This window comes from Mycolicibacterium sp. XJ1819 (assembly GCF_053483675.1).
Genome location: NZ_JBEFST010000007.1, coordinates 1 through 57188 on the forward strand (window position 1 = coordinate 1; position 57188 = coordinate 57188).

Consider the following 57188-nt stretch of genomic DNA (forward strand, 5'->3'; position numbering starts at 1 on the left):
CGTTCGGTGTAACCGCGCCGGCGTGCCGCGCCGCGATATACCCGAACACCAGGCCCTGGGCGATGGTTGCGCCCGCGCCGGGATACGACGCGCCGAACGCGTTGGCTGCGGTGTTGCCGATCGCGTACAAGCCGTCGATGACGCTGCCGTCTTCGCGGACTACCCGGGCGCGGTCGTCGGCGCGAAGACCGCCGCAGGTACCGAGATCGCTGAGCACCATCTTGACCGCGTAGTACGGTGCCTTGTCGAGCGCGCGCAGGTTCGGGTTGGGTTTGATGGTCGGGTCGCCGTAGTAGCGGTCGTATGCGCTGTCCCCCCGGTGAAAGTCGGTGTCGACACCGGCGCGCGACATTTCGTTGAACCGCGTCATCGTGGCGATGAACTGCGACGCCGGAACGCCCATTCTGGCTGCCAGGTCAGCCAGGTCCGAGGAGCGATGCGCGATGCCGGCCTCATACCAGGCACGCGGAATCGCCATGCGCGGGAACAGTTCAGCGCCGAAGACATAGCTGTTGCGGTACTGCTGGTCGAAGACGATCCACATCGTCTCGACCGGATGGCCCCTGCGTTCGCGTTCGAGCACACGCTGTCCGAACGACATGTAATCCGTTGCCTCGTTGACGAACCTGGTGCCGGTGTGGTCGACGATCAGCGAACCGGGCAGCGACCGTTCGGCAAGCATCACCAGCGGTGCACCCCCGGGCAGCGGTGCGACCGCGGGAAACCACCACGCCTGATCCATCAAATCGATTGCGGCGCCGAGTTCTTGGGCGCAGCGAATCGCATCCCCGGTGTTGGTGTCGGCGCCCAGGCTCATATACGCGCCGAGGGCTTCGGACTGGAACTTCCATCTCATGTCCATGCGGTGGTCGAATCCGCCTGCCGCCAGCACCACGCCGCGCCGCGCGGTGACCGTGACCTGGCGTCCGTCGTGGTCGATTACGGCGCCGGTGACCCGGCCGTCCTCGGCGGTCAGGCGGCGCAGCACGCTGCCGGTCCAGATCGGGATATCCGCCCGCAGCACACCGGCGAACAACCCGGCGGCCAAGGCCTGACCGCCCGCGGCGTAGCGGCGGCCGAGCAGCAGCCCGCCGACCCCCTGCACGAGGCGCTTGGCGACCGTCGGCAGGCCTTTGCGCGGCACTCGCGACATCAGGTTCAGCCACCGGTAATCGGCGCCCGTCGTGGGCATCGGGATCTTGACTTCCATGACGCCGCCGCGCAGCCGGCTGCGATAGTCACCGAGGATCGCCGTGTTCAGGGGCCGGCATTCGCAGGTGCGACCGGCCGCCGTGCCACCGGGCTTCTCGGGGTGATAATCGGAATAGTCCTTCGCCCAGAACAGCCGCATCGGCGTGGCCCGCCGCAACATCTCCACCGTGGCACCGACGTGGGCGAGAAACGCTGTGGAGCGTTCCCGGGACGCTGTTCCGGCGACGACCGAGTCCAGGTATTCCTGCGCGCGCGCCATCGTGTCGCCGGCCCGGTTCTCCTCGAGGATCGGGCTCGCCGGGAACCACAGCGCACCGCCGGAGCGAGCGGTCGACCCCCCAACATGGGACGACTTCTCGACGACCAGAACCGACATACCCAGCTCCTTGGCCGCCAGCGCAGCGGCCAGCCCGGTGCCTGATCCGACGACCAGAAGGTCGACGGCGGTGTCCTGGACGGGCAATCCGGCAGGGATCGTGGTCGAGTCGGGAGTCGTCACGTCTGACGACAGTAGATAGCCGCCGCAGCCCACCGAATCCAGCCTCCCTGCCAGCGGGACGATCGCCGATTTCTGGTGGTCTTGCGCGGTAGAACGAAGCCATGACGTTGCAGAGTGATGTCGAGGTCCGCCAGATCGAAACGGAGCAGGCGCCGACCCGGTTCGCTCGCGGCTGGCACTGCCTGGGCCTGGCCCGCGAACTCGGGGACGGCAAGCCGCACACGGTGCATGCCTTCGGCCAGAAACTGGTGGTGTTCCGCAGCGCTGACGGCAGGATCAACGTGCTCGACGCCTATTGCCGGCACATGGGCGGCGATCTGTCGCAGGGCGAGGTCAAGGGCAACGAGATCGCGTGCCCCTTCCATGACTGGCGCTGGGGTGGTGACGGCCGGTGCAAGAAGGTGCCCTACAGCAAGCGGGCGCCGCGGCTGGCCCGGACGGCGACCTGGATGACGCTCGAGCAGGACGGGATGCTGTTCGTGTGGAACGATCCCGAGGGCAACCCGCCGGAGGAGGTGGCGATTCCCCGCATCGAAGGCGCGGAAAGCGACGAGTGGACCGACTGGCACTGGTACACCACCGTGGTCAACACCAACTGCCGCGAGATCATCGACAACGTCGTCGACATGGCGCACTTCTTCTACATTCACGGGTCGATGCCCACCTACTTCAAGAACATCTTCGAAGGACACATCGCCACGCAGTACATGAACAGCGGTGCCCGCGAGGACATACCGCATCCGGAGGGCCAGCCGCGGATGCTGGGCACCACGTCCGCCGCGTCGTATTACGGACCGTCGTTCATGATCGACGATCTGACCTATCACTTCGAGCACGAAGACCAGAAGACGATACTGCTCAACTGTCACTACCCGATAGACGCCAATTCGTTTGTGCTGCAATACGGGATCATCGTCAAGAAGTCCGCGACCCTGCCGGAGGAGGCGGCGATGGCCACGGCCATCGCACTCGGGGATTGGGTGAAGGTGGGCTTCGAGCAGGACGTGGCGATCTGGAAGAACAAGGCCCGCATCGACAACCCGTTGCTGTGCGAAGAGGACGGGCCGGTGTATCAGCTGCGGCGGTGGTACGAGCAGTTCTACGTCGACGTCGCCGACATCGAACCCGACATGGTTGACCGCTTCGAGTACGAAATCGATGTCGCCCGCCCCCGGGAGGCCTGGCAGAAGCAGGTCGAGGAAAACATCTCCGCACGCGCCGCGCAGACTTAAATGGCTGTCCGGACAGACAACCGTCTGCAGGACTTACCGCCGGTGCCGGTGAGTTGCCGGCGCTGCGCCGCCGAAGTGCTTGTCCGCAAGAGCAGCTGGCAGCAGACCAGCATTCAGTGGAACGCGCAGGCAACCGCCAGATGCCCGCAACGACGTGAGGCAGAGATGCTCAACAAGCACAGCGGCGGAGTGTTTCTGGTGTGTTCGGATCTGCGCGACTCGATCGACGAGGCGGCCGAGAGTGGCGTCCTGCGCGTCGTCGACGAAACGGTTGACGGAGCGCCGTAATCTCGAGCTGTGACTGAGGGCGTCGAGGTGCGCGTCGCGGTGGTGACCGGCGGGAGCCGCGGCGCCGGCCAGGGCATCGCCAGGGCGCTGGTGGCAATGGGGTGGCGCGTGTACGTGACGGGCAGGGCAGTGACGGACCCCGGTGGCGGCGCCGTCGCTGTGGAACTGGACCATCGCGATGACGCGGCGGTGGCCGCGTTGTTCACGCGGGTGGAGCAGGACAGCGGTCGGCTGGACCTGCTGGTCAACAATGCCGCTGCGGTGCACGACGCCCTGACGGATCCGAAACCGTTCTGGGACAAGCCCATCGACTTGGCCGAGATCCTCGACGTGGGACTGCGATCGGCGTATGTCGCGTCGTATTTCGCCGCTCCGCTGTTACTTCGCGGCGAGCGCGGACTGATCGCGTTCACGTCGTCGCCGGGTTCGGTGTGCTACATGCACGGACCCGCCTACGGCGCGCAGAAGGCCGGTGTCGACAAGATGGCGGCCGATATGGCTGTCGACTTCCGCGGAACCACCGTGCACACCGCATCGATCTGGATGGGAATCCTGCTGACGGCGAAGCTGCGGAGTGCTTTCGACGGCAACCCCGAGGGCCTGGCGGCGATGGCGCAGCACGCCGAGACACCCGAGTTCGTCGGGCAGGTGATCGACGCGCTGTACCGCGATCCGAGACTCGACGAGCTCAGCGGGCACACCCTGATCGCTGCCGAACTCGCCGAGCGCTACGGCATCACCGACGAGGGCGGCAGGAAGCCGCCGTCGCACCGCGACATGCTGGGCTCGCCGCGCACGCCCAGCGACGTGGTCGTGCGGTGACGACTCAGGTCAGCTGGAACGCGCTGATCGGCGCTTCCTCGGGGTAGGTCGTCGGACCGCCCAGGTCGTAGACCGCGTTGAGCGAGGCGATGAATTCCGGGTCGTGCAGTGGTTCGCTGGGCACGTCGAGCTTGATGCCCTTCTTGTGAACGTCGTCGACGAGCATGTCGATGGCTTTGTCGACGGTGAGATCGTCGCTGCCGTCCATGTTCTTCTTCAGTTCGTCGAAGTCGGTGAACACCTCGGCCGACCAGTGCACCAGGAACCGCAACTCGTCGGTGTGGTGACGGGCGATCACATCGTCGCCGTTCTTGAGCAGCCAGTGGTTGCGGTCAGCGGGATCGCCGGTGAACACGGTGTCGAAGCCAAGGCCCGGCGGCGTCTGCAGTTCCAGCGGCCCGTTCGCCTCGCCGCGATGCACCATCATCTCGTTCTGCACGAGCACACCGCGGTTGTAGATCGGCGGCAGGACACGTCGCGGCTCCTTGAGCGGACCGTCGGGCCAGTAGGTGAAACCGCTGCCCTCGTCGAGCGAGAACCAGGTGATCACCTGCGCCATTTTGATCAGGTAGTCCTGAAACAACCCCGACTTGCCCATCACGCTGCACAGCCATGTGGGCGCATTCTCGTGGCGGACACCGCGAAAGCTCGGGGAATCCAGATGGCCGGGATCGCGGTTGGCGCACGGCCCGTTGATGTTGAACAGCATCATCTGGGGTTTGGCGTACTCGGCGCCCCAGTAACTCTTGGCGAGTTCGACGAACCGCTGGTTGTAGAAGCAGTCGTGCAGTTCCGGGTACAGCACCGTGCCGTAATTCGCCAGGTAGCCACGGAACGTCGCGGTCAAGAACAGGTCCAGCGACGGGGTGAACCCCTCGGGAAACAGTCCGCTCAGGGTGGCCATCAGTTCCTCGGCCGACGCGAAGTGCTGGGCGATGATCAGCTTCCACGGCCCCTGCGTGCGCACCACATCGAGGAGGCGTTCGCGTTGGTCGTCGGTATAGACATTGTCGATCTCGCGGGGCGGTGAGGCAGGCCGCAGAACGTCGGAAAGCTCGATCCGCTGCTGTTCGGTAAGCATGGCTCGATTGTGGCGCGGCCATGGGCCGCCGGATGGTCACCTGTCCGGTGATCGGGACGCCGCTTTTGCGGCGAGCAGACGCGGAGGCCCAGTTTGCCGCTACCGCGGGAGCGGGTTGGCGAATTTGGCGCGTAACAACGCACCGATCTCGGCCACCGCCAGGCGCCCCCGCGCCGTCGCGTCCGAGCGCATCAGGAACCCGTGGTAGACGCCGGGATAGCGGGTCAGCGTGGTCTGTACCCCGGCGTCGCGCAGTCGAAGCGCATACCGCTCGCCCCAGTCGCGGATCGGATCACACGCGGCGGTGACGACGATGGCCTGCGGCAGCCCGGTCAGGTCGGTTGCCATTGCCGGGAATCGGTATTGGTCCGGCGGTGTGCTCACCCCCCGGTCCGCGAGTTCGTGCATGAAGTCAATGTCGTCGCGGCGCAGCATCGGCGCGTCGGGCATGCTCACGATCGACTCGCAGGTCATGTCGCGGTCCAGCCCCGGATACATCAGCACCTGGCAGTGGATGGACGGGCCGCCGCGGTCGCGTGCGGCAAGAGCGACTCCCGCTGCCAACGAGCCGCCGGCGCTGTCGCCGATGACCGCCATCTGCTTGGCGTCGACGCGAAGCGCGTCGGCGTTCGACGCGACATACGAGGCGGCTGCATAGGCGTCCTCGAACTGCGCCGGCGCGGGCGCCTCGGGTGCCAATCGATAGTCGACGGATATCACCGCGGCGCCACTTTCGGCGGCCAGCGTCCGGGCGAGCGGCTCGAACGAGTGATTGGATCCCAATACCATTCCGCCACCGTGGAAATAGACCAGGACGGGGGAGTTGTCGGCGTGGGTCGGCCGATAGATCCGGATCGGGACAGATCCTCCCGGACCGGGGACGAACAGATTCTCGATGTCAGCCAGCTCTGGCATGTCGTCGGGGTGCGGTGCTGATTCGATCGCCCGCCGAACCTCCGTGAGACCACGCTGACGCATCGGGGGAATCGGCCCGAAGGCAGCGACGCGCTCGGCGGCGTCCGGATCCAGAGGGTATTGCGTCACAGCTGATCTCGGTCGCCTGATGCCGACTGCAGGGTGGCGCCCGCGTAGATGATTCCGCCCGACAGCGCGGTGGCCCCGCCACCGTATCCGCGGTCCAGCACCAGCACGCGTGCTCCGCGGTCGGCGGCCTCGATCGCCGCGGCGGCACCGGCAGCCCCGAACCCGACGACGATGACGTCGTACTCGGTTGTTGTTGGCATGTTCACTCTCACAGCACCGACTTGATCTGTTTGGCGACCAACCGGGTGGCGCGCTTCGCCGACAGCCGGGTCAGGATGTCGAGAGCCCGCGCATCCGTGCCGATCAGGACGCGGAAGCGGTCATCGGCGATGCCGTCGACGATCTTGTCGCCCGCGGCCTCGGGGCTGGTGGAACGGACTTTCCTGCCGCCGGCATCGAGCATCTGCACCCCGGAGTTGCCCGTCAGGTTGGTGTCGATGTTGCCCGGAAACACCGTCACCACATGGACGTTGGTGTCGCACAGTTCGGCGTAGAGACCTTCGCTGAACTGCTTGACCGCACCCTTGCTCGCGCTGTACAGCGTCTGGCTGGCGAACGGCAACAGCGCGGAAAGACTCGACATGTTCGTGATGTTCGCCTCCGGACGTGCCAGCAAGGTCGGCAGGAACGTGCGGCACATGCGCACCGTGCCTTCGAAGTTGACGGCCATGATGTGGTTGGTCTCCGCCGGGGAGAGTTCGGCGAACGGTGCGAACCGGTGTATGACGCCGGCGATGTTGACCAGCCCGTCGACCTGCCCGTGTGTCTCTGTCACCACATGCGGTAGCGCCGCGACGGCCTCGTCGTCGGTGACGTCGAGAACGTGGGTCGACACCGGGGAGCCCGTCTGGCCCGCAAGCTCAGCCGTGCCGGCCAGCCCGGCGGCATCGAGGTCCACCGCCGCGACGCGGGCGCCTCGGCGGGAAAGACCAAGCGTGACTTGCCGGCCCATACCGTTGCCTGCGCCGGTCACTACGAACACTCTGTCGGCGATCTGCACGTCGACCTTCTTTCAGCCGGATCCGGTCAGTGCCGTGCGGGGTCGAATCGCTGCTTGGTGCGCAGGACCGGTGCGCGGCGCTCAGCGAGGATCGCAGCCCGCTCGGACATCGCGTTGCCCACATACTCGGGCTGGGTGAGCAGGTAGAACTCGCCCGCGGCGGCCTGCTCGAACACCACCTGTGCCGCTTCGAGCGGATCCATTGCCTCGGCCTTGATGTCGAGCATCGCCGCCCGCTGCGATTCGGCGGCCCCGACGTCGCCGTCGTCGACCCCACCGGCCGCTTCGAAGATGTTGGACTTCACCGCGCCAGGCAGCACCGCCTGTACGTGGATCCGGTCGCCATGGCCGGCCAGTGCGACCTCCAGGCGCAGACATTCGGTCAGCGCCAGCACCGCATGCTTGCTCATGATGTAGGGCGCCTGAAGCGGTACGACGGCGACGCCGCCGATGGACGACAGGTTCCACACCCACGACCGGGTGTCCGCGGCGATCATCCGCGGCAGGAACGCGCGGACGCCGTAGAACACGCCGTTGACGTTGATGTCCACCAGTCGATCCCAATTGGCGACGGGGGTGTCCCACAGATACCCGAACTGCTCGACACCTGCGTTGTTGACCAACAGCCGGACCGGGCCGATCTCCGAATACACCTGTGCGGCAACTTTTTCGAGCGCCGCGGGATCACGCACATCGCACACCTGGTCCACCGAGCCCGGGAGCTCGTCGCGAAGCGCCGCGATCGCCGAGGCGTCGATGTCGACGAGCACGACGGTCATGCCCAGCGCGGCGGCATGGCGTGCCAGCCCCGCGCCTATCCCGTTGCCTGCACCGGTGATGACCGCGACACCACCGCCGAAAGCCGTGTGTGCGTCCACCGCGTTACGAGCCGGCCGATGCCGCGGCGGCGGTCTTGGCGGCGTGTTCGGCGAACGGAATCGAGTCCTCGGCGTCGAGGATCACGGTCATCGAGGTGAAGACCAGTCGGTTGTCAGAGCGGCGGATGCCGACGTCGACCACGCCGCTGGAGACGTCGAACGGAACGTTGTTCGTCACCTGGTTGACGTACAGGTAGAAGCGTGCGGTGGTGACGTCCCCGTCGACGCCGGTGCGGAAGACGTTGGTGGCGTGGTGGCGCAGCGGGTAGGGATTCTCGTTGCGGTGCTGGGTCAACCACGCCAACGTTTCGTCTTTGCCGTGCAACTCGGCGGCCAGCAGGTCCTCGAACGGGCAGTTCCCGGAATCGGATCGGCTCAGATATTCCATCTCGTCGCCGAGCCGGGATCCGAGTTCGGCGAAGTGACCCTGGTCGTAGTGGTACCAGAAGGCGGCGATGAACTCCTGGACCTCGGACAGCGTGATCTCGTTGCTCATGGGTGCGAGTCAACCGCCTCCGACCGTGGCGTGGCGGGACGATGCCCGGTCAGTGGAACGCCACGCGGCCCGGTGCCCGGGTCAGTCTACGATCAGGCTCCACATGTCGGGGCCGGCAGCCAGGGTCGCGTTGGTGACCTGTTCGTCCCAGTAGCGCACCGTCCCGAATTCGGATCGCCACGCGAGTGCGGCGCGGGTGAACTCGTGCAACCGGTGCTCGAAGGTGGTGCCGATCGCGCCGTGGACCTGGTGGGCGTTGCGCACCACGACCGACGTGGCATGACCGACGCAGGAGCGTGCCGCCGCGACGCGGAAGGCGAGGTTGCCCGTCGACCAGTCGCTCGTGACGGCGGTTGTCAGCGCGGCCTCGGTCGCCGCCCGCGCCAACGCCGCTTCGGCGGCCAGGTCGGCGATCAGGTGCTGGACGGCCTGGAATCGGGACAGGGGACGGCCGAACTGGATTCGCGACGCGGCGTGTTCGACCGACGACGCGACGATTCGGTCGAGCGTCGCGCACACCTGGATCGCCCGCACCATCGCGGCTCTCAGCCACAATTCGGCCACCAGACCGGAGGTCACCGGTACGCCGTCGAGCGTGGCGACGTCGACCTCGACGGAGTCGCGGGGTTCACCGATCAGGTTGGCGCCGGGCGTGATTGCGAGCGCGGCGGCGCCGACGTCGGCGACGCGGTGGTCGTCGCCGACGCGCCAGACAACGACCACCCGGTCACTGACCGCGGCCCAGGGGACACCGCTGGCGGTGCCGTCGTCGCCGAGCAGGCACACGGTGCGCACCGCGTCGTCGCTGCCCATCTCGTTCGCCTCGAGCAGCCAGCAGGCCAGCAGGTCGTGTTCGGCCACCGGTGTTCGCACCGCGTTGCGGGCGGCGGCCGTCAGCAGTTCGGCGGCCTCGAACCAACCCGCTCCGCTGCCGCCCGACTCCTCGGCGCCGGTCAGGCGGACCAGGCCCAGGTCGTCGAGGCGCCGCCACAACTCGGAGTCCCGTTCGACGGTCTTCGCCACTGGGTGGGCGTCGCGGTACTCGGCGAAGACCGCGTCCATCATCTCGACGAGCGCCGGATCGACATTCATCGCAGCCCCAACCCTCGTGCGATCACGCCGCGCAACACCTCGTTGGTGCCGCCGCGCAGCGTGAAGCCCGGGCGCTGGTCCACGGCCTGCGAAACCAGTTCGCCGAGATCGGGGTCCGTGGTCGCGTCGGTCAGTGTGTCGGCGTAGTCGGCGATGTCGCCCTCGGTGGTGGTGCCGAGCACCTTGACCACCGCCGCGGGAACATCTGCGGGCTCGCGCCGCTCCAGTGCGCCCGCGACGGCGGTCGACATCTGGTGCAGTCCGGCGGTTCTGGCGACGAGGCGGCCGAGGCCTGCGTCCCGCGAAAGCTCCTGTGCGGCCACTTTCTCGGCGCACGCCCGCAACAGCACGAAGGTCGACAGAAACCGCTCGGGCCCGCTGCGTTCGAAGGCGAGCTCCGAGGTGACCTGGCGCCAGCCCGCACCGATCTCACCGAACACCATGTCGTCGGGCACGACGGCGCCGTCGAGGATCACCTCGTTGAAGTGGTGTGCGCCGTTCATCGAGACGACGGGCCGGATGTGCACACCCGGCCCGCGCAGGTCGACGATGAACTGACTCAACCCGGCGTGGCGGTTGTCCGGATCGACGGGCGCCGTGCGGGCCAGCGCGATGAACGCATGCGCGTAGTGCGCCCCCGAGGTCCACACCTTCGTCCCCGACAGCGACCATCCACCGTCCAGCTGAACCGCCTTGGTGCGCACGCTCGCGAGATCGGAGCCGGAATCGGGTTCGCTCATGCCGATGCCGAAGAAGCACTCGCCGCGCACGATCCGGGGAAGGAACTCGTTCTTCTGCATTTCCGTGCCGTACTTGAGCAACGACGGCACGATCTGCCGATCGGCGATCCAGTGCGCCGCGACCGGTGCACCCGCGGCGAGCAGTTCCTCGGTCACCGCGAACCGTTCGACGAAGGAGCGGCCGTGCCCGCCGTACTCGACCGGCACGGTCATCCCGAGATAACCTTGTGCGGCAAGCGCTTTGGTGAAATCCTCGTCCCATCCCGTCAGCCACGCGTCGACCGACGGCGTGAAGGCGCCCGCGGCACGCTGCTCGGCGAGGAACTCGCGGACCTCGGCTCGCAGGGCCGCCGTCGCAGCGGCGTCGACGGCCGCCGGGGGAACGAGGCGGGGGAGCGTCTGCGGTGTGCTCATGACGGCAACTGTAGGGACTTGGTCTGCAGGAATTCCTCGAACCCCGCGCGGCCGAGCTCCCGGCCGACACCGGACTTCTTGTACCCGCCGAACGGCGCGACCGGGTTGTACATGCCGCCGTTGACGTCGAGCTGTCCGGTCTGCACCCGCCGCGCGAACGCAATGGCCGTGTCGAGGTCGGGACCCCACACCGCGCCCGCGAGCCCGTAGGGCGTGCCGTTGGCGATGCGAAGGGCGTCGTCGGCGTCCCGGAACGGAATCACCGCGAGCACCGGCCCGAACACCTCCTCCTGGCCCAACTCGGAGGCGGGGTCGACGTCGGCGAACACGGTCGGGGCGACGTAGTAGCCGGCGTCGCGGACCGGTTCGGATCCACCGGTGAGCAGGCGGGCGCCGTCGCGGCGCGCGCGGTCGATGAACCCGCGTACCGACTCGAACTGCGCGGCCGAGGCCAGGGGCCCGATCCGGGTGCCGGCCTCGGACGGGTCGCCGACGGTGTACTTGGCGGCGGCGGCCTCCACCAGTTCGAGGGCCTCGTCGTAGCGCGAGCGCGGCACCAGCATCCGGGTCCACGCCATGCAGGTCTGTCCGCCGTTGAGGAACGCGTTGCCCACGCCGACCTTCACCGCGGTAGTCAGGTCGCCGCCGTCGAGGATGACGTTGGCGGATTTGCCGCCGAGTTCGAGCGCGACCTTTTTCACCGACCCGGCGGCGAGCTCGGCGACCCGGCGGCCCACGGCGGTCGACCCGGTGAACGACACCACGTCGACGTCGGGATGCGACGCGATGCGCTCGCCCACCACGCGGCCGCTGCCCGACACCAGGGTCACCACGCCGTCGGGAAGTCCGGCCTCCTCGACCGCTTCGATGAACTCGAACACCGACAGCGGCGCCTCGTTGCTCGGCTTGAGGACGACGGTGCAGCCCGCGGCGATCGCGGGCAGCACCTTGGCCACCACCTGATACAGCGGGTAGTTCCAAGGGGTGATGGCGCCGACCACACCGTACGGCTCGCGCAGCACCAACGAGTTGCCCACACGCTCTTCGAATTCGAAGGTATCGAGAACGTCGGCGAAGCCGCGCGCCACGGCCAGCGGTACCTGGGTCTGTACGCCTTGGGCGATGCGGACCGGGGCGCCCATCTCCCGGGTGATGGTCTCGGCGATGTCGGGCAACCGTTTCTCCATCGCGGCGATCACCCGGGCCAGCCGGTCACGTCGTTCAGCGATGCTGATCAACGGGTCGAAGGCGCGACGGGCGGCGGCCACCGCCGCGTCCACGTCGGCGACAGTCCCGTCGGGCACGCAACCGATCGCCTTCTCGGACGCCGGGTCGATCACCTCGATCACGTCGCCCGCCGACGGTGTCACCCAGTGTCCGTCGATGAACAGCGTCTTACGGGTGTAGTCGTGCATGGATCTCCTCGGCGGATCAGGGAACGATGCTCGCGCGGACGTCGCGCTTGTGCTCGGCGGCGGCGAAGGCCTCGTTGATCTCGTCGAGCGGATACTGCGCTGCAGCCAGCCGGTGCAGGGGGAGGGTGTCCTGGTGCTGGTCGAGGAACGTCAGCGCCCGCGACAGCACCGGCGGTTCGTACAGCGAGACCCCGACCATCGTCTTGTTGGCGAAGACGAAGCGCGACGGGTCGAATTCGAATGTCTTGCCGATGTTGATGTTGCCGATCTCCACATAGCGACCGAACTGGCCCAGCATTTTGAGGCCCTCGTCGATGGCGGACGGGTGACCGACGACCTCGACCACCACGTCGGCACCATGGCCGTCGGTCAGCTCGCGGACGATCTTCGTGCGGTCCTTCACCGTGGCGGCCGCGTTGAGATCGATCACCGCGTCCGCACCGAACGCCCTCGCCAACTCGAGTCGCTCGGGCACCCCGTCGACGGCGATGACGCGCGCGGCGCCGCGGGCCTTGGCCACCGCGACCGCGTACAGGCCCAGCGCGCCGGCACCCTGCACGACCACGGTTTCACCGAGTGTCTGGTCGACGCGCTCCAACCCGTACATCACCTGGGACAGCGCACAGTTGGCGCCCGAAGCGATGTCGTCGCTGACCCGGTCGGGCACCGTGTACACCACCGCTTTGGCCGGCAGCAGGAAGTAATCCCCGTAGCCGCCGACGAAATAGGGTGGCGCGTCGGCGCGTCCGAGCATGGCCATCGCGAGGTTCAGGCACGCGTTGCGCCTGCCCGCCAGGCAGTTTCGGCACCGGTGGCAGGAAAAGAAGTACGGAAACACCACCCGGCTGCCCTTCTTCAGAGGTGCGCCGTTGGAGTCCGCCGTGACGCCGTCACCCAGCTCTTCGACCGCGCCCACCATCTCGTGACCGAGCACCGTCGGAAGTTGGCCTCCCAGCCCACCGGTGGCGAAGGTGCCGTGCCACGCGTGCAGGTCCGATCCACAGATGTTGGTCCTGGCCACCTTGATCAAGATCTCGCCGGGGCCGACCTCGGCCAAGTTCACGGTTTCGATCTCGAACGGCTTTCCGGGCGCGTCGAAGCGCGCGATACGTCCTGTGAACAACTGACAGTTCCCTTCTGGCTCAGCGGCTCAGCGGTTCGGCCGCGAATCGTTCGCGCAGTTCACGTTTGAGCAGCTTGCCGCTCGGGTTCTTCGGGAGTGCATCGACGAAGAAGACGTGCTTGGGGGTCTTGAACCCGGCCAGGTGCTCGCGGCAGTGCGCGATCAGGTCGTCTTCGCTCAGGTCGGCACCCTCGCGGGAGACCACCGCGGCGACCACGGTCTCGACCCATGTCGGATGCGGAAGACCGAAGACCGCGACCTCCTGAACCCCGTTGTGCCGGTAGAGAACCTCCTCGACTTCGCGGCTGGCGACATTCTCGCCACCGGTCTTGATCATGTCCTTCTTGCGGTCGACCACATGCAGGAGACCGTGTTCGTCGTAGTAGCCCAGGTCACCGGAGTGGAACCAGCCGCCGCGGAACGCTTCTGCCGTCTTGGCCGGGTCGTCGAGGTAGCCGAGCATCAGGTGCGGGCTGCGGTGGGCGATCTCGCCCACCACGCCGGTTGCGACGGGCGCGTCGTGCTCGTCGAGGATCGTCGTCTCCACGTTCACCACCGGCCGTCCCGCGGAACCGGCGTGGGCGTCCTGCTCGTCGGGCCCGAGCGCGGACGCCAGCGGCGCCAACTCGGTCTGTCCGTAAAAGTTCCACAACCTCAGGTTCGGCAGCCGGTCGCGGATTTCGGAAAGGATCTCGGTCGGCATCGCCGAAGCGCCGTAGTAGCCCTTGCGCAGGCTCGACAGATCGACCTTGTCGAACACCGGGCAACGCAACAGGCTGATCCACACCGTCGGCGGTGCGAAGTAGTTGGTCACCCGGTAGCGGGCGATCGTGTGCAGCACCGTCTCCGGATCGGGCCCGGGCAGGATGATGCTGGTCGCGCCGAGATAGATGTCGGTGGCCAGGAAGTTGTCCAGCTGTGCGCAGTGATACAGCGGCAGCGAGTGGATTTCGACGTCGTCACCGGCCATCGAGCCGGCGACGATGGTGCTGACGTACTGCCACAGCAGGCTGCGACTGGTGTGCATCGCGCCCTTGGGGCGCGACTCGGTACCGCTGGTGTACATCAACCTCAGCAGCTGGTCATCCGCGACGCGCGGATTCGGCGCGGCGGTGGTGGTGGAAAGCCATTGGGCGAAGTCGTCCCAACCTGGCGGAACGTCCTGCCCGGGCCGGGCGATCGCGGCCTTGGTGCGCACCGATCCGGCGATGCGCATCGCATTCTCGGCGACGGCCGCCAGCTCGGCTTCGACGATGAAGCCGTCGGCTTTGCTGTGGCCGAGGATGTAGGCGACCTCCTCGGCCGTCAGCATGAAGTTGATCGGCACCAGCACCACTGCGACGCGGGCGGTGGCAAAGGCGAGCACCGCGTACTGCCAGCAGTTGCGGGCCAACAACGCCACCCGGTCGCCCGGCCGGAAGCCGTTGTCCTGCAATGCTGCTGCGGCCCGATCCACGAGATGGTCGAACTCGGCGAAGGTCAACACGACGCCGCCGTCGATGATCGCGGTCTTGTCGGGTTGCTTGCGGGCCGATCGGCGCGGAATGTCCCCGAGGGTGTGGCTGCGTGCCTGATCGACCACAGCGTCCAGATCCATGGCGGCAGCGTAGGCCCGAACGGGGCGGCGCGGGCGGTGGATGTCCCGCTCAGTAGGCAGGGCAGTGTCCAATCTGCTGTGTCGCCCCGATACTCGACGTGTGACTGTTGATGCTCGAGCCCTCCCGTCGCCGCGTGCCTCGGTCGTCGACCGCGACGAACTGAGGGCGAACCTCGTTCAGGCGGACCCCGGCGTTCTGGTCGCGGTGCTGGCTCAGCTGACGGGTGATCAGTCCGTGATCGACCGGTTCAGGCCGAAAATCTCCCACGAACCCGATCCGCCCGAGCGCGTCGGTGTCACCGACGCCGAAACCATGACATCGCTCGTCGACGCGGTCATCACGGCGGTGACGTCGCCGCGAGCCGATGAGGCGTTCGCCGCCGATGACATCGGTCTGTTCACCCGTGCACTGCCGGTGGCGCTGGGTTCCGACGTCGACGGCGAGTTCGTCTCGCTTCTGCTGGAGCAGGGCGGTTTTCACCTCTCGCAACCCACGCTGCCGCGCACGGTGCCGATCCCGCCGACGACGACGGTGGCGATCGTCGGCGCCGGCATCGCCGGCATCATCACCGCGCTGGCCGCCGCCGACGCGGGGGTGAAGTACCAGATCTTCGACCGCAACGACGAGGTCGGGGGCACCTGGCTGACGACGAGGTACCCCGGGATCGGTGTCGACACCCCGTCGGCGTACTACTCGCTTTCGCGGGAGGTCAACCCCGACTGGTCGAGCTACTATCCGCAGGGCGCGGAGTACCAGAACTACCTGGTGAACCTGGCCGACAAGTACGGACTGCGTGAGCACACCCGGTTCGGCACCGAGGTGCAGGCCCTGTGGTGGGACGACGAGCGCAAGCAGTGGCAGATCCACGCGGTCGACCGCGACGGTAACCGTGACCTCAGCTACGCGCGGGCGGTCATCACCGCGGCCGGCTACCTCAACCGGCCCCGGTGGCCCGATGTTCCCGGCCGGGAATCGTTCGGCGGCACCAGCGTTCACTCGGCGCTGTGGGACCCGTCGCTGGACCTCTCCGGCAAGCGAGTCGCCGTCATCGGCGCAGGATGTACCGCCGTGCAGATCGTCGACGCATGCGTGGACGAGGTCGAGCACCTGACCGTCTTTCAACGTCAGCCGCACTGGGTGGCCCCGCGCAAGCGGCTCTCCGACGACGTTCCGGAGTATCGGCGCTATCTCGGACGGCACCTGCCGTACTACGCGAACTGGCACCGGTTGAAGTCGTATTGGGCGACGGCCGACAACAACTATCCCGTGATCCTGCGTGACCCGGCGTGGGCGAAGGACCATCTGTCGATCTCACAGGCCAACGACACCCTGTTGCAGATGTGTCTGGAGTACATCCACCAGACCTTCGGCGAAGGCTCGGAGCTTGCGAAGAAGGTCACCCCGGACTTCGCGCCGTACGGCAAGCGAATCGTCCGTGATCCGGGCGGCTACTACGCGGCGCTGACCCGGGACCACGTCGACGTCGAAGCCAGCGAACCGGCCGCCGTGAACGCCGACGGCATCGTCACCGAGGACGGCAGGCAGATCGATCTCGACGTGATCGTCTACGCCACCGGATACCACCTCGACTTCTTGTCCACGCTCGACATCCGAGGCCGCGACGGCACGACGCTGCGCGAGGAATGGGGCGACAGCCCGCGCGCGTACCGCGGCGGCACGGTGCCGGGCTTCCCGAATCTGTTCATCACCTCGGCGCCGAACTACAGCCCGGGCCACGGGGCGGGTGCCAACTTCTCCATGGAGGTGCTCGCGCACTACATCATGGAGTGCCTGCAACTGCTCGCACTGCGCGGTGCCACCACAATGGAGGTGACGCGGCAGGCCTACGACGACTACGTCGCGCAGATCGACGACGCGATGTCGCGCACGGTGTGGTGCCACACCCCCAGCGCACACACCTACTACCGCTCGGGTTCCGGTCGCGTGGTCGTGGCCACGCCGTACCGTCTCGTCGACATGTGGCATCAGCACCGCGCACCCGTCGAAGAACACTTCACATTCCGATGACCGGACTTCTGGCCGGCAAGACGGCACTGGTCACCGGTAGCAGCCGGGGTATCGGACGCGCTGTGGCACAACGTCTTTCCGCTGAGGGTGCCACGGTGGCCGTGACGGCGCGGTCATTCGAGCCGTCGACATCGATCCGCGGCGGTGCGGCCACGGCTCTGCCGGGCACGATCGGCGAGACCATCGAGTTGATCGAACGGGCCGGTGGCAGGGCGATCGGCATCGCCGCGGACCTCGAGGACGCCGACCAGCGTGAACGGCTGATCGACGAGGTCGTCGAACGCACCGGCACCCTCGACATCCTGGTCAACAACGCCGGGTTCGCGGACTACGCCCTCGTCGAGGAGATGAGCCTCGATACCTTCGACCGCACGGTCGAGCATTACCTGCGGACACCGTTCGTATTGGCCAAAGCGGCTGTGCCGCACATGCGCGAGCGGGGGGCGGGCTGGATCGTCAACATCGGCTCGGTGACCGGCGTCGCCCCGGTGCGGCCATACCGCGAGTACAACAAAACGTCGGGTGACGTCGTCTACGCCTCCTGCAAGGCGGCCCTGCACCGCTTCACCCAGGGCGTAGCCGCCGAACTGCTCGACTCGAACATCGCGGTGAACTGCGTTGGTCCGTCCACCGCCATCCGCACACCCGGTGCGGCCCAACTCATTCCGGACACCTTCCCGACTGAGCCGGTGGAGTACCTGGCCGAAACCGTCCTCGCGATGTGCCACCTGCCGGCCGCCGAGCGCACCGGACTGGTCGCGTTCAGCCTGCACTATCCGTGGTCGCAGGGCCTGACCGTGCACACGCTCGACGGCGCCACAGAGCTGCCGCCCCTGGAACCGCCCGCGACGGCCAACCCGAACATCAAACCGGCGGGCATCTAGCGAAAATCACTCCATGCTGCAGAAGCTGTGGCAGACGCGGTCGCGGACGATGACGTCGGGACACTCCGGGTCGAACCACCGGTCCACGTACGCCCAGTGGATCGGATGCATGAGGTAGGGCCCCGTCAGGCCGTCGAGGTCGCGAAATTCCTGTTCGAAGACGTGCGTCCACGGTGAGACGCCGACCGCCGCATCGACGCGGCTGAGCTGCCATGTGCCGATGGAGGTGACATAGCGCGGGAGCAACCGCAGATCGTCCTCGAACCGCGCCACGGTGGCCTCGTCGATGTCCGGTTGCACCCGCAGCAGCAGTGTCCGGTAGACGGTGGCAGAGATGTCCCGGGCAGCGACCGGTTCGCCGGTGTAGTTGGCGCCGTTGACCCGGCTGACCTCCTGGCACCCGAGCACTGAATCGAATGACGCTGCCACCGAAGACCACTCGGGCTCGTCGCGGAACCGCAGATGTATGAGGATGTCACCGCCGTTGCGCACGCCGGGAAGCGTCGGCTGCACCAAGGCCGAGGCCGCACCGCTGGCTGCCGACGCTTCGCGCAGGTCACCCAGCAGACGGTCGCGTTCGGGCGATCCGACCGTGTCGATCAGACGGATGACGTTATACATCGCACAAGCCGTCCACGTCCGCTGCGGCGGCGGCAACGCTACGGGTCCGTTCGACGACGAGTTCGGCGACGCCATCCCACCACGGTCCGACCGTCGGGTCGGGCCTGCCCTTCCATGTCATCTCCCACCACGCCTGAGGGCTCGGCAGGGACCACGTCACGGTGATCACGTTGGATTGGTCGTCGAACCAGATCGGCGGGCTGACGAGCACGTCGCGAAGCGTCATCCCGCGATCGCGTGCGCCCGGAGCGTATTCGGCCAGATAGATGTCGACGAAGCGCCTTGCGCATCCCGGCCGGGTGATGACCCGGTCGATGACGAACACCTCACCGTCGGCCATGGCTCGAGATTATGGTCACTGCGCCAGCGGCGACGAGGATGCTCCCGGCCATCGGGACGACACCGTTGACCACCGCCGTGCCGCGGAGCACCGTTGTCCGATGACCGTTGAGACGCTGGACCCGTTCGCGCCGGCCCGGCTCGGTCCGGTGAAGCTGCGCAACCGGGTCATCAAGGCCGCGACGTCGGAGGGCCGCTCGCCCGACGGCATGGTCACCGACGACCTGATCGATTTTCACGTCGCGTTCGGCAAGGGCGGCGTGGGCATGACGACGGTCGCGTACTGCTGCGTCTCGAAGGAGGGCGCCAGCGCGCCCGGCCAGATCGTGATGAGCCCGGCGGCGCTTCCCGGACTGCGCAGGCTCACCGACGCCGTGCACGCCACCGGTGCGGCGATCTCGGCGCAGCTCGGCCACGCCGGCGTCGTCGCGCCGAAGAAGCTGACCGGCGTCACCGCGGTGGCGCCCAGCCGGTTCATCAACCCGACCTCCTTCGCTTACTGTCGCGAGATCACTCGCGACGAGATCCGCGGCGTGATCGAACAATTCGCCGCCGCGGCGCAGGTGGCCGTCGACGCGGGCTTCGACGCCGTCGAACTGCACTTCGGTCATCTCTACCTGCCGAGCTCGTTCCTGAGCGCGCGGATCAACCGCCGCAAGGATGCCTACGGCGGTTCGATCGACAACCGGTCACGGTTGGTCCGCGAAATCGCGACCAGGGTCAAAGACGTCGTGCAGGACCAGATCGCGGTCATCGCCAAACTCGACATGGACGACGGGCTGCCCGGCAGCATCTGGATCGACGAGGCCCTGCGGACCGCGCAGCTGCTCGACGCCGACTCCGCGCTGGACGCCATCGAGCTCACCCAGGGCTCGTCGGTCTACAAACCGATGTACCTGTTCCGGGGCGACGTCCCGGTCAAGGAGTTCGCCGCGGTGATGCCGTCCGCGTTGCGGCCCGGCGTCCGCCTCGCCGGCAAGCGGGTGATGGGCAGTTATCCGTACCGAGATCTCTACATGCTCGAGGCGGCGCGGCAGTTCGTGCCGGTGGTCCGCAACACCAGACTGATTCTGCTGGGCGGCATCACGAACTACGAGCACCTCCAGACGGGCCTGCGCGAGGGCTTCGACTTCATGGCGATGGGCAGGGCGCTGCTTCGCGAACCCGGTCTGGTCAACGCGATGATCGCCGACCAGGACACTCGCAGTCGCTGCAACCACAACAACAAGTGCATGGTCACGGTGTTCGGCCGGACCCACTGCGTGCTCGACCCGCACCAGCGCTACGGGCCGGTGCCGAAGGTCTAGTTCGAGGGACTCACAACAACTTCGCGAGTTCTTGCGTGGCTTGGCGTCGCGCCTCGTGAGCGATGTCGAGCATGGGCATCGTCATGAAACCGTGGATTCCGCCGTCGAAGGTGCACCGTGTCACGGGAACACCCGCGGCTTCCAACATGTCGGCGTAGGCGACGCCCTCGTCTCGCAGCGGATCGTGACCCGCGATCACCACCACGGCCGGCGGCAGCCCGTCCAGCCGAGCCTGCAGCGGCGACGCGTACGGGTCGCTGCGATCGACGTGCGACGGCACGTACTGGTCCCAGTACCACTGCAGTGCCGGGCGAGGGTTGTAGAAGCCCTTGCCGTATAACCGGTATGACTCGGTGTCGAAGTCCGCGGCGATCATCGGGTAGATCAGCAACTGGGCGGCCAACGTCGGCCCGCCGCGGTCTCGCGCCATCAGGGCGGTGACTGCCGCCAGATTGCCCCCCGCGCTGTCGCCCGCCACTGCCACACGGCTGGGGTCTGCGCCGAGTTCCGCGGCGTGCTCGGTGGCCCAGCGTGTCACGGCGTACACATCCTCTGCCGCGGCGGGCCACCGATGCTCAGGTGCGAGCCGGTAGCCCACCGAGACAATCACTGCCGGAAGGAGGTTCGCTAGGTTACGGCAGAGCCCGTCGTGGCTGTCGAGGTCGCAGAACACGAAGCCGCCACCGTGCGCGTACACCACAAGGGGCAGCGGAACCTCCGATGCCGGCCGGTAGACCCGTACGGTGATCGGGCCGTCACCTCCGGAAACGGTGGAATCGCTGACGGATCCGACGGCTTCGGGCTCTGCAGGAGGGACGAAGCGCGATCGGATCGTGGCTCGCGCCTGCGCGCCGGACATCGTGTGCACGGGCGGAAAGCCCTCGTCCAGCGCCCCGATCAAGGGGGCGATCTGCGGATCGAGGTTCATGCGTACTGCAGCACCGGTTCGCGGACCGGTGCCGGCCGCAGCGCAGGCACATTCCGCAGCGGCCGCGCCTGCTGCAGCGTGGGCGCGACCCGCTGGGGGCCGTCCTCGGCGTTGCGCCACACCGCCATCGCCGTCATCCGTACCGGTGCGACGAGGCGCTGATCGAACTTCATGCGGTTCATCGGGCCGCACACCGATACGGCCGCGACCGCTTCACCCTGCTCGCCGATGGGCGCTGCAACGCAGCCGAATCCGGCCAGAGCTTCCTCGCGGTCGAACGCGATGCCGTGCGAGCGCACCTTGGCGAGCTCGGTACGCAACTGCGCGGGTGATCCGATGGAGTACTTGGTGCGGCGGCTCGTCAGGTCGATCGTGTCGTAATCCAGTTCGGGTACCGAAGCCAGCAATGCCTTGCCAAGCGCCGAACAGTGCGCGGGGTGACGTCCGCCGACCCGACTGGGAATGGCCGCGGCGAGCCCGTCCCCGATCTTCTCGAGATACACGAGATCGGCACCGTCGAGGACGGCGAGATGGACGACGAGACCGGTGGCGCGGTGTAGATCGTGCAGCAAGGGCAGCGCCGCGCGATGCAGGCGGTCCTGGTGCACAGCGAGCGAGCCCAGCTCGATCAGCCGCATGCCCAGCTCGTAGTCGCGGCCGTCGCGTCGCAGCCAGCGTAGATGCACAAGGCGTTCGAGCATGCGGTGCGCCGAAGACCGGGGGAGTCCGGTGCGGCGCACGATCTGCGCCAAGGTCAGCCGACCCGGCCCGTCGAACGCGTCAAGAACCAGCGATACGCGATCGAGGACGGCACTGGGGGTTTCGACGGGTGTTGTCATGGGGCCTCCGGAGGGGCAGCTGCCACAGGCAGACGATATTTCTAATAGGAATATGCCTATTTGTAGCATGGAGTGTGCGGGGTGTCACACGAACACCCGAATTTGCTCTCGGACACGTCGCTGACCTGCAGAGATTCGGGGTACCGTGCGACACGGCCTCGCTCACGACGGACAGGTCGCCTTGTTCACCACGGGCGGCTTTCGAGCGCCCCCGGCGCCATGGGCCAGGCCGACCCGAGAAGTGAGGACTAGGCGCCCGCCGCGCTGCGCCCCGCCCGCCTGCCGTAGAAGCTGCCGTCGCCCAACGAGATACCGCTGGCGTAGCCCCACGCCGCAAGGCCCGCGGTGCAGCGACCCGCGGCGAACAAGCCGGGGATGGGTTCGCCGCTGACGTGTAACACCTCGGCGTCCAGTGAGGTCAAAAGCCCGCCAAGGGTGAACCCGCCGGTGCTCTCGCGCAGGTCGATCGCGCCGACCGGGGTGCCGATGGGCCGCAGCCATTGCGGCTTCTTGTGAAGCAACGGATCCTCGCCCGCGGCGGCGCCGGCGTTGTACGCCGACACGGTCGCCTGAAGCGAGCCCGACGGCAGACCCATCTCGGATTCGAGTTCGGCGACGGTCTCGCACACCCACGTCGGCGGGCGCAGCATCAGCTGCGGCGACAGCGATGCCATCGCCTCCTCCTGGGCCTTTTCGTCGATGATCAGGAACGCCGTGTTGTCCTGGTGGTACAGGGTCAGCTGCCCGACCCTGCCCGGATAGGTGTCCTCGGCGACGTAGCGCTGGCCGCGGGCATTGACCAGAATTCCGCGGACCAACTGCTGCGGGTCGATGAAGATCGCGACCTCGGTCGCATCCATGTGGGCGAGATCGGCGCCCAGCGTCTGCGCCATCCGGATCGCCTGCCCGTCATGCTGTTCGATGGCGGCGGCGGGCCGGCCCGCGATGCGCGGCGCGTACTGGGCGACCATGGCCTCGTTGTAGGCGAAACTGCCCATCGCGAGCACCACTCCGCGGCGCGCCCGTACCGCGATCTCCTCGCCGTACCGGCGCGCGTACACACCGACCACCCGGCCGTCGGATTCGACGATCAACCGCTGCACGCGAACGTCGTAGATCGCTCGGGCACCCGCCGCGGTCGCCGTCTCCACGAGCGGCTTCATCAGCATGAAGCCGGCACTCGACTCGCCCTGCTTCTTGTTCGACATCTGCGGCAGGTGTCCGCGGGGCGCCGGTTCGGCGATGGTGTTGAACGGGTAGGAGTTCTCGCCGCCGCTGTACATCAGCCCCTGGTCGCCCATCGGCTCCCAGCCCGGCTCGCCGAAGAACTCCGGCTTGAACTGGACGCCACAGCCGACGAGCCAGTCGAAATGCTCGAGGCTGCCGTCGCAGTAGTCGGCGATGCGCTTCTCGTCGGCGCCGGGTCCCATCGCGACGTTGAGGTACGCGGCCATGTTCGCGACGGAATCGTCGAAACCGCAGGCCTTTTGGATGGGTGTGCCACCGCCGAGGTAGATGAATCCACCCGCCATCGACGCGGCGCCGCCCCATGATCCGGTGCGCTCGAGGACCAGGACGTCGGCGCCGGCGCGCGTCGCTTCCACGGCCGCGGCCGCTCCGGCGATGCCGAAGCCGGCGATGACGACGTCGGCCTCCTCGTCCCACCGCGCGACACCGGCCGCCGGCAGTGCAGTGACGTCGTCACTCACGGGCGCATCGCCGCAGGCAGGTCAGACACCCACTCGTGACCCCAGTAGCTGTCCGCGGTGATTTCCTCTGCGGTGTAATAGGTTTCGTCGACCCGCATACCGTCGGTGCCGAACTCGATGTCCCAGTCGCCGGGCGCGCGGACGTAGAAGGACACCATTTTGTCGTTGGTGTGCCTGCCCAGCGTCGAGGACAACTGATAACCGTCCTTGTTCACCCGGTCCAGCGCCTGTCCGACCGCGTCGAGGCTGTCGACCTCCACCATCAGGTGGATCAGACCGGGGTCGCGCAGCGTCATCGCGGGACAGATCGCCAGGCTGTGGTGGCGCGCGTTGATGCCGAGGAACCGGACGCGCAGCGGCCCGAACTCCGGGGGCGTCGGAACGCGAAACGCCCCGCGTGGCTTGAAGCCCAGCACCTCGGTGTAGAACTGGAAGAGCCCGGGCACATCGAGGGCCGGCAGCACGACATGGCCGAGTCCTTGATCCCCGGTGACGAACCGGGCGCCGAACGGCGTCACCACGGGACTGTGGTCGAGTACCGCACCGTGGAAGACCTCGGTGGAGGTGCCCGCCGGATCGTCGAAGGCGATCACCTCCTCGACGCGACGGGCGTCGGCCTCCTCGAGCGAGAGTTCCTCGACTCCTATGCCTGCAGCGTCGAGCGATGCCTTCACCCGGATCAGCGCCGCGTGGTCGCGGACCTCCCAACCGACTGTGACGATCTTGTCGACGTCGCCGGGAACCACGATGATGCGCGCGGCGCGCTCGTCCATGCGCAGATACAACGCACCCTCGTCGGGGCCGGAACCCTCGGCGAAGCCGAGCACCTTGAACGCGAAGTGGCGCCAGCGGTCGATGTCGCTGGCCTGAACCTTGACGTATCCGAGGCTCTTGAGATCGCTCATGGTGCCCTTTCTAGATCATCGCCCGCAGCGGGCCCTGCGGGTCCACACCCAGCGAGCTCAGGGCTGAGGCGTGAAACACCGTGCCGGGCACGTGGATCGCGTGCAGCTGGCCCACATGCACGTCGCGCCAGTACCGCTGCAGCGGTTTGTCCATGCGTGCGGCGTTGCCGCCCGAGCGAGCGAAGATCTCGTCGACTGCGGACACGGCGCGCCACACCGCGCGGATCTGGGTGCGGCGGCCCGCGGCCCGGTCCTCGAAGCTGACCTCCTTGCCCGCGGCGACCATGTCGTAGATGCGATCGGCGTTGGCCAGCAGCTCCTGGCGTGCGGCGTTGATGTCGGCGGCCGCCTCGCCGATCGCGTACATGACGTACGGGTCGTCCTTGATCGCGACGCCGCTCGAGTTCACGCGCTCACGCTGGTAGTCCAGGTGCGCGGCCAGCGCGCCCTCGGCGATGCCGATTGTGGCCGCGGAGATGCCGAGCGGGAACATCGTCGACCACGGCATCAGGTACAGCGGCTCGGTCATGCCGGCCTCGCGCTGGGCGGTGCCGTCCATCACCTTCATCGCGTCCATCGTCCGGTACTGGGGCACGAACGCGTCTTTGACGATGACGTCCTTGGATCCGGTGCCGCGCAGCCCGACCACGTCCCAGGAATCCTCCACGATCTCGTAATCCGACCGCGGCAGGATCATGTGCAGCATCTGCGGCGGCATCAGCGGTTTACCTTCCGCATCGCCGATCATCGCGCCGAGGATGATCCAGTCGCACGCGTCGGTTCCGGAGCTGAACTGCCAGCGTCCGTTGAAGAGGTAGCCGCCGTCGACGGGTTTGGCCACGCCTTGCGGCGCGTACGGCGATGCCATCCAGGTATCGATGTCGTCGGCCCAGACTTCCTCGCCGACACGCGGGTCGGCGTAGGCGAGCTGATAGGGGTGCACGCCCACCACGCCGTTGATCCAGCCGGCCGCGGGGTCCAGGGCCGCGGTCGCCATCACGGTCTCGGCGAATTCGCGCGGAGGGGCCTCGTAGCCGCCGTGCTTCTTGGGTTGCAGCAGCCGGATGGACCCGGCGGCTTTCATGGATTTGACCGTCGCGTCGGTCAGCCGCCCGATCTTCTCGGCCTCTTCGGCCTGCTCCTTGAACTGCTCGGCCAGTTGCATCACCCGGTCGAGTACGCGCTCACTCATGCTGGTGTCCTCACTGTGTGCTTGCCCTTGATGGTCTACCGCACTGGCGACGCGGACGGGACGGAATCCCAATCAGCGGGCGGCATTTCCAGGTCAGTACTCGATGTGAAGGTCGTCGGTGCGCGGTCGGGCCTGGCAGCCGAGTATGAGGCCCTCGGCCAGGTCGGCCGGGTCGAGGATGTCGCAGGTTGCCGTGTCGACCTCGCCGGACACCACGGTCGCGACACACGATCCGCAGTGGCCTTCGCGGCACGAGTGCGGAGCATCGATCCCGGCGTCGAGCATCACCTCGACCAGCGACTTGTCGCGAGGCCAGCGGAGGCGGTGCTGGATTCCGTCCAGCTCGACGCACACGGTGGCATCGACGCGCGTGCCGCCGGCCCGGGTCGAAGACATGTAATGATCCTGAGGGCTCCGCGGAGATCGCGTCGAGACGCCCGTCCGGTGGTCGGAACGGCGTCTACCCGATGTCCGGTCATCGGGAAACCGGCGGGGCGCCCGCGGCCCTACGGCCTACCGTAGCTCCGTGGGTATCTCCGAGCAGCGGTCGAGCGTGGATGCGGTGGTGGTGGGCGCTGGCTTCGCCGGTCTGTACGCCCTGCACAAGCTGCGGTCGCAGGGGTTGACGGTGCGGGTGTTCGAGGCGGCGCCGGAGGTCGGGGGAACCTGGTACTACAACCGCTATCCGGGGGCGCGTTGCGACGTCGAGAGTGTCGACTACTGCTACTCGTTCGATCCCGAACTCGAGCAGGAGTGGGACTGGTCGGAGAAGTACGCCACCCAGGCCGAGATTCTGCGCTACCTGAACTGGGTCGCCGACAGGCTCGACCTGCGCGACGGCATCACGTTCAACACCCGGGTCGCCTCGGCGGTGCTCGACGAAGAGAACCTGACCTGGACGGTGAGCACCGACGGCGGCGAGGTTGTCTCCGCCCGCTTCTGTGTGATGGCGACCGGCCCGCTGTCCGCGGCGCTGACGCCCGACTTTCCCGGCCTCGAGGACTATGCGGGCGACCTCTACCACACCGCGCACTGGCCGCACGAACCCGTCGATTTCACCGGAAAGCGGGTCGCGGTGATCGGTACAGGTTCGTCGGGAATCCAGTCCATTCCGGTCATCGCCGAACAGGCCGATCGGCTCTATGTGTTTCAGCGGACACCGAATTACAGTGTGCCCGCCGGTAATCGCCCGTTGACCGACGAGGATCGAGCCCAGATCAAGGCCACGTACGCCGAACGCCGACGACTGTCGTGGCGCAGCGGCGGTGGTTCACCGCACGTCACTCATCCAAAACCCACGATGGAGGTCACGCCCGAAGAGCGTCGGGCGGCGTTCGAGAAGCGCTGGGAACTCGGGGGTGTGCTGTTCTCGAAGACGTTTGGCGATCAGATGATCGACATGGCCGCCAACGACGAAGCGCGGAAGTTCTACGAGGAGAAGGTGCGCGCGGTGATCGACGACCCCGAAGTCGCCGAACTCCTCATCCCCAATGACCATCCCATCGGCACCAAGCGAATCTGCACCGACACCAACTACTTTCAAACGTTCAACGAGGCGCACGTGAGCCTGGTCAGCGTGCGAAAGACACCCATCACGTCCATCGACGCCGACGGGATCAACACCACCGACGCCCGTTACGACGTGGACGCGATCGTGCTCGCCACCGGCTTCGACGCGATGACCGGTGCGCTGGCCAAGATCGACATAGTCGGCCGCGGCGGTCAGAGTCTGCGCGACGACTGGGCAGACGGTCCGCGTACCTACCTGGGCCTCGGTGTGGACGGCTTTCCGAACCTGTTTCTGGTGTCGGGTCCCGGCGCCCCTGCAGTGCTGGCGAACATGGTGCTGCATGCCGAGGCGAACGTGAACTGGATCGCCGAGGCGATCGCGCATCTCGACGGGCACGGCCACGCCGCGATCGAGGCCACCTCTGATGCCGTGGACAACTGGCTCGCCGAATGCAACCGCCGCGCGGAAGCGACACTGTTCCCGATGGCCAACTCCTGGTACGTGGGCGCCAACGTGCCGGGCAAACCGCGCGGATTCATGTTGTTCATCGGGGGATTCGCCACCTACCTCGACATCTGCGCGGAGGTGGCCGGCGCGGGCTACAAGGGCTTCCGTCTGCTGGGAGCGCCTTAGCTGCTACGGGTGAGGAACGCCAGGACGACGCTCTCGAACGCCGCCTTGGCTTCGATCATCGCCCAGTGTCCACAGTCGGGGAATACGTGCAGTTCCGCGTTGGGGATGGTGCGCATCGGAATCAACGCCATGTCTAGGGGGCTCACGCGATCGTCTCGGCCCCAGGTCAGCAGCGTCGGCGCCGCCACCTTGTGCATCAACGCCCACGGCATCGGCACGTCGGCGGCTTTCATCATGGCCATCATCTGAGCGAAGGCCTTCTTACCGTACATGCGTCGCGCGGCCGCAAGGGTTTCCGGATCGCTGGCCAACTGCCAGCGTTCCTCGATCAGTTGCTCGGTGATAAGCGACTGGTCGTAGACCATCGAGTTGAGCCAGTCGACCAACCGCTGCCGGGTGGGATCCTCGGTGAACTCCTGCAGGAGGCGGATGCCCTCGCTGGGACCGGGACTGAAGACGTTGGTGCCGATGCCGCCGATGGTGACGAGCTTGCCGATGCGGTCGGGGTTGTTGATCGCGAAGTTGATTCCGACGCCGCCGCCCATCGAGTTGCCGACGATGTCGACGCGATCCACTCCCAACGCGTCCAGGAACGGTCCAACGGCGCCCTGCGCGGTGATCATCGGATGGCCGCCGAAGTCGTCGCTCACCCCGAATCCGGGGAACTCCAGGATCAAGCAGCGAAACCGTTCGGCGAAGGTCGGCAGCACGCCCCGGAAGTTGCGCCATCCGGTGACGCCCGGGCCGGACCCGTGCAAGAACAGCAGAACGGGACCGTCGCCGGCGTCGTAGTAGCGCAGCACTCCGGCAGGTGTCGCTGTCTCGCGGAGGTCGTTCTCGACACGGGTGAGGAAAGCTGGTGGGTCGGCCACGTGCACAGCCTGCCATGTGCTCTGCACACTTCGCGCGGCGGTTCCACTCACCGGGCCTCCCGGTAAGCGGGACGTTCACTGTGCCACCGCAAATTTCGCTGCGACGCTTGCGTCTCGAGGCAAGGGGTCGTCGCCCCGTGCCTGTGTGGTCACAGTGTCAGGACGGAGTACCCGGCGATGGCGGATAAGGCAGCCGAGCGGTGGTCGCCCGGGCTGCCGCCGATCCGCGGTCTCGCCGGGCCGATGCACGCGGTCGGCGGACTGTTCGCGATGTCGGCTGATGCGGTGCGGTTTGTGTTTCGGCGGCCGTTTCAATGGTGGGAGTTTCTGGAGCAGTGCTGGTTCATTGCGCGGGTGGCGTTGGCGCCGACGTTGTTGGTGGCGATTCCGTTCACGGTGTTGGTGAGCTTCACGCTGAACATCTTGTTGCGGGAGTTGGGTGCTGCTGATCTCTCGGGCGCGGGCGCGGCCTTCGGTGCGGTGACGCAGGTAGGGCCGATCGTGACGGTGTTGATCGTGGCCGGTGCGGGGGCAACGGCGATGTGTGCGGATCTGGGGTCGCGAACCATCCGCGAGGAGATCGACGCGATGGAAGTGCTCGGCATCGATCCGGTGCAGCGGTTGGTGACGCCGCGGATGTTGGCCTCGGGGCTGGTGGCGTTGCTGCTCAACAGCCTGGTGGTGATCATCGGGATCATCGGTGGCTACACGTTCTCGGTGTTCGTCCAGGACGTCAATCCGGGGGCGTTCGCAGCGGGGATCACGTTGTTGACCGGGGTGCCTGAGGTGGTCATCAGCTGCGTGAAGGCGGCGTTGTTCGGGTTGATCGCGGGGTTGGTGGCCTGTTATCGGGGGTTGACGATCTCCGGGGGCGGGGCCAAGGCGGTCGGTAACGCGGTCAACGAGACCGTGGTGTATGCGTTCATAGCGCTGTTCGTGATCAACGTGGTGGTCACCGCCATCGGCATCCGGATGACGACGGGATAGCGATCCGGTGGGCACCACAACGATTCTGCGTACGTCATACCCGCGCCTCACCCGGCAAGTCCGGCGGCCAGTCGACCTGCTGTCCCGCCTCGGCGACCACATTCTTTTCTACGGACGCGCACTCGCGGGGGTGCCGCATGCGGCGATGCATTTCCGCAAGGAGGTCGTCCGGTTGATCGCCGAGATCTCCATGGGTGCAGGCACGTTGGCGATGATCGGCGGCACGGTGGCCATTGTCGGGTTCTTGACGCTGGCCGCCGGTGGCACGTTGGCGGTGCAGGGGTACTCGTCGCTCGGTGATATCGGGATCGAGGCGCTGACGGGCTTTTTGGCGGCGTTCATCAATGTCCGGATCGCGGCGCCGGTGGTGGCCGGGATCGGGTTGGCCGCCACCTTCGGGGCCGGGGTGACCGCCCAGCTCGGGGCGATGCGCATCAACGAGGAGATCGACGCGCTGGAATCAATGGGCATCAGGCCAGTGGAGTATCTGGTGTCCACCCGGATCGTGGCGGGAATGGTCGCGATCACCCCGCTGTACTCGATCGCGGTGCTTTTGTCGTTTGTGGCGTCGCAGTTCACCACGGTGGTGCTGTTCGGCCAGTCCGGCGGCCTCTATGACCACTACTTCGACACGTTCTTGAACCCGATCGATCTGTTGTGGTCGTTCCTGCAGGCCGTGCTGATGGCGATCACGATCCTGTTGATCCACACCTACTTCGGCTACTTCGCCGCGGGGGGACCATCGGGGGTCGGGGTGGCGGTCGGCAACGCGGTGCGCACCTCCTTGGTCGTCGTCGTGTCGGTGACGCTGCTTGTCTCCCTCGCGGTCTACGGCTCCAACGGCAACTTCAACCTCTCCGGATAGGTATGACGGTGACGGACACGCACGAACCACTGCCACCGACCAGCCCGCGCGATGTCGCACGGGCGGTGGCGGGCTTCGTCACGGTGGTGGCGATCGTGGCGGTCGTCGTCGCCGCGATTGCCCTCTTCCGCGGCGATTTCACCAAGACTCAAGCCCTGACCGTCATCGCGGATCGTGCCGGGTTGGTGATGAATCCCGACGCCCGGGTGAAGCTGCACGGCGCCCAGGTCGGCACCGTCTCCGCGATCGAGCCGCTATCCGACGGGCAAGCCGCGATCCACCTCGCGATGGACCCCGCGGCACTGGAGCTGATCCCGGCGAACGTGCGCGTCGACATCACGTCGTCGACGGTCTTCGGGGCGAAATTCGTTTCTCTGGTGCCGCCTTCGGATCCGTCACCCAAATCCTTGCGCGCCGGCCAGGTCCTCGACGCCGACCACGTCACCGTCGAAATCAATACCATTTTCCAACAGCTGGTCTCGGTACTGAGCAAGATCGAGCCTGCCAAGCTCAACGAGACACTCGGCGCCCTGGCCTCCGGAATCAGCGGCCGCGGTGAGAAGTTCGGTCAGACTCTGTCGGATCTCGACACGATGCTCGCGAAGCTGGATCCCAGCTTGGACAGCCTCAGCCACGACATCGCCGTCCTGCCAGAAGTGCTCGACGCCTATGCCGACGCCAGCCCGGACCTGGTCGCGATCATCGACAGTTCGACGCGCGTGAGCGACACGGTTGTCGAAACACAGCAGGATCTCGACAGAATGCTGCTGAGCACCATCGGGCTGGCCGACATCGGCAACGCCGTGCTGACCGCCAACCGACCGGCCGTCACCGAAGTCCTCGAGCTCCTGGTGCCGACGACCGACCTGACCAACCAGTACCATTCCGCCCTGAATTGCGTTCTGGCGGGCATGGCCCCGTTGGCCAAAGCAGCACCGACACCGGTCCCCGGAGTCCTGCTGCTCGACTCCTTCGTGCTCGGCTCCGAACGCTATCGGTACCCAGGGAACCTGCCCAAAGTGGCGGCCAAGGGCGGCCCCCAGTGCGCGGGGCTGCCGGACGTCGGCTACGAAACGCGCGCGCCCTACGTCGTCAGCGACATCGACGCCAGCCGCGCACAGTATGGAAACCAGGGCATCCTGTTGAACTCCGACGCGCTCAAGCAGGCACTCTTCGGGCCGATCGACGGGCCGCCCCGCAACACCGCACAGATCGGCATGCCGGGATGAGTGGTGTGGGCACAGCGATCAAGGTGAGTGTGTTCGGCGCGGTCATGCTGCTGCTGACTGCCGCGTTGTTCGCCATCTTCGGGCAGTACCGCGCCGGATCAACGAACGACTACACCGCCGTGTTCACCGACGTGTCGGACTTGAAATCCGGTGACTCGGTGCGGGTGTCAGGAATTCGCGTCGGCACTGTCCAAGAGGTGTCGCTGCAATCGGACAACACCGTCGCCGTCACCTTCGACGCCGGTACCGATATCGTCCTCACCACCGGCACCAAGGCGGCGGTGCGCTACCTCAACCTGGTGGGCGACCGCTACCTCGAACTCCTCGACGGTCCCGGATCGACGACGATCGCCCCCGCCGGCAGCCGGATTCCCCTCGAGCGGACCGAACCGGCGCTCGACCTCGACCTCCTGCTCGGCGGCTTGAAGCCGGTGATCCGGGGCTTGAACCCCGACGATGTCAATGCGCTCACCAACTCGCTGATCCAGATCCTGCAGGGTCAGAGCGGCGACGTCGAATCGTTGTTCGCCAAGACCGCATCCTTCACCACCGCGATCGCCGACAACGGTCAGACCGTCCGACAACTGATCGACAACCTCGACACCGTGATGGCCACCATCGCCAAGGACGGAGCCAAATTCTCCGGCGTGGTCGACCGCCTCGAGAAACTGATCACCGGCCTGGCCGCCGACCGAGACCCGATCGGCGAGGCCATCATTGCACTCGACAACGGAACCGCGTCGCTGGCCGACCTGATGGCCGAGGCGCGGGCACCGCTCGCCGGAAGCGTCGACCAACTCAACCGCGTCGCTCCGCTGATCGAGAAAGACATTCCGCTGCTGGACGTCTCGTTGCAGAAGACGCCGGCGAACTACAAGAAACTGGTTCGGCTCGGCGCCTATGGAAGCTTCCTCAACCAGTACCTCTGCGGGATCTCGGTGCGGGTCACCGATCTGCAGGGCCGCACCGCCCATTTCCCCTGGATCATCCAAAACACTGGAAGGTGTGGCGAGCCCTGATGTTGAAATACCGTGGCGCGTCGCTCATCCGATCCGGATTCATCGGCGTGGTGTTGATCGTTCTCGTCATCGCCGTCGGCCTACAACCCGAACGGCTGTGGTCATGGGCCACGGCGATCAGATATCAGGCGCTGTTCACGGAGGCCGGCGGCCTGGCGCCGGGTAACGACGTCAAGGTCTCCGGTATCACCGTCGGTTCGGTTTCCGACGTCACCCTGAGCAAGGGTAAGGCGCTGGTGACGTTCACCCTCGACGGAAACGTCCGACTCGGCTCCCAGACCACCGCGCACATCCGCACCGGAACCCTGCTCGGGGAGCGCACGATGACGGTCGAACCGGCGGGCGAGGGTTCGATGAAACCGGCCGACGTGATCCCGCTGTCACGGACCTCGTCGCCGTACTCGCTGACTGAGGCGGTGAGCGAGTTCACCACGAATACGGCGGCCACCGACACCGCATCGGTCAACCACGCCCTGGACACGCTCTCTGAGACCATCGACCGGATTGCGCCGCAACTCGGTCCCACCTTCGACGGCCTGAGCCGTCTGTCTCACTCACTGACCGGCCGCGATGAGTCGCTGGCCAGACTGCTCGAGAGCGCCGCCGACGTGACCGGTGTGCTGTCGGAACGCAGCCAGCAGCTCAACACCTTGATCCTCAACGCCAATGACCTGATGGGCGTGCTCGAATCGCGCCGGCATGCCATCGTCAACCTGCTGGCCAACACCTCCGCGGTCGCTCAGCAGTTGACGGGTCTGGTGCACGACAACGAGCAGGAACTCGCTCCGACGTTGGAGAAGTTGAACTCGGTCTACGTGATGCTCGAGCGAAACGGTGACAACATCGCCAAGGCGCTCACCGGCCTGGCGAAATACCAGGTGACCCAGGGCGAGGCGGTCAACAACGGGTTCTACTACAACGCCTTTGTGGGAAACCTGCTGCCGGGGCCGGCCCTGCAACCGTTCCTCGACTACGCGCTTGGCTTCCGACGCGGTGTGAACGCCGGCCAGCCACCCGACAACGCAGGCCCACGCGCCGAGTTCCCGTTTCCGTACAACGGGATACCGGGAGGGTCACGATGATTGGACGCAAAACGCTTGTGGCCGCAGTGTTTTTCACGCTGGTCGGTCTTCTGGTCGCGGGCACCGCGGTCGTGGTCAGGCAGTCGTTCTTCGGTCCGAGGACCATCACGGCGTATTTCACGTCCGCGACGGCGATCTATCCGGGTGACGAGGTGCGCGTCGCGGGGGTCCGGGTGGGCACCATCGAATCGATCGAGCCAGACGGTGCGCACACGCGGATGCGGCTCTCCGTCGATCGCGACGTGCCGATCCCGGCGGACGCCAAAGCCGTGATCGTCGCTTCGAACCTGGTGTCGGCCCGATTCGTGCAACTTGCGCCCGCCTACGAAACCAGCGGCCCGACGATGCCCGACGATGCGGTCATCGGTGTCGACCGCACCGCGGTACCGGTCGAGTGGGACGAGGTCAAAGAGCAGTTGACTCGACTGGCGGCCGATCTCGGCCCCAGCGGCGACATCTCGACAACCTCGGTCGGTCGATTCATCGACAGCGCGGCAAATGCCATGCACGGCAACGGCGGCAGGCTGCGCGAGACGATCACCCAGCTGTCCCAGGTCGGCCGCATCCTCGCCGACGGCAGTGGCGACATCGTCGACGTCATCGAGAACCTACAGACGTTCGTCACCGCGCTGCGCGACAGCAACACCCAGATCGTGCAGTTCCAGGACCGGCTGGCCACGGTCAGCAGTGTCGTCGACGCGAGCAGATCCGAGCTCGACGCAGCACTGACCCATCTGGCCGAAGCGGTCGGGGAGGTACAACGTTTCGTCGCCGGCTCCCGGAACCAGACGGCCGAGCAGATCCAGCGGCTCGCCGAGGTCACCCAGAACCTCGCCGACAATAGGCTGGCGCTGGAGAACGTCTTACACGTTGCGCCCAATGCCATCGGCAACGGCTACAACATCTACAACCCGGACACCGGAACCATGATCGGCGGATTCGCGATGTCCAACTTCGCCAACCCCGTGCAACTGGTGTGCTCGGCGATCGGGGCGGTGAAGAACGCGACGGCAGACGAGTCGGCGAAAGCGTGCGCCCAGTATCTCGGTCCCGCACTGCGATTGCTCAACTTCAACTATCTGCCGATGCCGTTCAACGCCTACCTGCAGAAGTCGCCGAGCCCGGGCAATTTGATCTACGCGGATCCCGCACTGGCCCCCGGCGGGGCCGGCGGAAGCCCACCGACCCAGGGGGACACACCTGCGGTGTCGGCCTACACCGGAGCGGGTGACATCCCGCCGCCGGCGGGGTGGAACACACCAGCCGGGCCACCCGGCGCCTACGCCCCGACAGGACTGCCCGCTGCGCCCCAGCCCGCCCTGTACCCGGGCGCACCGGTCCCGCCGCAGCCGACGTCGCTTCAAGACATGCTGCTGCCGGCCGAAGCGCCGCCTGCGCCGTCACCCACGGAAGGCCTGCCGCCGTCATGATCTGCACAAGGTCGGTCCGACGCATCATCGCCACGCTGTGCTGCGCGATGATCGCGGTGACCGGATGCTCCTTCGAGGGCGTGAACTCGCTGCCGTTGCCGGGCACCGTCGGTCGCGGGCCGGACGCCGCGGTGTACCACGTTCAGCTTGTCAATGTCGGTTCGCTGGAATCCAATTCGCCGGTGCTCATCGATGACGTCGTCGTCGGCAGCATCGGCAAGATGAGGGTGCGGAACTGGCGAGCCGATCTCGAGGTGTCGGTTCGCCCCGACGTCGTCGTGCCGGCCAACGCCGTGGCGACGGTGGGACAGACCAGCCTCCTCGGATCCATGCATCTGGCGCTCGACCCGCCGCTCGGCGAGGCGCCCCGCGGCAGGCTCGAGCCGGGATCGACCATCGGACTCGACAAGTCCTCGACGTATCCGTCCACCGAGCAGACGTTGTCGTCGCTGTCGGTGGTGGTCAACGGTGGTGGTCTCGGTCAGATGGGGGACATCGTCCGCGAGTTCAACGCCGGGCTCAACGGCCGCGAGAGCCAGATCAGGGATCTGTTGGTGCGCCTGAACGACTTCGTCGGCATGCTCGACACCCAACGTGACGACGTCAACGCGTCGATCGCAGCCATGAACCGGATGTCCGGCACGTTCGCCGCCGAACATGAGGCGATCACCGAAGCGTTGCAGCGCATCCCGCCGGCGCTCGATGTCCTGGTCAACGAGCGCCCCCGCATCACCGAGGCACTGGAGCGGCTGGGGCGATTCAGTGACACGGCAACCGGCCTGATCACCGACACCCGAGACGATCTGGTACGCAACCTCGCCAACCTCGAACCGACGTTGCGCGCCCTGGCCGATGTCGGACCCGACCTGGGCACCGTGCTGGCTTACGCGCCGACTTTCCCGTACACGCAAAGCTTCATCGACCGTGCGATCCGAGGCGATTACATGAATCAGTTCATCGTCTTCGACTTCACCATCCCGCGGCTCAAGAGGGGATTGTTCCTCGGCACCCGCTGGGGACAGGAGGGCGCACCGATGGTGCCCGCACCCGGCGATCCGTGGTATCTCGCCTACACCTACGATCCGCTCAAGGCGCCCATTACCGCTACGCCGACCGAAGTCGCGGAGTTACCGCCGTTGGTGGATTCACCGGCCGACATCGGCGCTGAAGGCGGTAGCTGATGCTGACGCGCTTCGTACGAAATCAGTTGATCGTCTTCACGATCGCATCTGTCCTCGGCATTTCGCTGATGTTCTTCAACTACATGCAGGTGCCGACGCTGCTGGGGATCGGCCGCATCACGGTGAAGTTGGAGTTGGCGGGCACCGGTGGTCTCTACCGGTTCGCCAATGTGACCTACCGGGGGGTACAGGTCGGCAAGGTGGTGGATGTGCGCCCCACCCGTGACGGCGCCGTCGCGACGCTATCGCTGGATACGTCACCGAGAATCCCCGCGGCCTCCCACGCCAATGTGCGCAGCGTCTCGGCGGTCGGCGAGCAGTACGTCGATCTGACGCCCGACAACGCCGATGGTCCCTATCTCGAGGACGGATCGGTCATCCGCAAAGCGCAGACATCCATTCCGCAAGAGGTCGGCCCCATGCTCGATCAGCTCAGCGCACTCGTCGACAGTGTGCCCAAGGACAGAATCAGCGCACTGCTCGACGAGTCGTACAAGGGCCTCAACGGAACCGGCTACGATCTCGGTTCACTGTTCGACTCCTCGGCGAAGATCGTCGGCGACGGCAGCGCGGTGGCCGACCGGACGCGAACCCTGATCGACGACAGCCGTCCGCTGCTGGACGGTCAGGCGCGATCGGCCGACGCGATCCGTACCTGGGCACGCAGCGTGGCAGGCATCACCGGCCAACTGGCGGTTAACGATCCGCAAATCCGTACCGTATTGGAGGTCGGACCCGGCGCGGCCGACGAAGCGTCGCGGCTGTTCGACCAAGTCAAGGCCACCTTGCCCGTGCTGCTGGCCAATCTCACCGCGATCGGCAAGGTCGGCGTCACCTATCACGCATCCCTGGAACAACTGCTCGTGCTGTTTCCGCCCTACGTCGCCGCCACCCAGACGGTCGGGGTCTCGAGCAACAACCCGACCGGGATGGCGTTAGGTGACTTCACGATGGTGATGAACGACCCACCGGCCTGCACAGTCGGATTTCTGCCACCGAGCATGTGGCGCTCGCCCGAGGACGAAACCATCGTCGACACCCCCGATGGGCTGTACTGCAAACTTCCCCAGGATTCACCCATCGGCGTTCGCGGCGCCCGAAACTATCCGTGCATGGGGCAGCCGGGAAAGCGCGCCCCCACCGTGGAGATCTGCGAGAGCGACAAGCCGTTCGAACCGCTGGCGATACGCCAGCATCCCTTGGGTCCCTACCCGATCGATCCGAACATGATCGCGCAGGGAGTTCCGCCCGACGATCGAGTTGACTTCGGCGACCGCATCCACGCTCCAATCGAGGGCACCCCGGCCTCACCACCGGCCGAACCGTCCGGTGCGGACGATCCGGTTGCGACGCCGAGCTCGAACAGGTCAGGCGGACCGGAAGGACCATCGGTTGCCTTCGCCACCTACGATCCGCGAACGGGGCAGTACGCCACTCCCGACGGGATGGTGTTCCGCCAGGGCGACCTCGTCACCCCTGCGGGACCGCGGCCGTGGACGGAACTGTTGACGGCCGGCAGCCGATGATCCTCAGCTGCCCGTCTCGACCAACTTGAACGGCATGGTGATGAACACCGGCTTGCTCACCCCGCAGGCACCGCTGACACCCGTCGTCTGGTCTTCACCTGCCAACGTCGTCGACGTGGGGTCGGTCTGGCTGCCGTCCTCGATGACCGGGACGAACCGAAATACCTGAAGTCCCGGCGCCGCCGTGCCGTCTGGACACGGCACCCAGTTCTCGACGGTGTGCTTGACGTACCAGACGCCGCCGGTTTTGTAGATCGGTGCGCTCCAACCGAAGTTGCTGACCACGGTTCCCGTGCACTCGGTCGGGTAACTGCAGACCGTCGAGATCGTCCAGGTGCTGCGCAGGCTGTCCAGTTGGCGAAACCTGTCGTTGGTCTTGGCCCATTCGCCGTTCGACGTCGCAGTGTAGGTACCGTTGAGACCCCAGTCGTCCTCGGAGGCGTGGGCGGTAGGCGCGCATCCGGCGATGGTGAGCCCAAGCGCCAATGCAGTCGCGAATCCCGCCAGCTCCGCGATTCTCAACCCCAGCTCCTCACCAGCGACAGTTCGGTCAGAAAATCAAACTAGCGGTCGTATCGGGGCGGGCCCGACTGCCGTCCGCTCAGCGGGAGCGCTCGAGCGAACCTGTCCCGCTTGCAGGGATACCTCTGATCGAGAGCGTCTCGAATCGGTGAGGATCAGTGCACACGACCACGAGGCCGGAGACCGGAATGAAAGCCGCACTGCTTGTCATCGCGTTCATCGCCGCAGCGTTGGTGTCTCCGGTGACAGCGCAGGCCCACACCCCGTACGGCAATTTCGAACTGCACATCGACGGTCGATACGACTTCCACACGTGGTTGTGGGTGATCTCGCGTTGTGACGGTCAGTGCGTGACGGTTCGGGCGGTACCGCAGCCCATCGCGAAGGCATTCCCGTACCGGGGGACCGCGCAGTTGACCGACGGACGGTACACGCTGACGGTCGACGTACCGGATGGTTTGCGGTGCGGCAACGTCTATTACGGGCCGGTCATTCCGACCCGCGACGTCTATTCCTGGGATGCGACGACCCGGTCCGGGACACTGGAATCCTCCTTCGCGGTGGGGTGTGACGGTGCTCCCGGCGGCACCTTCACCTACCCGTTTCAGCTCGTGCGGCTGTAGCCGCCGCCTGCACTGACACCTCCTGACTCAAGTCAAGTCCATGACCGGCTGCCGACCCCTGAATGCTGTTGAACAGACGTCAATTACGCTGTAGTTGACCGATGTTGCTCGTTGGGGGCCTCGGTCTGGCGGCAAGATTATTTCTGATTCAAGTCAGTTATGGTGGGGTGCCGCGTAGGCTGACCGCCGGATCGGACCGGCCAAGTCGGGATGGAGTCGTCTGAGTGAAACCCGGGACTGTCGAGCGGGGCCGGAAGGGCCAGCAGACACGCGAGAGGCTTCTGGGTGCCGCGATCGCGGAGTTCAAGCGCGGCGGCATGGCCGCTGCCGACATCGGCGCGATCGTGTCGGCGGCCGGCGTCGCGCATGGGACGTTCTTCTTCCACTTCCCGACCAAGGAACACATCCTGCTGGAGTTGGAGACCCGCGAACAGGTGCGCATGGCCGCGGAGTTGACGCGCTACTTCCGTCAACCGCGCGACGTGCGGACCATCCTGGCCAAGGCGGTCAGCATTCTGGAGGCGCTCGAGCGCAGGCTGGGCAATCGGTTGTTCAAAGACTTTCTGGCCCTGCACTTCTCGACAACCAATCCGCCCTCAGAAGAGTGGACGGTGCACCCGGTCATCGTCGCCTTCGTCGAGGAACTGCAACGCGCGCAGCAGCGCGGCCTCATCCCCGCCCAGGTCGACGTGATGCTCAACGGGGTGTCGTTTCTGGCGGGCCTCTACGCGCTGCTGATCACGCTGCCGGAGTCGCGCGAGATCCGCCGACCCGTCATCGACGAGTACCTCACCACCTACGTGTACGGGATGCGGGCGGCATGAATTCCGGGGATACGGTGCACATATGAATTCAGTGGCGATAATCACCGGCGGTGCCGGGGGCATGGGCGTGGCGACCGCGAAGGTGGTGGGACGCGATCATGCCGTGGTGCTCTGCGACGTCAGGCAGGACCGGCTCGAGACCGCGGACGTCGCGCTGCGCGACCTCGGGATAGACCCGACCGTCGTCAATTGCGACGTCACCGACCGCGCCGCGGTCGAGTGGCTCTTCAAGACGGCCGCGGGCCTCGGCAGGATCGCCTCGGTGATCCACGCCGCAGGGGTCAGCCCCAGCATGGGCGACGCGGACTACGTCATGCGCACCAACGCGCTCGGCACGCTGAATGTCAACGAGGTCTTCTACGCCGGCGCGGGCCAGGGTGCCGCGATCGTCAACGTCGCCTCGATGGCCGCTCATCTGCTGCCCGATGAGGTGATCCCGACCAAGCAGTTCCCGCTGGCTCTGAGCGACGAGCAGACGTTCATGACCGCGATGGCCGCGGCCTGCGAGATCGTGCCCGAACAGTTGCGCTCCGGGATCGCCTACGCCGTCAGCAAGAGCTTTGTGCGCTGGTACAGCAGCGCGCAGGCCGAACGGTTCAACGGTCGCGGACTGCGCGTCGTCTCGGTGTCGCCGGGGTCGGTGGACACCGAGATGGGCCGGTTGGAGGAGAACGCCGGGGCCGGTGCGCTGGTCGCCGACGCCGCGGTGCCGCGCTGGGGCACACCGGAGGAGATGGCGGAACTGCTCGCCTTCTGCGTCAGCGACAAGGCCGGCTACCTGACCGGCACCGACATCCTCAACGACGGCGGCGTGGTCGCCTCGGTGAAGGAGCGCGCCAGGGTCTCCGAGAGCGGCTGAGCCGGGGAGGCGGGGTCCTCGCCCGCTATCTTGGGTGGCGTGACCGACGAACGCCAGGCCGTTGTGCGACCACCGGTCGATGACGCCACCCGGCGCACCTTCGGCAGGCCCGACGGGGTGGACAGCTCCTTCGCGGAGCCGGCGGATCGCACCGATCAGCGCCCCGACGCCCCGACCAACCAGGAACCGCATGCGGTGCTGGCCGCGGCGTTCCCTGCGCCACCGGCCACCGACACCGAGGCCGACCAGGACATCGAGGGTGACCAGGACACGCAGGACATCCCGGCTGCGCCGACGCCCGTCGTCGCACCGCCGCCCGAGCCCGTCGGCAAGCTGGGCGTGCGCGATGTGCTGTTCGGTAAGCGGCTGACGTGGCCGGCCCTGACGTTGCTGGGCGTCGTCGCCCTGGTACTCGGACTGATGGGCGGCTGGGTCGGCCGCAAGACCGCGGAGGTGATCGAGGCGTTCACCACGCCGAAGGTCACGATCTCCACCACCAGCGACGGCGGCCTGCCGGAGGGCAGGTTCGCGAAAGTCGCCGCCGCCATTGCCGATTCCGTCGTCACCATCGAGACGGTCAGCGACTCCAAGGGCTCGCAGGGTTCGGGGGTGGTGGTCGACGGCCGCGGCTACATCGTCACCAACAACCACGTCATCGCCGAGGCCGCCAGCAGGCCCGACCAGTTCAAGATGACGGTCATCTTCAACGACGGCACCGAAGTGGTGGCCAACGTCGTCGGCAGCGACGAGAAGACCGACCTGGCCGTGCTCAAGGTCGACGATGTCGACAACCTGACCGTCGCGCGGTTGGGCGACTCCGACAAGCTGCGCGTCGGCGACGAGGTGATCGCGGCGGGCGCCCCACTGGGTCTGCGCAGCACCGACACCCAGGGCATCGTCAGCGCACTGGACCGCGCCGTGCGGATTCCCGGCGAGGGTTCTGCGGAGATCGTCATCGACGCGGTGCAGACCGATGCGCCGATCAACCGTGGCAACTCCGGCGGTCCGCTGGTCAACATGAACGCCGAGATCATCGGCATCAACACCGCGGGCAAGTCACTGTCCGACAGCGCCAGCGGGCTGGGCTTCGCGATCCCGGTCAACGAGATGCGCCACGTCGTCCAGACACTGATCCGCGACGGCGAGATCAATCATCCGACGCTGGGATTGACCGCCGAATCGGTCAGCGACACCGCGCCGGCCGGGGCGAAGGTGACCAAGGTGAACAACGGCGGTCCCGCCGACCGCGCCGGGCTTCGGCAGGACGACGTCGTGGTCAAGGTCGGTGACCGCGTGATCGACGGGGTCGACGAGTTCGTCGTCGCGGTGCGCAAACTCCGGATCGGGCAGGACGCGTCCATCGAGGTGCTTCGCGACGGTGAGCGGGTCACGCTGACCGTGCGCCCCGAGGCGGACAAGAAGCGCTGATCAGACCTGGGCGGGCAACGGGCCGGTGATCTTCGACGGCCGGCTGAACAGCGCCATCACCAAGCAGAGCCCGGCGGCCAGGCCGAAGGCGGCCTGCACGCTGAGCGCATCGGCGGTTCCGCCCAGCACGGCCGCCGCCAACGGCCGCGAACCGAGGAAACCGACCAGCCACAGCGCCATGATCCGGCCCCGGAACTCCTCGGGCGCGCGCTCCTGCACCACCGTGCTCAAGCCCGTCATCGCCCAGCCGAAACCCAGCCCGGCCACGGCGAACCCGGCCAGCGCGAGCGTGACCGTGGGCGCACCGACGAGCACCGCACATCCTGCGCCCAGGCCCACCAGCCCGTAGGCCGACACATTCGTGGACGCCATCCGCCCGCGCATCAGCGCCAGTACCGCCATCCCGATCGCCGCACCGATGCCGTAGACCGTCGACAACGTGCCGACCAGTTGGGCGCCCCCGCCGAACTCCGCGGCCATCGACGGCGCCAGGGTGATCGACGAGTCTGAGGCGAAACCGACCGCGGCGACCGCGAGCAGGGTCAGCAGCAACGGACGGTCGCGCCAGACGTAGCGGATGGCGGCGCGGACACGGTAGTCGGCGTCGGCCAACCGGGCCGGTGGTCCGGGGAAACGCACACCGATCAGGAACAGGATGAACACGAAATGCGATGCGGCGGCGACCGCGAACGCGGTGGCCGGTCCGGAGTGCGCGGCCAGATAGGCGCCCATGGCGGGCCCGATGATGCGGCTGAAGGTCATCGGGAAACTGTTGAGCGCCATGGCCGTCGACAATTCGCCGTCACGAATCAAGCTGGGCACGATCGACTGCATCGCGGGCCCGCCCACCACGAACCCGAAACCCACCACCAGCGTTCCGAGCAGCACCGGGAGCGCGGCGGCCATGCCCTGGCCGCCCGGTTCGATGAACATCCACACCGCGATCAGGCCGGAACCGGCCACGCACAGCATCCGGCCGAACAGGATCTGCCGCAACGGGTCACCGGTGTCGGCCCATTTGCCGCTGGTCGGGCTGAGCAGCAACTGCGGTACGAACTGGGCCACCCCCACCAGGCCGACCATCAGCGCCGACCCAGTGGCGTCGAACATCACGATCGCCGCGACGATCCCGTGGGTCCACACCGCGCCGACCGAGAACATCTTGCCCCAGAACAGCGCGCCGAACACCCGGTCGAACATCAGGCCGAACGCACCGCGCGGCGGCGCGCTCGGGTTGACGGCCGGGACGTTGTTGGGGGTGCGGGTGCTGCGTGAGGTCATCGGGCCCCGACACATTCGAATCGTTCGGCCAGTCCGTCCAGCAGTGAGACGAGCGTGTCCACCTTGTCCTCGGGCCAGTCGGCGATCATCTCGGCGAGCAGTTCGCGTCGCCGGTGTGCGACCTCGGCAAGCGCGCGGCGTCCGGCGTCGGTGAGCACCAGCGTGCACCGGCGCTGGTCGTCGGCGGCGAAGGTCTTGGTCACCAGGTCGGCGGCGACGACGCCGGCCACCGAGCGGCTCGCGGTCGAATGCTCGACGGCCATGAAATCGGCCACGTCGCGGATCGACGCGCCGCCGCCGGACTGTCCACCCTGTTCCACCGCGCGAAGCACCCGCAACGTCGAGATGTTGGTCACCGGACCGTCCTGGTCGAGCACGCGGCGGCGCCAAGTCGACCGCTGCCGCACAAGCGCGATGCGCGTCAGCAGGTCGTCGAGTTGGTCGTACGGCGAGTGAACCACGATATATATGCATAGCACATACATGTATGTTCGGCGAAGTCGCCGGCTTACCTAAGGTTCGACGACGGGCCAGAACAGCGCGAAGATCCGGTTTTCCCAGTCCTTGGTGACCCGGCCCCTACGGGCCCGTTCGGCGACGTACGCACCGACTATCGCGTCGATCAGCGTCTCGGCATCGACGTCGACGTCGAAGGTCCGGTCGGCTTTGCCGCCGTCGATCACCTTCACCAGCTTTTTGCGTTGGGAGACCAGGATCTTGCGGAACAGCGCGCTGAACTCGGGATCCTCCTCGCTGAGCAGCGAGGCGAGCCCGCCGAACCCGATGCCTTCCTCCACCGTCGCGACGGCGTGGCGAATGATCCACCGCAACCGTTGCGGCGCATCGGCCTTCGTGCTGAGCGGTTCTGTGGACGTCAGCCTCGACAGCGCGGCGGACAGCATGTCTCTGCGGTCGCGGTGGCGCCGGTAGATCGTGGTCTTGGCGACGCCGGAGTCGGCCGTCACCGCCTCGACGGTCACGGCCCGCGGACCGCCGGTGCGCAGCAGGCGCAACGTCGACTCGGCGATGGCTTCCTCGACGGCCCGTCGCTGTGGCATCAACGTCTCCCTGTCGGCTCGGGGTGTCTTCCTGGGACATAATCGGCTACACTAAGCGTAGCGCTACGCTACGCGTAGCGTATTTGAGGGGCGCCCCGGCGGCCCAGCCGGGTGGCCGGCGCGCCGGATTGTGAGGTGTAAGAATGTCGGATCTCTTCAGGCGTATTTCACATCAACCGGTCCGGAGCCTGTTCATGTTCCTGTCCGCTGTGGCCTTCGTTTTGCTGGTCGTCGGATTGGCACTCAAAAGTTCGTTGGCACCCGTGGCCGGTATCGCGTTCGTGATCGCCACCATCGCCTCTATCTCGGAGTTCCGTGGCGGGCCGACGACGCACGTGACGGGCTGACCCCTTCGTCGGATCACGGCTCCTGGGCCGTACAAGGCCGTACACGTAGATGGTCAGACATGCCGGAGTTCGAAGCTTTTCGGAACTCCGGCATCGTGCTCTCTGGACAAGCGGATTGAGAGGATGACCGGATGACGATCGAGCGCCTGCACGATCCGGACCGCCGTGGATTCGCCAGCGACAACAACGCCGGGGTGCACCCCGAGGCGCTGGCCGCGATCGCCGCCGCCAACGGCGGCCACCAGCCCGCCTACGGCGCAGACCAATACACGAATCGACTGCGGGAAGTGATCTGCGCACAGTTCGGCGAGCAAGCCGAGGTGTATCCGGTCTTCAACGGCACCGGCGCCAACGTCGTCTCGCTGGCCAGCCTGCTGCCGCGGTGGGGTGCGGTCGTCACGGCATCCACCGCGCACATCCACAACGACGAGGCGGGCGCCCCGGAACGGATGGCGGGCATCAAGCTGCTCACGGTCGCCGCGCCCGACGGCAAGCTCACACCGGAGTCGGTCGCCCGCGAGGCGTGGGGCTGGGGCGACGAGCACCGCGCTCAGCCGCTGGCCGTGAGCATCACGCAGACCACCGAACTGGGCACCGTCTACACACCTGACGAGACGCGCGCGGTGGCCGAGTTCGCGCATCGGCACGGGATGGCCGTGCACATGGACGGGTCGCGGATCTGGAACGCCGCGGCCGCGCTGAACGTGTCGCTGCGTGAGCTCACCGTCGACTCGGGGGTGGACATCCTCAGCCTGGGCGGCACCAAGAACGGCCTGCTCGGCGCCGAGGCGGTGGTGGTGCTGGACCCGGCCCGCGCCACCGGGTTGACCTATCTGCGCAAGATGTCGATGCAGCTGGCCAGCAAGATGCGCTTCACCTCCGCGCAGCTGCTCGCGCTGTTCGACGACGACCTCGGGCTGCGTAACGCCGCGCACGCCAACGCGATGGCCGCGCGGCTGCGGTCGGCGCTGGAGGAAGGCATCGCGGCTGGTCGACTGCCGGGGCTGGAGTTGAGCAGGCCCAGCCCCGCCAACGCGGTCTTCGCGGCGCTGCCGACCGCCGCCGCCGACCACATCCGCGCACGGGTGCGCTTCTACGACTGGGACCGCACGCGCGGCGAGGTGCGCTGGATGACCGCCTGGGACACCACCGAGGCCGACGTCGACGGCTTCGTCGCGGCGGTCTCCGACGCGCTGGCCCGCCGCTGAGCCCGTACCCTTTTGTGGTGTCCAGCGTCGCGTCGGTGAACATCGCCCGGCAGTACTCCGACGGTCCGAACGGACCCACCGGCTTCGACAAGCGTGCGACCGCCGAACCGGTCGCGGTGCGCGCCCCCGGCGGCAAACGCGACGGGCTGGGCAGCGGGCTGACCGGCGACCTGATCGGCAATCGCAAGTATCACGGCGGTGACGACCAAGCCGTATATGCCTACGCGCGTGAGGATCTGGACCGGTGGGAGCACGCCCTGGACCGCCCGCTGGACAACGGCATGTTCGGCGAGAACCTGACCACCGTCGGCGTCGACGTGACCGGCGCGGTGATCGGTGAACGCTGGCGGATCGGGTCGGGCGGATTGCTGCTCGAGGTGTCGCGCCCGCGTACGCCGTGCCGGACCTTCACCACCTTCCTCGGTATCCGCGGCTGGATGAAGACGTTCACCCGCGCCGCCGTGCCGGGCGCCTACCTGCGGGTGATCACGCCGGGCACCGTGCGTGCGGGCGATCCGGTGCACGTCGTGGACCGTCCCGAGCACGGCGTCACCATCGGCACGGTGTTTCGCGCGATGATGACCGAACCCGAACTGCTGCACGACATCCTGGCCGCCGAAGCGCTGGCCGCAGAGGTCAAGGCGCTGGCCCGCAAACGGCTGGCGGGCTGAGATCGGCTCGACGCTATGGTCGACCCGTGACCATCTCCTATGACGAGGCGCTGCGGGATCAGGTGCGGGCGCGGTTGGCCGCCCACGACCGCCGCGCGGTGACCGACCCGACCAAGCGGCACGCCGCGGTGGCCGTGGTGCTCGTCGACTCCGAAGTCGGCGAGGACAGGGTGGACCCGGCGCCCGTCGACGACTGGATCGACGGCCGCCCCATGCCCGAGCCCGGGCTGGACGGCCGGATGGTCGACGTGTCCGGCGGGGCGGCGTTCTTCCTGTGCCGCAGGGCATCCCGACTCAGCTCGCACGCCGCGCAATGGGCGCTGCCCGGCGGCCGGTTGGACCCGGGCGAGACCGTGGTCGACGCCGCGCTGCGCGAATTGCACGAGGAGGTCGGTGTGGACCTGCCCGGCGCGTCGGTGCTGGGCCTGCTCGACGACTATCCGACGCGGTCGGGCTACGTCATCACCCCGGTGGTGATCTGGGGTGGTGGCCGCCTGGCACCGCAGCCGTCACCCGATGAGGTGGTGGCGGTCTACCGGGTGGGGCTGCACCAATTGCGGCGCGAGGATTCGCCACGGTTCGTCACCATCCCGGAGAGCCCGCGTCCGGTCGTGCAGATCCCGCTGGGCAACGACCTGATCCACGCGCCGACGGGCGCGGTGCTGCTGCAACTACGCTGGCTGTGTCTCGACGGCCGCCACGACCCGGTCGACCAACTCGAACAACCGGTGTTCGCGTGGAAGTAGACGGGCCGCCATCTAGCGTTTAGGACCGCATGTTCTTCGTCATTCTCAGTGCGGTCCTGGGCCTGATCCATCTGTACCTGTGGAAGCGGCTGGTCAAAGACACCACCGGACCGGGCCGCACCAGACGCTGGATGACCGCGGCGCTGCTCGGGCTGCTGGTGCTGCTGTTCGCGGCGCTGCTGGGCCCGCGCGTGGTCGGCGTGCCCGAGTCGAGGTGGTTCGCCTGGCCGGGCTATCTGTGGTTCGGCGTGGCCGCCTATCTGTTCTTGATCCTGGTCGCGCTCGAACCGGTGCGGCTGGTGTTGCGGTTCTGGCCGTCCCGCCGGCCGGCGAAGCCCGCCGACCCGCAGCCGCTGAACCGGCGGCTGTTTCTGGCCCGCGCCGGCGCGGTGGCCGCGGGCGCCGCCTCGGTGACCCTGGTCGGCGTCGGCACGGCCACCGCATTGGGCCCGCCCGACCTGCTGCGGGTGCCGGTGCGGCTTCGTCGACTCGACCCGTCGCTGGGCGGGTTTCGGATCGCGGTGGTGTCCGACATCCATCTGGGGCCGCTGGTCGGGCGCGCCCATATCGAACGGATCGTCTCGATGGTCAACGAGGCCGAGCCCGACCTCGTCGCGATCGTCGGCGACCTGGTGGACGGGACCGTCGAAGAGCTGAGATCCGCAGCAGAACCGTTGCGGGACTTGGTCTCTGGTGAGGGTACGTTCTTCGTCACCGGAAACCACGAGTACTTCGTGGCGGACCCACCGTCGTGGCTGCGTGAACTCGACCGGCTCGGCGTGCACACGCTGCGCAACGAGCACACGGTGATCCGCCGCGGCGCGGGCGCATTCGACCTGGCGGGCGTCAACGACGTCGTCGGTGAGCGACGCGACGATCCGCCCGACTTCGACCGGGCACTGGCCGGGACCGACGACCGCCGGCCCACGATCCTGCCAGGCCGCCGCCCGCGGGGTGGACCTGCAGCTGTCCGGGCACACCCACGGCGGCCAGATGTGGCCGTTTCACTACCTCGTGCGCGCCGAACAACCGGCGCTGGCCGGGCTGTCCACGGTCGGGGACACGCAGTTGTACGTCACCAGGGGTGCCGGCTTCTGGGGCCCGCCGGCCCGGATCGGCGCGCGTCCCGACATCACCGTGGTGACGTTGCAGCCGGACAACTAGACGGTGTTCGCCGAAAGTACGGTTGCTGACGAAAATCGGCCGAAATCCATCAGAAACCGTACTTTCGCGGCTGCGTGCGAGCTAGTCCCGCCGCAGCAGGAACTCGACCAGCACCGCCGTCATCTGCGGGATCGCCCAGCGCGCGATGACCTCGAAGCCGTGGGTGCTCAACGTCGGTAGGCACAACAGCCCCGCCCGCGGGCTCAGGCCACCGGCTTTGGCGTGCGACGCGTCGGATTCGAACGCGCCGAGAACGGCGGGTTGCGCTGACAGCCCGAGTTCGGCCGCGACGTCCATCAGCCGGTCCGCCACCGATTTGTCGTAGACGGCCTCGGCGTCGCTGTACGCCACGATGGGGCCGCCGCCCGACGACGTGCCGTACTCGGCCTCGGCGGGTCCGACCTCCAGCGCCAACGTCAGGTCACCGGGCAGGGTGCGACTGGCGTAGGCGCCGCCGATGCCCGCGATCTCCTCGTTGGTGGTGAACACCAGATACAGATCGCCCGCCGGCCGCCGCTCATGCTCTTTCAGCGTGCGCGCCGTCTCGAGAAGCGCGGTGACCGCGGCGCGGTCGTCCATGAAGTAGCAGCCGAAGTAGTCGTCGCCGACCTCGATGAGGCTGCGTTTGCTGCGATGGATGCACGCCCGGGTGCCCGGCCGCACCCCGGCGGCGGCGAGTTCGTCGGCAGTATGGCCGGTGAAGACGTAGACGTGCAGCCAGTCCAGCGCCTTGTCGCCCTGGTCGGGTTTGGTCTCCCAGATCCGCTGGCTCTCCTTGGTGGTGTGCTCCGAACCCAGCGTGAGCACACCGCACAGTTCGGTGCGATCGCCGAGCACCGCGACCGGTCCGAGGCCGAAGTTACCCGGATACATCGTGCCCAGCGGCGTCATGTGCAGGGTGCCGTCCCCGTCGATGCGTTTGACCAGCATCGACAACTCGTCCAGGTGCGCCATCACGCGGGTGGCCGCCGCGTCCCCGTCGCCGCGGATCAGGCCGACGAGATTGCCCGCCGGATCCACCCACACCTCGTCGACGTGCGGTTCGAGTTCCCGGCGGCAGATGTCGCGCACCGCGTCCTCCTGCCCGCACGGCCCGTAGGTCGACAACAGTTCCTGCAGCAGTTCGCGGGGAAAATCCAAGGGAGTGCTCATAGCTCCCCTTTACCCAGATGTCCCCGTGGACCACCGGTCGCCGGCCGTGACTACGGGTTTTCAATGGTCCCCCACGCGAGTTGTGCGGCCAGTCTGATCTCGAAGGCAGCCCGCCCGGGCTCCCGCAAGCCCGATCTCCTGGAGGTTCACCCATGACGGCCGTCCTCGGCGCGACGGAACCCGACACCGACCGCGCCGCGCGATTCGCCTGCGAAGCCGCGCCGTTTCTGGCCGCCCTGTCCGGAAAGGCGCGGCGGCTGACCCGCAACCAGGCCGATGCCGAAGATCTGCTGCAGGACGCGCTGATGCACGCATACGTCGGGTTCGACGCCTTCGCCGACGGGACCAATCTCAAGGCCTGGCTGTTTCGGATCCTCTACAACCGGTGGGTCAGCGGCCACCGCGCCCGGCAGCGCCGTCCCGCCGAAGTCTGCGTGGACGAGGTCACCGAGCACGACCTCGCCGACAGCGCCGCACGGTCGCCCAGGGGGTTGCGATCCGCGGAGTCAGAGGCCCTGGACGCGTTGGGCGACAACGAGATCAGGGCGGCCATGTCGACGCTGCCGGAGGGTTTCCGGATCGCGTTGTACTACACCGACATCCAGGGCTACACCTATGCGGAGACCGCCGAGTTGATGCGCATCCCGATGGGCACGGTGATGTCGCGGGTGGCGCGTGCGCGCAAGCGGTTGCGCCTCGCGTTGGCCCACCGCGCCCGCGGCGGCGCACACCTGATCCCGGCGCACACGGCGTAGGGCGCGGGATTACTGCTGCGGTGGGGCCGGCGCCGCCAGCGGGGTACACAACCCCGTATTGCTGTCCAGGTACTTGCCCTCTATGCAGAACGGTGCGCACCCGTAGATGACGCCGGTCTGTCCCGGCGGGCAGCAGCAGTTGCCGGGCTGGGCCACGGCGGTGATGGTCACGGCGGGCAGCGCCGCCAGCGACATCGCCACCGCGAGCGTGGCCGCCGCGAAGCCCCGTCGCAGTGAGTGGGTCATGGTCGGCAGTTTAGGTGGTGGATCACGTTCCGCAGAAGGTTTGGTATCTGCCGAAGTCGACCGGTGCGGGTTCGGCGTAGCGTTCCAGGCCGCGACGCTCGTCGTAGGGCGCGCTGACCGCCTCCAGCAGACGGTGCAGCGGTGCGAGGTCTCCGTCGGTGGCGGCGGCCAGCGCCTCCTCGACCAGATGGTTACGCGGGATGTAGACGGGGTTGACGCGGTCCATCGCGTCGGGATCCGGGTCCAGCGCGCGCCACCGGGCGAGCCATTCGTCGAACGCCGCGGGATCGACGAACATGCCGCGCGCCGGGCCGGTGTCACCGCGCGCGGCGGTCGCGAGGTGGCGGAAAAACGAGGTGAAGTCGACATGGCTTTCGGCGAGCAGCGTGACCATGTCGTTCATCAGCCGCGTCGAGACCTGCTCGGGCACCGTGGCGCCGAGGCCCAGCTTGGCCCGCATACCCGACGTCAACTCGGCCTGGAACAGCTCGCCGAACCCGGCGAGGGTTTCCTCGGCGAGGGCGATCGCGCGGTCCTGATCGTCGGCGATCAGCGGGAGCAGCGTCTCGGCGAACCGGGCCAGGTTCCAGCCCGCGATCGCCGGCTGATTGCCGTAGGCGTAGCGCCCCCAGGAGTCGATCGAGCTGAACACCGTCTCCGGGTGGTAGGCCTCCATGAACGCGCACGGCCCGTAGTCGATGGTCTCCCCGGAGATCGTCATGTTGTCGGTGTTCATCACGCCGTGCACGAAGCCGACCAGCATCCACCGTGCCACCAGCGCCGCCTGCACCGACATCACCGCCTCGAGCAGGGCCAGATAGCGGTTGTCGGCGGTCGCGGCGCGGGGATGGTGGCGGGCGATCGCGTGGTCGGCGAGGCGCCGCAACACTCCCCTGGCAAGCTGTGGGCCCACGAGATCACCGTCGGGCGCGGCGTTTCGGGCGTACTGGAAGGTGCCGACCCGCAGGTGGCTGGCGGCGACCCGGGCCAGCACCGCCCCGGGCAGCGCCGTTTCGCGCTGCACCTCGCGGCCGGTGGCCACCACGGCAAGCGACCGGGTGGTGGGGACGCCCATCGCGTGCATGGCCTCGCTGACGATGTACTCGCGCAGCATCGGGCCGACCGCGGCCAGCCCGTCGCCGCCCCTGGCGAACGGCGTCGGCCCGGACCCTTTGAGATGCAGGTCCCGCACGGCCCCGTCGGCCGTCGTCAGTTCGCCGAGCAACAACGCCCGACCGTCCCCGAGCCGGGGAACGTAGCCGCCGAACTGGTGCCCGGCGTAGGCCTGGGCGACCGGGGTCGCGCCATCCGGCACCCGGGCGCCGACCAGAAACTGCAGCCCCTCGGCGCTGCGCAGCCAGTCGGCGTCGAGGCCGAGATCGGTGGCCAGCTGTCCGTTGAGCACGAGCAACCTGGGCGCCGGCGCCTGCTCGACCCGCCAGCGCACGCCCAGCTCCGGCAGTTCGCGGGCGAAGCGGTCGTCGAGGACGACCGAGGTGTCCGATGCCGCGCCGATGTCGCTGCTCACCTCACCAGACTACGGAGCGCCACCTGCGCGGTCTGTATGGTGAGGCATTCCGGCAAAGCGGCTGCGGTCACGTCGATGTGCCGCGCCGAGGCAGTTTCGTCCGACTAGGAGCTTTTCGGTGACCCTCAAAACCATCGCGCTCGAACTCGTGCCGCCCAACCTGGACCGGGGCCGGGAGCAGGCGTTGCAGGAAGCCGAGAAGGTGCTGCGGTGTTCGGCGGAAGTGGGCCTGCAGGACCGCATCCGGCACGTGATGATCCCCGGCATGATCGAGGAGGACGACGACCGTCCCGTCGAGATGAAGCCGAAGATGGACGTGCTGGATTTCTGGTCGGCCATCGGGCCCGAGCTGGCCGGCGTCCAGGGGCTGTGCACCCAGGTCACCTCGTTCCTCGACGAGGAGGCGCTGCGCAGGCGGCTCACCGACCTGTCGGCCGCGGGCTTCGAGGGCATCGCATTCGTCGGGGTGCCCCGCACGATGAAGGACGGCGAAGGCGGTGGCGTGGCACCGACCGATGCGCTGTCGAAGTACAGCGACGTGGTGACCAACCGCGGCGCGATCCTGATCCCCACCCGCGAGGGTGAGCACGGTCGGTTCAAGTTCAAGTGCGAACAGGGCGCCACCTACGGCATGACCCAGTTGCTCTACTCCGACGCGATCGTCGGCTTCCTCCGCGAGTTCGCCGAGGGCACCGATCAGCGCCCGGAGATCCTGCTGTCGTTCGGCTTCGTGCCGAAGATGGAAGCCAATGTCGGCCTGATCAACTGGCTGATCCAGGATCCGGGCAACGCCGCGGTCGCCGAGGAGCAGGCCTTCGTCAAGCGGCTGGCGGGCACCGAGCCGGCCGAGAAGCGCCGGCTGATGCTCGACCTGTACAAGCGGGTCATCGACGGGGTCGCCGACCTCGGCTTCCCGTTGAGCATCCATCTCGAGGCCACCTACGGGGTGTCCACCCCGGCGTTCGAGACGTTCGCCGACATGCTCGCCTACTGGTCGCCTGACCAGGCCTAAGGGCGTTTGGTGCCCCCAGCGGGGGGAACCCGTGGCAGGTGGGCAAGCTCGTCGACCGGATCAGGTGGAGCCGCGACACCGCGCTGATGTTGCTGAAGGCGGTCGTCGCCGCGACCGTCGCCTGGGTGCTGGCCACCACGGTGTTCGGATCAAACCACGCCACCTTCGCGGCATTCTCCGCGGTGATGCTCGTCGAGATGACCGTCGCCGACTCCGTCGCCAAGGCCGTCCGCTACACCGCGGCGATGCTCACCGGTATCGCGCTCATCGGCGGCGCGGTCTGGTTGTGGGGTGTGCAGCTGTGGCTGTTCCCGGTCACCCTGCTGGTGGCGCTGATCATCGGGCGCTGGCACCGGCTCGGCGGCCAGGGCATCAACGTCGCGGTGGCGGCGATCTTCGCCTACGGCGTGTTCGCCCTGACCGGCTCCGGCTCGTCCTCGGGCAGCCCGCTGCCGGGCATCGTCGGCATGGTGGTGCTCGGCGCGACGGTGGCCCTGTTGGTGAGTCTGCTGGTGGCGCCGCCGCTGCGCTATCGCAGCGCCCGCTACGCCGTCGAATCGATCAGCGCGTCGTTGACCGACCTGCTCTCCGACATCACCGACGCGCTGACCGGCGAGAGCCCGGGTGAGGACGCCACCACCGACTGGCGGTGGCGGGCCGACGGGCTGGCGAAGACGGCCGGACAGGCCCGCGACACCGTCGACCACGCCGTGCGCACCACGAAGCTCAATCCCCGCCGGTTGCTCGCCCGCGACCACACCGACGTCGCCGGGCACCGGGTGACGATCCAGGCGCTGGAGCGCATCGCCCAGCAGCTTCGGTGGGTCACCACCGGCCTGGAGCGCGCCGTGGACCGTGACGAGGAACTGCAGGTGCAGCACAACGAGTTCCTCCGGCGCTACGGCGTGCTGCTGGCGACCGTGCGTGACGCGGTCGCCCGGACGGGCAGCCTGCACACCGGCGGAGATTTCGCGGCCCAACCGCTGGCCGATGAGGCCCGCCGCTGCCGTGCCGCGCTCGACGAGCTGGGCTCGCAGACCCGGGGCGACGGGCTCGACGAGCCGACGCAGTGGGCGGTCTACGGTGGCCTCTACACCGATGCGCAGCGCCTGTGCGAGGAGGTCGCGTTCGCCCGCGACGCCTATCCTGACCAGCGTGTCCGAACCGTCCGTCGCTGAGCTGCGCGCGCGCCTGGACGGCCTGACGATCCGCGACGCCGCCCGGCTCGGCCGCCGCCTGCGGCAACTACGCGGCGCCGGCCCGGACAAGGTCGCCGCACTCGCCGAGCAGATCGCCGGGGCCGAGGCGGCCATCGCCGCCCGCACCGCGGCGGTGCCCGCCACCATCGGCTACCCCGACCTGCCGGTCAGTGATCGGCGCGACGAGATCGCCCGCGCGATCACCGAGCACCAGGTGGTGATCGTGGCCGGCGAGACCGGTTCGGGTAAGACCACCCAGCTGCCGAAGATCTGTCTGGAGTTGGGCCGCGGCGTGCGCGGCACGATCGGGCACACGCAGCCGCGGCGGCTGGCCGCCCGCACCGTCGCCCAGCGCATCGCCGACGAACTCGGCTCACCGCTTGGCGAGACCGTGGGCTACACGGTGCGCTTCACCGACCGGGCCAGCGACCGCACCCTGGTGAAGCTGATGACCGACGGCATCCTGCTCGCCGAGATCCAGCGTGACCGTCGACTGCTGCGCTATGACACGTTGATCCTCGACGAGGCCCACGAGCGCAGCCTCAACATCGACTTCCTGCTCGGCTATCTGCGTGAGCTGCTGCCGCGGCGGCCCGATCTGAAGGTGATCGTGACGTCGGCGACGATCGAACCGCAGCGTTTCGCCGAGCATTTCGGCACCGTCGACGGCCCAGCCCCGATCGTCGAGGTGTCGGGCCGGACCTATCCGGTCGAGATCCGGTACCGGCCGCTGGAAGTCCCGGTGCCGGTGGAGGACTCCGACGATCCCGACGATCCCGACCATGAGGTCGTGCGCACCGAGATGCGTGATCAGACCGAGGCGATCGTCGACGCCGTCGCGGAACTGTCGGCCGAACCGCCCGGTGACGTGCTGGTGTTCTTGTCCGGTGAACGGGAGATCCGCGACACCGCCGAGGCGTTGCGCGGCGTCGTCGGCGAACACACCGAGGTGTTACCCCTGTACGCCCGGCTGCCGACCGCCGATCAGCAGAAGGTGTTTTCGCCCAGCCGGTCAGTGCGCCGAATCGTGTTGGCCACCAACGTCGCCGAGACATCGCTGACGGTGCCCGGAGTGCGTTACGTCGTCGACCCGGGCACTGCGCGCATCTCGCGCTACAGTCGCCGGACCAAGGTGCAGCGGCTGCCGATCGAGCCGATCTCACAGGCCTCGGCCGCGCAGCGGGCGGGCCGATCCGGGCGCACCGCGCCAGGGGTGTGCATCCGGCTGTACTCCGAAGAGGACTTCGCGTCGCGCCCGCGCTACACCGACCCGGAGATCCTGCGCACCAACCTCGCCGCGGTGATCTTGCAGATGGCGGCGCTGAATCTCGGTGATATCTCGAGCTTCCCGTTCCTGGACCCACCCGAGCAGCGCAGTATCCGCGACGGGATCGCGTTGCTGGCCGAACTCGGCGCGTTCGACGGCAAAGGCGAGATCACCGCATTGGGACGCCGACTCGCGCAACTGCCCGTCGACCCGCGGATCGGCCGGATGATCCTGCAGGCCGGGGAGGAAGGCTGCGTGCGCGAGATCCTGGTGCTGGCCGCGGCCCTGTCGATTCCCGACCCGCGTGAACGGCCGACCGACCGCGAGGAGGCGGCGCGTCAGAAGCACGCCCGCTTCACCGACGAGCATTCCGACTTCATCTCCTACCTGAACCTGTGGCGCTACCTCGCCGAGCAGCGAAAAGAACTCTCCGGCAGTGCCTTCCGGCGGATGTGCCGCGAAGAGTTCCTGCACTACCTGCGCATCCGCGAGTGGCAGGACCTCACCGGCCAGCTGCGCAGCATCGCCCGCGACATGGGCATCCGCGAATCTGACGACCCCGAACCCGCCGACCCCACCCGCGTGCACGCCGCACTGCTGGCGGGCCTGCTGTCACACATCGGCCTGCGCGAAGGCGACACCCGCGACTACGCCGGCGCGCGCAACTCGAAGTTCGTGCTGGCGCCGGGGTCGGCGCTGACCAAACGGCCGCCGCGCTGGATCGTGGTGGCCGACCTGGTCGAGACCAGCAGGCTCTACGGTCGCATCGGCGCGCGCATCCAGCCCGAACTGGCCGAACGCATCGGGGCCCACCTGCTCGACCGCAGCTACAGCGAGCCGCACTGGGACGCCGAACGCGGCGCGGTGATGGCCTACGAGCGGGTGTCGCTCTACGGGCTGCCGCTGGTACCGCGCCGCCGGGTCAACTACTCGCAGGTCGAGCCGGAACTGGCCAGAGACCTGTTCATCCGGCACGCGCTGGTCGAGGGTGACTGGCGCACCCGCCACCACTTCTTCCGCGACAACACCCGGCTGCGCGAGGAGTTGGAGCGGTTGGAGGAGAAGGCACGACGGCGCGACCTGCTGGCCGGCGACGAGGAGATCTTCGCGTTCTACGACGCGCGGGTGCCTGCGGAGGCGGTGTCGGCGCGGCACTTCGACACCTGGTGGAAAAAGCAGCGGCACCAGACTCCGGATCTGCTGACCATGACCCGCGAGGACCTGCTGCGCAAGGAGGACCCGGCCGCCGATCAGCCCGACGCGTGGCGGGTGGACGAT

The 57188-nt window shown here is 67.5% G+C and carries 54 protein-coding genes and 2 pseudogenes (1 of these 56 running past the window's edge); 28 read left to right on the forward strand and 28 right to left on the reverse strand.

Translation table 11 applies throughout. The annotated features are described in order from the left end of the window. Positions 1–1711: 3-ketosteroid-delta-1-dehydrogenase (locus ABQE89_RS08865; RefSeq protein WP_448415945.1), on the reverse strand; the 1711-nt coding region annotated here is incomplete at its 3' end. Between the two features lie 101 nt (positions 1712–1812). On the opposite strand from ABQE89_RS08865, the gene ABQE89_RS08870 reads away from it, so the two are divergent. From ABQE89_RS08870 to ABQE89_RS08880, 3 genes are read left to right on the forward strand one after another with little or no spacing between them, the layout of a single operon-like run. Next, positions 1813–2943 carry a 3-ketosteroid-9-alpha-monooxygenase, oxygenase component gene (locus ABQE89_RS08870; RefSeq protein ID WP_448415946.1) on the forward strand — a complete coding sequence of 377 codons (1131 nt, stop codon included), beginning with the start codon at positions 1813–1815 and terminating at the stop codon, positions 2941–2943. Further along, complete coding sequence (locus ABQE89_RS08875; RefSeq protein WP_448415947.1) at positions 2944–3231, forward strand: ferredoxin; 288 nt, start codon at positions 2944–2946, stop codon at positions 3229–3231. A gap of 9 nt (positions 3232–3240) precedes the next feature. Then, a complete protein-coding gene (locus ABQE89_RS08880; RefSeq protein WP_448415948.1) occupies positions 3241–4053 on the forward strand; it encodes an SDR family NAD(P)-dependent oxidoreductase in 813 nt (270 codons plus the stop codon). A gap of 4 nt (positions 4054–4057) precedes the next feature. Here ABQE89_RS08880 and ABQE89_RS08885 read toward each other — a convergent pair whose 3' ends face one another. The 11 genes and pseudogenes from ABQE89_RS08885 to ABQE89_RS08935 all read right to left on the reverse strand — a co-directional run bounded on the left by ABQE89_RS08885 (position 4058) and on the right by ABQE89_RS08935 (position 14933). Beyond that, positions 4058–5134, reverse strand: coding sequence for a hypothetical protein (locus ABQE89_RS08885; protein ID WP_448415949.1), 1077 nt, complete (start codon positions 5132–5134; stop codon positions 4058–4060). A 99-nt stretch (positions 5135–5233) separates the two neighbouring features. Further along, entirely contained in the window at positions 5234–6178 is a 945-nt protein-coding gene (locus tag ABQE89_RS08890; protein WP_448415950.1) for an alpha/beta hydrolase, read from the reverse strand. Further along, positions 6178–6378, reverse strand: a pseudogene (locus ABQE89_RS08895) (FAD-dependent oxidoreductase); the annotation flags it as partial. The gene ABQE89_RS08890 and the pseudogene ABQE89_RS08895, both read right to left, overlap by 1 nt. Before the next feature lie 8 nt (positions 6379–6386). Next, entirely contained in the window at positions 6387–7178 is a 792-nt protein-coding gene (locus tag ABQE89_RS08900) for an SDR family NAD(P)-dependent oxidoreductase (protein WP_448415951.1), read from the reverse strand. A gap of 26 nt (positions 7179–7204) precedes the next feature. Further along, positions 7205–8056, reverse strand: a complete 852-nt coding sequence (locus tag ABQE89_RS08905) for an SDR family oxidoreductase (protein WP_448415952.1) — start codon at positions 8054–8056, stop codon at positions 7205–7207. Between the two features lie 4 nt (positions 8057–8060). Further along, the gene (locus tag ABQE89_RS08910; RefSeq protein WP_448415953.1) at positions 8061–8552 is read right to left on the reverse strand and encodes a nuclear transport factor 2 family protein; all 492 of its coding nucleotides are present in this window, start codon (positions 8550–8552) and stop codon (positions 8061–8063) included. Positions 8553–8633: 81 nt separating this feature from the next. Next, positions 8634–9644 (reverse strand): acyl-CoA dehydrogenase family protein, encoded by a 1011-nt coding sequence (locus ABQE89_RS08915; protein WP_448415954.1) that lies wholly within the window; start codon positions 9642–9644, stop codon positions 8634–8636. Continuing rightward, on the reverse strand, positions 9641–10798 hold the full coding sequence (locus tag ABQE89_RS08920; RefSeq protein ID WP_448415955.1) for an acyl-CoA dehydrogenase family protein: 1158 nt from the start codon (positions 10796–10798) through the stop codon (positions 9641–9643). Before ABQE89_RS08920 ends, ABQE89_RS08915 begins: the two co-directional genes overlap by 4 nt. Then, entirely contained in the window at positions 10795–12213 is a 1419-nt protein-coding gene (locus tag ABQE89_RS08925; protein ID WP_448415956.1) for an aldehyde dehydrogenase family protein, read from the reverse strand. Before ABQE89_RS08925 ends, ABQE89_RS08920 begins: the two co-directional genes overlap by 4 nt. Before the next feature lie 16 nt (positions 12214–12229). Next, positions 12230–13336, reverse strand: a complete 1107-nt coding sequence (locus ABQE89_RS08930; protein WP_448415957.1) for a zinc-binding dehydrogenase — start codon at positions 13334–13336, stop codon at positions 12230–12232. 19 nt (positions 13337–13355) lie between these two features. Further along, positions 13356–14933, reverse strand: coding sequence for an acyl-CoA synthetase (locus ABQE89_RS08935; RefSeq protein ID WP_448415958.1), 1578 nt, complete (start codon positions 14931–14933; stop codon positions 13356–13358). 100 nt (positions 14934–15033) lie between these two features. On the opposite strand from ABQE89_RS08935, the gene ABQE89_RS08940 reads away from it, so the two are divergent. Together ABQE89_RS08940 and ABQE89_RS08945 are read left to right on the forward strand one after the other, a co-directional pair. After that, positions 15034–16962, forward strand: coding sequence for a flavin-containing monooxygenase (locus ABQE89_RS08940; protein ID WP_448415959.1), 1929 nt, complete (start codon positions 15034–15036; stop codon positions 16960–16962). Next, complete coding sequence (locus ABQE89_RS08945; protein ID WP_448415960.1) at positions 16959–17846, forward strand: SDR family NAD(P)-dependent oxidoreductase; 888 nt, start codon at positions 16959–16961, stop codon at positions 17844–17846. The genes ABQE89_RS08940 and ABQE89_RS08945 overlap by 4 nt, the downstream gene beginning before the upstream one ends. A 6-nt stretch (positions 17847–17852) precedes the next feature. Here ABQE89_RS08945 and ABQE89_RS08950 read toward each other — a convergent pair whose 3' ends face one another. Both ABQE89_RS08950 and ABQE89_RS08955 read right to left on the reverse strand, forming a co-directional pair. Then, positions 17853–18467, reverse strand: a complete 615-nt coding sequence (locus tag ABQE89_RS08950; protein WP_448415961.1) for a Dabb family protein — start codon at positions 18465–18467, stop codon at positions 17853–17855. Beyond that, complete coding sequence (locus ABQE89_RS08955) at positions 18460–18807, reverse strand: hypothetical protein (RefSeq protein WP_448415962.1); 348 nt, start codon at positions 18805–18807, stop codon at positions 18460–18462. Before ABQE89_RS08955 ends, ABQE89_RS08950 begins: the two co-directional genes overlap by 8 nt. 100 nt (positions 18808–18907) lie before the next feature. On the opposite strand from ABQE89_RS08955, the gene ABQE89_RS08960 reads away from it, so the two are divergent. After that, on the forward strand, positions 18908–20113 hold the full coding sequence (locus ABQE89_RS08960) for an NADH:flavin oxidoreductase (RefSeq protein WP_448415963.1): 1206 nt from the start codon (positions 18908–18910) through the stop codon (positions 20111–20113). A 10-nt stretch (positions 20114–20123) separates the two neighbouring features. On the opposite strand, the gene ABQE89_RS08965 is transcribed toward ABQE89_RS08960, so the two are convergent. From ABQE89_RS08965 to ABQE89_RS08990, 6 genes are all read right to left on the reverse strand, one after another. Next, a complete protein-coding gene (locus ABQE89_RS08965) occupies positions 20124–21041 on the reverse strand; it encodes a LipP1 family hormone-sensitive lipase (RefSeq protein WP_448415964.1) in 918 nt (305 codons plus the stop codon). Then, positions 21038–21880 (reverse strand): IclR family transcriptional regulator, encoded by an 843-nt coding sequence (locus ABQE89_RS08970; protein WP_448415965.1) that lies wholly within the window; start codon positions 21878–21880, stop codon positions 21038–21040. The genes ABQE89_RS08965 and ABQE89_RS08970 overlap by 4 nt, the downstream gene beginning before the upstream one ends. A gap of 248 nt (positions 21881–22128) precedes the next feature. After that, positions 22129–23589: an FAD-dependent oxidoreductase gene (locus ABQE89_RS08975; RefSeq protein WP_448415966.1), complete on the reverse strand. Its 1461-nt coding sequence runs from the start codon at positions 23587–23589 to the stop codon at positions 22129–22131. Continuing rightward, on the reverse strand, positions 23586–24494 hold the full coding sequence (bphC, locus tag ABQE89_RS08980) for a biphenyl-2,3-diol 1,2-dioxygenase (protein WP_448415967.1): 909 nt from the start codon (positions 24492–24494) through the stop codon (positions 23586–23588). Before bphC ends, ABQE89_RS08975 begins: the two co-directional genes overlap by 4 nt. A gap of 10 nt (positions 24495–24504) precedes the next feature. After that, the gene (locus ABQE89_RS08985; RefSeq protein WP_448415968.1) at positions 24505–25686 is read right to left on the reverse strand and encodes an acyl-CoA dehydrogenase family protein; all 1182 of its coding nucleotides are present in this window, start codon (positions 25684–25686) and stop codon (positions 24505–24507) included. A 93-nt stretch (positions 25687–25779) separates the two neighbouring features. Next, entirely contained in the window at positions 25780–26082 is a 303-nt protein-coding gene (locus ABQE89_RS08990; RefSeq protein WP_448415969.1) for a 2Fe-2S iron-sulfur cluster-binding protein, read from the reverse strand. Positions 26083–26212: 130 nt separating this feature from the next. Between ABQE89_RS08990 and ABQE89_RS08995 the strand changes: the two genes are divergently transcribed. Then, positions 26213–27829 carry a flavin-containing monooxygenase gene (locus tag ABQE89_RS08995; protein ID WP_448415970.1) on the forward strand — a complete coding sequence of 539 codons (1617 nt, stop codon included), beginning with the start codon at positions 26213–26215 and terminating at the stop codon, positions 27827–27829. Here the strand turns inward: ABQE89_RS08995 and ABQE89_RS09000 are convergent. Next, complete coding sequence (locus tag ABQE89_RS09000) at positions 27826–28701, reverse strand: alpha/beta fold hydrolase (RefSeq protein WP_448415971.1); 876 nt, start codon at positions 28699–28701, stop codon at positions 27826–27828. The genes ABQE89_RS08995 and ABQE89_RS09000 overlap by 4 nt on opposite strands. A gap of 177 nt (positions 28702–28878) precedes the next feature. On the opposite strand from ABQE89_RS09000, the gene ABQE89_RS09005 reads away from it, so the two are divergent. From ABQE89_RS09005 to ABQE89_RS09040, 8 genes are read left to right on the forward strand one after another with little or no spacing between them, the layout of a single operon-like run. Further along, complete coding sequence (locus tag ABQE89_RS09005; protein WP_448415972.1) at positions 28879–29688, forward strand: MlaE family ABC transporter permease; 810 nt, start codon at positions 28879–28881, stop codon at positions 29686–29688. 7 nt (positions 29689–29695) lie between these two features. Beyond that, positions 29696–30553: an MlaE family ABC transporter permease gene (locus ABQE89_RS09010; RefSeq protein WP_448415973.1), complete on the forward strand. Its 858-nt coding sequence runs from the start codon at positions 29696–29698 to the stop codon at positions 30551–30553. A gap of 2 nt (positions 30554–30555) precedes the next feature. Further along, positions 30556–31782: an MCE family protein gene (locus ABQE89_RS09015; protein ID WP_448415974.1), complete on the forward strand. Its 1227-nt coding sequence runs from the start codon at positions 30556–30558 to the stop codon at positions 31780–31782. Beyond that, positions 31779–32801 (forward strand): MCE family protein, encoded by a 1023-nt coding sequence (locus ABQE89_RS09020; RefSeq protein ID WP_448415975.1) that lies wholly within the window; start codon positions 31779–31781, stop codon positions 32799–32801. The genes ABQE89_RS09015 and ABQE89_RS09020 overlap by 4 nt, the downstream gene beginning before the upstream one ends. After that, positions 32801–33883 (forward strand): MCE family protein, encoded by a 1083-nt coding sequence (locus ABQE89_RS09025; RefSeq protein ID WP_448415976.1) that lies wholly within the window; start codon positions 32801–32803, stop codon positions 33881–33883. Before ABQE89_RS09020 ends, ABQE89_RS09025 begins: the two co-directional genes overlap by 1 nt. Next, positions 33880–35313: an MCE family protein gene (locus tag ABQE89_RS09030; RefSeq protein ID WP_448415977.1), complete on the forward strand. Its 1434-nt coding sequence runs from the start codon at positions 33880–33882 to the stop codon at positions 35311–35313. The genes ABQE89_RS09025 and ABQE89_RS09030 overlap by 4 nt, the downstream gene beginning before the upstream one ends. Beyond that, positions 35310–36494 (forward strand): MCE family protein, encoded by a 1185-nt coding sequence (locus ABQE89_RS09035; RefSeq protein WP_448415978.1) that lies wholly within the window; start codon positions 35310–35312, stop codon positions 36492–36494. Before ABQE89_RS09030 ends, ABQE89_RS09035 begins: the two co-directional genes overlap by 4 nt. After that, positions 36494–38020 (forward strand): MCE family protein, encoded by a 1527-nt coding sequence (locus ABQE89_RS09040; RefSeq protein WP_448415979.1) that lies wholly within the window; start codon positions 36494–36496, stop codon positions 38018–38020. The genes ABQE89_RS09035 and ABQE89_RS09040 overlap by 1 nt, the downstream gene beginning before the upstream one ends. 3 nt (positions 38021–38023) lie before the next feature. Here ABQE89_RS09040 and ABQE89_RS09045 read toward each other — a convergent pair whose 3' ends face one another. Next, positions 38024–38542 (reverse strand): Rv2253/PknI dimerization domain-containing protein, encoded by a 519-nt coding sequence (locus ABQE89_RS09045; protein WP_448415980.1) that lies wholly within the window; start codon positions 38540–38542, stop codon positions 38024–38026. A gap of 188 nt (positions 38543–38730) precedes the next feature. Here ABQE89_RS09045 and ABQE89_RS09050 point away from each other — a divergent pair, with 188 nt between their 5' ends. From ABQE89_RS09050 to ABQE89_RS09065, 4 genes are all read left to right on the forward strand, one after another. Beyond that, positions 38731–39165, forward strand: a complete 435-nt coding sequence (locus ABQE89_RS09050) for a hypothetical protein (RefSeq protein ID WP_448415981.1) — start codon at positions 38731–38733, stop codon at positions 39163–39165. A gap of 224 nt (positions 39166–39389) precedes the next feature. Continuing rightward, entirely contained in the window at positions 39390–39989 is a 600-nt protein-coding gene (locus ABQE89_RS09055) for a TetR/AcrR family transcriptional regulator (RefSeq protein ID WP_448415982.1), read from the forward strand. Between the two features lie 22 nt (positions 39990–40011). After that, on the forward strand, positions 40012–40848 hold the full coding sequence (locus ABQE89_RS09060; RefSeq protein ID WP_448415983.1) for an SDR family oxidoreductase: 837 nt from the start codon (positions 40012–40014) through the stop codon (positions 40846–40848). 39 nt (positions 40849–40887) lie between these two features. After that, positions 40888–42276 carry a S1C family serine protease gene (locus tag ABQE89_RS09065; RefSeq protein WP_448415984.1) on the forward strand — a complete coding sequence of 463 codons (1389 nt, stop codon included), beginning with the start codon at positions 40888–40890 and terminating at the stop codon, positions 42274–42276. Here ABQE89_RS09065 and ABQE89_RS09070 read toward each other — a convergent pair whose 3' ends face one another. The 3 genes from ABQE89_RS09070 to ABQE89_RS09080 are packed head-to-tail and all read right to left on the reverse strand — an operon-like array spanning position 42277 to position 44615. Beyond that, positions 42277–43557 (reverse strand): MFS transporter, encoded by a 1281-nt coding sequence (locus ABQE89_RS09070; RefSeq protein ID WP_448415986.1) that lies wholly within the window; start codon positions 43555–43557, stop codon positions 42277–42279. Next, the gene (locus ABQE89_RS09075) at positions 43554–44042 is read right to left on the reverse strand and encodes a MarR family winged helix-turn-helix transcriptional regulator (protein ID WP_448415987.1); all 489 of its coding nucleotides are present in this window, start codon (positions 44040–44042) and stop codon (positions 43554–43556) included. Before ABQE89_RS09075 ends, ABQE89_RS09070 begins: the two co-directional genes overlap by 4 nt. A 27-nt stretch (positions 44043–44069) precedes the next feature. Further along, positions 44070–44615 (reverse strand): TetR/AcrR family transcriptional regulator, encoded by a 546-nt coding sequence (locus tag ABQE89_RS09080; RefSeq protein WP_448415988.1) that lies wholly within the window; start codon positions 44613–44615, stop codon positions 44070–44072. A gap of 143 nt (positions 44616–44758) precedes the next feature. Here ABQE89_RS09080 and ABQE89_RS09085 point away from each other — a divergent pair, with 143 nt between their 5' ends. From ABQE89_RS09085 to ABQE89_RS09105, 5 genes and pseudogenes are all read left to right on the forward strand, one after another. Further along, on the forward strand, positions 44759–44962 hold the full coding sequence (locus tag ABQE89_RS09085) for a hypothetical protein (RefSeq protein ID WP_448415989.1): 204 nt from the start codon (positions 44759–44761) through the stop codon (positions 44960–44962). A 131-nt stretch (positions 44963–45093) separates the two neighbouring features. Continuing rightward, positions 45094–46170: a threonine aldolase family protein gene (locus ABQE89_RS09090; RefSeq protein WP_448415990.1), complete on the forward strand. Its 1077-nt coding sequence runs from the start codon at positions 45094–45096 to the stop codon at positions 46168–46170. A gap of 17 nt (positions 46171–46187) precedes the next feature. Further along, positions 46188–46841 carry an MOSC domain-containing protein gene (locus ABQE89_RS09095; RefSeq protein WP_448415992.1) on the forward strand — a complete coding sequence of 218 codons (654 nt, stop codon included), beginning with the start codon at positions 46188–46190 and terminating at the stop codon, positions 46839–46841. A gap of 26 nt (positions 46842–46867) precedes the next feature. Beyond that, complete coding sequence (locus ABQE89_RS09100) at positions 46868–47587, forward strand: NUDIX hydrolase (protein ID WP_448415993.1); 720 nt, start codon at positions 46868–46870, stop codon at positions 47585–47587. Positions 47588–47616: 29 nt separating this feature from the next. Further along, a pseudogene (locus ABQE89_RS09105) lies at positions 47617–48751 on the forward strand (metallophosphoesterase). Between the two features lie 81 nt (positions 48752–48832). Here ABQE89_RS09105 and ABQE89_RS09110 read toward each other — a convergent pair. Then, positions 48833–49903, reverse strand: a complete 1071-nt coding sequence (locus ABQE89_RS09110) for a M42 family metallopeptidase (RefSeq protein WP_448415994.1) — start codon at positions 49901–49903, stop codon at positions 48833–48835. Positions 49904–50055: 152 nt separating this feature from the next. Here ABQE89_RS09110 and ABQE89_RS09115 point away from each other — a divergent pair, with 152 nt between their 5' ends. Next, positions 50056–50658: a sigma-70 family RNA polymerase sigma factor gene (locus ABQE89_RS09115; RefSeq protein WP_448415995.1), complete on the forward strand. Its 603-nt coding sequence runs from the start codon at positions 50056–50058 to the stop codon at positions 50656–50658. Between the two features lie 9 nt (positions 50659–50667). Here ABQE89_RS09115 and ABQE89_RS09120 read toward each other — a convergent pair whose 3' ends face one another. Both ABQE89_RS09120 and ABQE89_RS09125 read right to left on the reverse strand, forming a co-directional pair. Further along, positions 50668–50904 carry a hypothetical protein gene (locus tag ABQE89_RS09120; protein ID WP_448415996.1) on the reverse strand — a complete coding sequence of 79 codons (237 nt, stop codon included), beginning with the start codon at positions 50902–50904 and terminating at the stop codon, positions 50668–50670. Between the two features lie 22 nt (positions 50905–50926). Beyond that, a complete protein-coding gene (locus ABQE89_RS09125; protein WP_448416159.1) occupies positions 50927–52420 on the reverse strand; it encodes a protein adenylyltransferase SelO in 1494 nt (497 codons plus the stop codon). Between the two features lie 130 nt (positions 52421–52550). Here ABQE89_RS09125 and ABQE89_RS09130 point away from each other — a divergent pair, with 130 nt between their 5' ends. The 3 genes in view from ABQE89_RS09130 to hrpA are tightly spaced (at most 38 nt apart) and all read left to right on the forward strand, a layout consistent with a single transcriptional unit that may run on beyond the window. Beyond that, positions 52551–53444, forward strand: a complete 894-nt coding sequence (locus tag ABQE89_RS09130; protein WP_448415997.1) for a mycobacterial-type methylenetetrahydrofolate reductase — start codon at positions 52551–52553, stop codon at positions 53442–53444. Positions 53445–53482: 38 nt separating this feature from the next. Beyond that, positions 53483–54622 (forward strand): FUSC family protein, encoded by a 1140-nt coding sequence (locus tag ABQE89_RS09135; protein WP_448415998.1) that lies wholly within the window; start codon positions 53483–53485, stop codon positions 54620–54622. After that, positions 54600–57188: the 5' portion of an ATP-dependent RNA helicase HrpA gene (gene hrpA, locus ABQE89_RS09140; protein WP_448415999.1), read on the forward strand. The gene runs 1332 nt beyond the window's last position; only the first 2589 of its 3921 coding nucleotides appear in the window; it begins with the start codon at positions 54600–54602; its stop codon lies beyond the right edge, outside the window. The genes ABQE89_RS09135 and hrpA overlap by 23 nt, the downstream gene beginning before the upstream one ends.

Excerpts from the sequence above, each read along its gene's own strand:
- ABQE89_RS08870 (WP_448415946.1), top strand. The coding sequence starts at position 1,813 with ATGACGTTGCAGAGTGATGTCGAGGTCCGCCAGATCGAAACGGAGCAG.
- ABQE89_RS08875 (WP_448415947.1), top strand. The coding sequence starts at position 2,944 with ATGGCTGTCCGGACAGACAACCGTCTGCAGGACTTACCGCCGGTGCCG.
- ABQE89_RS08885 (WP_448415949.1), bottom strand. The coding sequence starts at position 5,134 with ATGCTTACCGAACAGCAGCGGATCGAGCTTTCCGACGTTCTGCGGCCT.
- ABQE89_RS08910 (WP_448415953.1), bottom strand. The coding sequence starts at position 8,552 with ATGAGCAACGAGATCACGCTGTCCGAGGTCCAGGAGTTCATCGCCGCC.
- ABQE89_RS08915 (WP_448415954.1), bottom strand. The coding sequence starts at position 9,644 with ATGAATGTCGATCCGGCGCTCGTCGAGATGATGGACGCGGTCTTCGCC.
- ABQE89_RS08920 (WP_448415955.1), bottom strand. The coding sequence starts at position 10,798 with ATGAGCACACCGCAGACGCTCCCCCGCCTCGTTCCCCCGGCGGCCGTC.
- ABQE89_RS08925 (WP_448415956.1), bottom strand. The coding sequence starts at position 12,213 with ATGCACGACTACACCCGTAAGACGCTGTTCATCGACGGACACTGGGTG.
- ABQE89_RS08935 (WP_448415958.1), bottom strand. The coding sequence starts at position 14,933 with ATGGATCTGGACGCTGTGGTCGATCAGGCACGCAGCCACACCCTCGGG.
- ABQE89_RS08945 (WP_448415960.1), top strand. The coding sequence starts at position 16,959 with ATGACCGGACTTCTGGCCGGCAAGACGGCACTGGTCACCGGTAGCAGC.
- ABQE89_RS08950 (WP_448415961.1), bottom strand. The coding sequence starts at position 18,467 with ATGTATAACGTCATCCGTCTGATCGACACGGTCGGATCGCCCGAACGC.
- ABQE89_RS08955 (WP_448415962.1), bottom strand. The coding sequence starts at position 18,807 with ATGGCCGACGGTGAGGTGTTCGTCATCGACCGGGTCATCACCCGGCCG.
- ABQE89_RS08960 (WP_448415963.1), top strand. The coding sequence starts at position 18,908 with ATGACCGTTGAGACGCTGGACCCGTTCGCGCCGGCCCGGCTCGGTCCG.
- ABQE89_RS08965 (WP_448415964.1), bottom strand. The coding sequence starts at position 21,041 with ATGAACCTCGATCCGCAGATCGCCCCCTTGATCGGGGCGCTGGACGAG.
- ABQE89_RS08970 (WP_448415965.1), bottom strand. The coding sequence starts at position 21,880 with ATGACAACACCCGTCGAAACCCCCAGTGCCGTCCTCGATCGCGTATCG.
- bphC (WP_448415967.1), bottom strand. The coding sequence starts at position 24,494 with ATGAGCGATCTCAAGAGCCTCGGATACGTCAAGGTTCAGGCCAGCGAC.
- ABQE89_RS08985 (WP_448415968.1), bottom strand. The coding sequence starts at position 25,686 with ATGAGTGAGCGCGTACTCGACCGGGTGATGCAACTGGCCGAGCAGTTC.
- ABQE89_RS08990 (WP_448415969.1), bottom strand. The coding sequence starts at position 26,082 with ATGTCTTCGACCCGGGCCGGCGGCACGCGCGTCGATGCCACCGTGTGC.
- ABQE89_RS09005 (WP_448415972.1), top strand. The coding sequence starts at position 28,879 with ATGGCGGATAAGGCAGCCGAGCGGTGGTCGCCCGGGCTGCCGCCGATC.
- ABQE89_RS09015 (WP_448415974.1), top strand. The coding sequence starts at position 30,556 with ATGACGGTGACGGACACGCACGAACCACTGCCACCGACCAGCCCGCGC.
- ABQE89_RS09020 (WP_448415975.1), top strand. The coding sequence starts at position 31,779 with ATGAGTGGTGTGGGCACAGCGATCAAGGTGAGTGTGTTCGGCGCGGTC.
- ABQE89_RS09025 (WP_448415976.1), top strand. The coding sequence starts at position 32,801 with ATGTTGAAATACCGTGGCGCGTCGCTCATCCGATCCGGATTCATCGGC.
- ABQE89_RS09030 (WP_448415977.1), top strand. The coding sequence starts at position 33,880 with ATGATTGGACGCAAAACGCTTGTGGCCGCAGTGTTTTTCACGCTGGTC.
- ABQE89_RS09035 (WP_448415978.1), top strand. The coding sequence starts at position 35,310 with ATGATCTGCACAAGGTCGGTCCGACGCATCATCGCCACGCTGTGCTGC.
- ABQE89_RS09040 (WP_448415979.1), top strand. The coding sequence starts at position 36,494 with ATGCTGACGCGCTTCGTACGAAATCAGTTGATCGTCTTCACGATCGCA.
- ABQE89_RS09050 (WP_448415981.1), top strand. The coding sequence starts at position 38,731 with ATGAAAGCCGCACTGCTTGTCATCGCGTTCATCGCCGCAGCGTTGGTG.
- ABQE89_RS09060 (WP_448415983.1), top strand. The coding sequence starts at position 40,012 with ATGAATTCAGTGGCGATAATCACCGGCGGTGCCGGGGGCATGGGCGTG.
- ABQE89_RS09070 (WP_448415986.1), bottom strand. The coding sequence starts at position 43,557 with ATGACCTCACGCAGCACCCGCACCCCCAACAACGTCCCGGCCGTCAAC.
- ABQE89_RS09075 (WP_448415987.1), bottom strand. The coding sequence starts at position 44,042 with ATGTATGTGCTATGCATATATATCGTGGTTCACTCGCCGTACGACCAA.
- ABQE89_RS09080 (WP_448415988.1), bottom strand. The coding sequence starts at position 44,615 with ATGCCACAGCGACGGGCCGTCGAGGAAGCCATCGCCGAGTCGACGTTG.
- ABQE89_RS09085 (WP_448415989.1), top strand. The coding sequence starts at position 44,759 with ATGTCGGATCTCTTCAGGCGTATTTCACATCAACCGGTCCGGAGCCTG.
- ABQE89_RS09090 (WP_448415990.1), top strand. The coding sequence starts at position 45,094 with ATGACGATCGAGCGCCTGCACGATCCGGACCGCCGTGGATTCGCCAGC.
- ABQE89_RS09110 (WP_448415994.1), bottom strand. The coding sequence starts at position 49,903 with ATGAGCACTCCCTTGGATTTTCCCCGCGAACTGCTGCAGGAACTGTTG.
- ABQE89_RS09115 (WP_448415995.1), top strand. The coding sequence starts at position 50,056 with ATGACGGCCGTCCTCGGCGCGACGGAACCCGACACCGACCGCGCCGCG.
- ABQE89_RS09120 (WP_448415996.1), bottom strand. The coding sequence starts at position 50,904 with ATGACCCACTCACTGCGACGGGGCTTCGCGGCGGCCACGCTCGCGGTG.